At 66.2% G+C, this 56,622-nt stretch carries 53 protein-coding genes and 1 tRNA gene (2 of these 54 running past the window's edge); 44 read left to right on the forward strand and 10 right to left on the reverse strand.

Annotated elements, in window-relative coordinates:
• The 4 genes from DM450_RS03195 to DM450_RS03210 form a co-directional block, all read left to right on the forward strand.
• Positions 1-3,102 carry the 3' portion of a DUF2126 domain-containing protein gene (locus DM450_RS03195; protein ID WP_142632564.1) on the forward strand. 288 nt of this gene lie to the left of the window's left edge, so the window shows 3,102 of its 3,390 coding nt (coding positions 289-3,390); the start codon falls outside the window, past its left edge; it ends in the stop codon at positions 3,100-3,102.
• 7 nt (positions 3,103-3,109) lie between these two features.
• The gene (locus tag DM450_RS03200; RefSeq protein ID WP_142632565.1) at positions 3,110-5,653 is read left to right on the forward strand and encodes a circularly permuted type 2 ATP-grasp protein; all 2,544 of its coding nucleotides are present in this window, start codon (positions 3,110-3,112) and stop codon (positions 5,651-5,653) included.
• Entirely contained in the window at positions 5,653-6,534 is an 882-nt protein-coding gene (locus tag DM450_RS03205; protein WP_142637437.1) for a transglutaminase N-terminal domain-containing protein, read from the forward strand. The genes DM450_RS03200 and DM450_RS03205 overlap by 1 nt, the downstream gene beginning before the upstream one ends.
• Positions 6,535-7,741: 1,207 nt before the next feature.
• Positions 7,742-8,041, forward strand: a complete 300-nt coding sequence (locus DM450_RS03210; protein WP_260610137.1) for a DUF1294 domain-containing protein — start codon at positions 7,742-7,744, stop codon at positions 8,039-8,041.
• Between the two features lie 18 nt (positions 8,042-8,059).
• On the opposite strand, the gene DM450_RS03215 is transcribed toward DM450_RS03210, so the two are convergent.
• The 5 genes from DM450_RS03215 to ccmA all read right to left on the reverse strand — a co-directional run bounded on the left by DM450_RS03215 (position 8,060) and on the right by ccmA (position 12,122).
• Positions 8,060-8,506 (reverse strand): hypothetical protein, encoded by a 447-nt coding sequence (locus DM450_RS03215; protein ID WP_142632566.1) that lies wholly within the window; start codon positions 8,504-8,506, stop codon positions 8,060-8,062.
• A 471-nt stretch (positions 8,507-8,977) separates the two neighbouring features.
• Positions 8,978-9,601: a carboxymuconolactone decarboxylase family protein gene (locus tag DM450_RS03220; RefSeq protein ID WP_142632567.1), complete on the reverse strand. Its 624-nt coding sequence runs from the start codon at positions 9,599-9,601 to the stop codon at positions 8,978-8,980.
• A 42-nt stretch (positions 9,602-9,643) separates the two neighbouring features.
• Positions 9,644-10,786, reverse strand: a complete 1,143-nt coding sequence (locus tag DM450_RS03225; RefSeq protein WP_142632568.1) for a sulfotransferase family protein — start codon at positions 10,784-10,786, stop codon at positions 9,644-9,646.
• A 101-nt stretch (positions 10,787-10,887) separates the two neighbouring features.
• Positions 10,888-11,547 carry a heme exporter protein CcmB gene (locus tag DM450_RS03230; RefSeq protein WP_142632569.1) on the reverse strand — a complete coding sequence of 220 codons (660 nt, stop codon included), beginning with the start codon at positions 11,545-11,547 and terminating at the stop codon, positions 10,888-10,890.
• Entirely contained in the window at positions 11,544-12,122 is a 579-nt protein-coding gene (gene ccmA, locus DM450_RS03235) for a heme ABC exporter ATP-binding protein CcmA (protein ID WP_142632570.1), read from the reverse strand. The genes DM450_RS03230 and ccmA overlap by 4 nt, the downstream gene beginning before the upstream one ends.
• Positions 12,123-12,188: 66 nt before the next feature.
• Between ccmA and DM450_RS03240 the strand changes: the two genes are divergently transcribed.
• Positions 12,189-12,488 carry a 4a-hydroxytetrahydrobiopterin dehydratase gene (locus DM450_RS03240; RefSeq protein ID WP_142632571.1) on the forward strand — a complete coding sequence of 100 codons (300 nt, stop codon included), beginning with the start codon at positions 12,189-12,191 and terminating at the stop codon, positions 12,486-12,488.
• 5 nt (positions 12,489-12,493) lie between these two features.
• On the forward strand, positions 12,494-13,615 hold the full coding sequence (locus DM450_RS03245) for an acyltransferase family protein (RefSeq protein WP_142632572.1): 1,122 nt from the start codon (positions 12,494-12,496) through the stop codon (positions 13,613-13,615).
• 66 nt (positions 13,616-13,681) lie between these two features.
• Here DM450_RS03245 and DM450_RS03250 read toward each other — a convergent pair whose 3' ends face one another.
• On the reverse strand, positions 13,682-14,299 hold the full coding sequence (locus DM450_RS03250) for a DNA-3-methyladenine glycosylase family protein (protein WP_142637441.1): 618 nt from the start codon (positions 14,297-14,299) through the stop codon (positions 13,682-13,684).
• A gap of 105 nt (positions 14,300-14,404) precedes the next feature.
• Here DM450_RS03250 and DM450_RS03255 point away from each other — a divergent pair, with 105 nt between their 5' ends.
• The 33 genes from DM450_RS03255 (at position 14,405) to DM450_RS03415 (ending at position 49,047) form a co-directional block, all read left to right on the forward strand.
• A complete protein-coding gene (locus tag DM450_RS03255) occupies positions 14,405-14,722 on the forward strand; it encodes a 2Fe-2S iron-sulfur cluster-binding protein (protein WP_142632573.1) in 318 nt (105 codons plus the stop codon).
• A gap of 136 nt (positions 14,723-14,858) precedes the next feature.
• Positions 14,859-15,869, forward strand: a complete 1,011-nt coding sequence (locus tag DM450_RS03260; RefSeq protein ID WP_142632574.1) for a cysteine synthase A — start codon at positions 14,859-14,861, stop codon at positions 15,867-15,869.
• 40 nt (positions 15,870-15,909) lie between these two features.
• Positions 15,910-16,245 (forward strand): hypothetical protein, encoded by a 336-nt coding sequence (locus tag DM450_RS03265; protein ID WP_142632575.1) that lies wholly within the window; start codon positions 15,910-15,912, stop codon positions 16,243-16,245.
• A 229-nt stretch (positions 16,246-16,474) separates the two neighbouring features.
• Entirely contained in the window at positions 16,475-17,110 is a 636-nt protein-coding gene (locus tag DM450_RS03270) for a DUF4350 domain-containing protein (RefSeq protein WP_142632576.1), read from the forward strand.
• 373 nt (positions 17,111-17,483) lie between these two features.
• Positions 17,484-17,981: a division/cell wall cluster transcriptional repressor MraZ gene (locus tag DM450_RS03275; RefSeq protein ID WP_142632577.1), complete on the forward strand. Its 498-nt coding sequence runs from the start codon at positions 17,484-17,486 to the stop codon at positions 17,979-17,981.
• On the forward strand, positions 17,978-19,006 hold the full coding sequence (gene rsmH / locus DM450_RS03280; protein ID WP_142632578.1) for a 16S rRNA (cytosine(1402)-N(4))-methyltransferase RsmH: 1,029 nt from the start codon (positions 17,978-17,980) through the stop codon (positions 19,004-19,006). The genes DM450_RS03275 and rsmH overlap by 4 nt, the downstream gene beginning before the upstream one ends.
• Entirely contained in the window at positions 19,003-19,560 is a 558-nt protein-coding gene (locus tag DM450_RS03285; RefSeq protein WP_142632579.1) for a hypothetical protein, read from the forward strand. Before rsmH ends, DM450_RS03285 begins: the two co-directional genes overlap by 4 nt.
• A 35-nt stretch (positions 19,561-19,595) precedes the next feature.
• Complete coding sequence (locus DM450_RS03290; RefSeq protein WP_185928754.1) at positions 19,596-21,332, forward strand: penicillin-binding protein 2; 1,737 nt, start codon at positions 19,596-19,598, stop codon at positions 21,330-21,332.
• 10 nt (positions 21,333-21,342) lie between these two features.
• Complete coding sequence (locus DM450_RS03295; protein WP_142632581.1) at positions 21,343-22,806, forward strand: UDP-N-acetylmuramoyl-L-alanyl-D-glutamate--2,6-diaminopimelate ligase; 1,464 nt, start codon at positions 21,343-21,345, stop codon at positions 22,804-22,806.
• A 7-nt stretch (positions 22,807-22,813) separates the two neighbouring features.
• Complete coding sequence (murF, locus tag DM450_RS03300; protein WP_142632582.1) at positions 22,814-24,334, forward strand: UDP-N-acetylmuramoyl-tripeptide--D-alanyl-D-alanine ligase; 1,521 nt, start codon at positions 22,814-22,816, stop codon at positions 24,332-24,334.
• Positions 24,335-24,351: 17 nt separating this feature from the next.
• Complete coding sequence (mraY, locus tag DM450_RS03305; RefSeq protein ID WP_142632583.1) at positions 24,352-25,422, forward strand: phospho-N-acetylmuramoyl-pentapeptide-transferase; 1,071 nt, start codon at positions 24,352-24,354, stop codon at positions 25,420-25,422.
• Positions 25,423-25,426: 4 nt separating this feature from the next.
• Positions 25,427-26,776, forward strand: coding sequence for a UDP-N-acetylmuramoyl-L-alanine--D-glutamate ligase (murD, locus tag DM450_RS03310; RefSeq protein WP_142632584.1), 1,350 nt, complete (start codon positions 25,427-25,429; stop codon positions 26,774-26,776).
• A 2-nt stretch (positions 26,777-26,778) separates the two neighbouring features.
• Complete coding sequence (locus DM450_RS03315; protein WP_142632585.1) at positions 26,779-27,978, forward strand: FtsW/RodA/SpoVE family cell cycle protein; 1,200 nt, start codon at positions 26,779-26,781, stop codon at positions 27,976-27,978.
• Complete coding sequence (gene murG / locus DM450_RS03320) at positions 27,975-29,237, forward strand: undecaprenyldiphospho-muramoylpentapeptide beta-N-acetylglucosaminyltransferase (RefSeq protein WP_142632586.1); 1,263 nt, start codon at positions 27,975-27,977, stop codon at positions 29,235-29,237. The genes DM450_RS03315 and murG overlap by 4 nt, the downstream gene beginning before the upstream one ends.
• Positions 29,234-30,655: a UDP-N-acetylmuramate--L-alanine ligase gene (murC, locus tag DM450_RS03325; RefSeq protein WP_142632587.1), complete on the forward strand. Its 1,422-nt coding sequence runs from the start codon at positions 29,234-29,236 to the stop codon at positions 30,653-30,655. The genes murG and murC overlap by 4 nt, the downstream gene beginning before the upstream one ends.
• Positions 30,652-31,587 carry a UDP-N-acetylmuramate dehydrogenase gene (gene murB / locus DM450_RS03330; RefSeq protein WP_142632588.1) on the forward strand — a complete coding sequence of 312 codons (936 nt, stop codon included), beginning with the start codon at positions 30,652-30,654 and terminating at the stop codon, positions 31,585-31,587. The genes murC and murB overlap by 4 nt, the downstream gene beginning before the upstream one ends.
• Positions 31,584-32,546 (forward strand): D-alanine--D-alanine ligase, encoded by a 963-nt coding sequence (locus DM450_RS03335; protein WP_142632589.1) that lies wholly within the window; start codon positions 31,584-31,586, stop codon positions 32,544-32,546. The genes murB and DM450_RS03335 overlap by 4 nt, the downstream gene beginning before the upstream one ends.
• A complete protein-coding gene (locus DM450_RS03340) occupies positions 32,543-33,520 on the forward strand; it encodes a cell division protein FtsQ/DivIB (RefSeq protein WP_142632590.1) in 978 nt (325 codons plus the stop codon). The genes DM450_RS03335 and DM450_RS03340 overlap by 4 nt, the downstream gene beginning before the upstream one ends.
• On the forward strand, positions 33,520-34,800 hold the full coding sequence (gene ftsA / locus DM450_RS03345) for a cell division protein FtsA (RefSeq protein WP_142632591.1): 1,281 nt from the start codon (positions 33,520-33,522) through the stop codon (positions 34,798-34,800). The genes DM450_RS03340 and ftsA overlap by 1 nt, the downstream gene beginning before the upstream one ends.
• 180 nt (positions 34,801-34,980) lie before the next feature.
• A complete protein-coding gene (gene ftsZ / locus DM450_RS03350; RefSeq protein WP_142632592.1) occupies positions 34,981-36,558 on the forward strand; it encodes a cell division protein FtsZ in 1,578 nt (525 codons plus the stop codon).
• 231 nt (positions 36,559-36,789) lie between these two features.
• Positions 36,790-38,706, forward strand: a complete 1,917-nt coding sequence (locus tag DM450_RS03355) for an SPOR domain-containing protein (RefSeq protein ID WP_142632593.1) — start codon at positions 36,790-36,792, stop codon at positions 38,704-38,706.
• A 193-nt stretch (positions 38,707-38,899) separates the two neighbouring features.
• Positions 38,900-39,406 carry a YbjN domain-containing protein gene (locus tag DM450_RS03360; protein ID WP_185928695.1) on the forward strand — a complete coding sequence of 169 codons (507 nt, stop codon included), beginning with the start codon at positions 38,900-38,902 and terminating at the stop codon, positions 39,404-39,406.
• A 128-nt stretch (positions 39,407-39,534) separates the two neighbouring features.
• Positions 39,535-40,344 (forward strand): pyrroline-5-carboxylate reductase family protein, encoded by an 810-nt coding sequence (locus tag DM450_RS03365; RefSeq protein ID WP_142632595.1) that lies wholly within the window; start codon positions 39,535-39,537, stop codon positions 40,342-40,344.
• 132 nt (positions 40,345-40,476) lie between these two features.
• Positions 40,477-41,217, forward strand: a complete 741-nt coding sequence (locus tag DM450_RS03370; protein WP_142632596.1) for a Bax inhibitor-1/YccA family protein — start codon at positions 40,477-40,479, stop codon at positions 41,215-41,217.
• Between the two features lie 118 nt (positions 41,218-41,335).
• Complete coding sequence (locus DM450_RS03375) at positions 41,336-42,085, forward strand: hypothetical protein (RefSeq protein WP_142632597.1); 750 nt, start codon at positions 41,336-41,338, stop codon at positions 42,083-42,085.
• A 158-nt stretch (positions 42,086-42,243) separates the two neighbouring features.
• Positions 42,244-42,319: transfer RNA gene (locus DM450_RS03380), tRNA-Ala, on the forward strand.
• A gap of 157 nt (positions 42,320-42,476) precedes the next feature.
• Positions 42,477-43,532, forward strand: a complete 1,056-nt coding sequence (gene obgE / locus DM450_RS03385; RefSeq protein ID WP_142632598.1) for a GTPase ObgE — start codon at positions 42,477-42,479, stop codon at positions 43,530-43,532.
• A 25-nt stretch (positions 43,533-43,557) separates the two neighbouring features.
• Positions 43,558-44,538: a DMT family transporter gene (locus DM450_RS03390; RefSeq protein ID WP_142632599.1), complete on the forward strand. Its 981-nt coding sequence runs from the start codon at positions 43,558-43,560 to the stop codon at positions 44,536-44,538.
• A 141-nt stretch (positions 44,539-44,679) separates the two neighbouring features.
• Positions 44,680-45,840: a glutamate 5-kinase gene (proB, locus tag DM450_RS03395; RefSeq protein WP_142632600.1), complete on the forward strand. Its 1,161-nt coding sequence runs from the start codon at positions 44,680-44,682 to the stop codon at positions 45,838-45,840.
• Positions 45,837-46,766: an NAD-dependent epimerase/dehydratase family protein gene (locus DM450_RS03400; RefSeq protein ID WP_142632601.1), complete on the forward strand. Its 930-nt coding sequence runs from the start codon at positions 45,837-45,839 to the stop codon at positions 46,764-46,766. Before proB ends, DM450_RS03400 begins: the two co-directional genes overlap by 4 nt.
• A gap of 140 nt (positions 46,767-46,906) precedes the next feature.
• The gene (locus tag DM450_RS03405) at positions 46,907-47,176 is read left to right on the forward strand and encodes a GlsB/YeaQ/YmgE family stress response membrane protein (RefSeq protein ID WP_142632602.1); all 270 of its coding nucleotides are present in this window, start codon (positions 46,907-46,909) and stop codon (positions 47,174-47,176) included.
• Between the two features lie 294 nt (positions 47,177-47,470).
• Positions 47,471-48,073 carry a superoxide dismutase gene (locus tag DM450_RS03410; protein ID WP_142632603.1) on the forward strand — a complete coding sequence of 201 codons (603 nt, stop codon included), beginning with the start codon at positions 47,471-47,473 and terminating at the stop codon, positions 48,071-48,073.
• Between the two features lie 95 nt (positions 48,074-48,168).
• A complete protein-coding gene (locus tag DM450_RS03415) occupies positions 48,169-49,047 on the forward strand; it encodes an NAD(P)-dependent oxidoreductase (protein WP_142632604.1) in 879 nt (292 codons plus the stop codon).
• Between the two features lie 68 nt (positions 49,048-49,115).
• On the opposite strand, the gene DM450_RS03420 is transcribed toward DM450_RS03415, so the two are convergent.
• Both DM450_RS03420 and DM450_RS03425 read right to left on the reverse strand, forming a co-directional pair.
• The gene (locus tag DM450_RS03420; RefSeq protein ID WP_142632605.1) at positions 49,116-49,658 is read right to left on the reverse strand and encodes a sigma-70 family RNA polymerase sigma factor; all 543 of its coding nucleotides are present in this window, start codon (positions 49,656-49,658) and stop codon (positions 49,116-49,118) included.
• Positions 49,651-49,851 (reverse strand): NepR family anti-sigma factor, encoded by a 201-nt coding sequence (locus DM450_RS03425; RefSeq protein ID WP_142632606.1) that lies wholly within the window; start codon positions 49,849-49,851, stop codon positions 49,651-49,653. Before DM450_RS03425 ends, DM450_RS03420 begins: the two co-directional genes overlap by 8 nt.
• A 356-nt stretch (positions 49,852-50,207) precedes the next feature.
• Between DM450_RS03425 and DM450_RS03430 the strand changes: the two genes are divergently transcribed.
• On the forward strand, positions 50,208-51,872 hold the full coding sequence (locus tag DM450_RS03430; protein ID WP_142632607.1) for a CHASE domain-containing protein: 1,665 nt from the start codon (positions 50,208-50,210) through the stop codon (positions 51,870-51,872).
• A gap of 405 nt (positions 51,873-52,277) precedes the next feature.
• The gene (locus tag DM450_RS03440; RefSeq protein ID WP_142632608.1) at positions 52,278-52,649 is read left to right on the forward strand and encodes a PilZ domain-containing protein; all 372 of its coding nucleotides are present in this window, start codon (positions 52,278-52,280) and stop codon (positions 52,647-52,649) included.
• A 324-nt stretch (positions 52,650-52,973) separates the two neighbouring features.
• On the opposite strand, the gene DM450_RS03445 is transcribed toward DM450_RS03440, so the two are convergent.
• Positions 52,974-53,768, reverse strand: a complete 795-nt coding sequence (locus DM450_RS03445) for a response regulator (RefSeq protein ID WP_142632609.1) — start codon at positions 53,766-53,768, stop codon at positions 52,974-52,976.
• Positions 53,769-54,368: 600 nt separating this feature from the next.
• Here DM450_RS03445 and DM450_RS03450 point away from each other — a divergent pair.
• Positions 54,369-55,037 carry a sigma-70 family RNA polymerase sigma factor gene (locus DM450_RS03450; RefSeq protein ID WP_142632610.1) on the forward strand — a complete coding sequence of 223 codons (669 nt, stop codon included), beginning with the start codon at positions 54,369-54,371 and terminating at the stop codon, positions 55,035-55,037.
• 100 nt (positions 55,038-55,137) lie between these two features.
• A complete protein-coding gene (locus DM450_RS03455; RefSeq protein ID WP_260610140.1) occupies positions 55,138-55,527 on the forward strand; it encodes a response regulator in 390 nt (129 codons plus the stop codon).
• Positions 55,528-55,604: 77 nt separating this feature from the next.
• Here the strand turns inward: DM450_RS03455 and DM450_RS03460 are convergent, their stop codons facing one another.
• Complete coding sequence (locus tag DM450_RS03460; protein ID WP_142632612.1) at positions 55,605-56,105, reverse strand: pyridoxamine 5'-phosphate oxidase family protein; 501 nt, start codon at positions 56,103-56,105, stop codon at positions 55,605-55,607.
• A 260-nt stretch (positions 56,106-56,365) separates the two neighbouring features.
• On the opposite strand from DM450_RS03460, the gene DM450_RS03465 reads away from it, so the two are divergent.
• Positions 56,366-56,622, forward strand: partial view of a Crp/Fnr family transcriptional regulator gene (locus tag DM450_RS03465; RefSeq protein ID WP_142632613.1) — the 5' portion only. The gene runs 472 nt beyond the window's last position; 257 of the gene's 729 nt are visible here — the first part of the coding sequence; the start codon lies at positions 56,366-56,368; its stop codon lies off the right edge, out of view.

The following is a 56,622-nucleotide window of genomic DNA, read 5'->3' on the forward strand; positions in this document are numbered from 1 at the left end:
GAGGCGGAGACCTATCCCTTCGCCTATTCGGAGAGCATGAAGGCGGACCTTGCCGCCTATTTCGAGCTGGAAGAGCAGGGCCCGCTGTTTGAGGAACTGGTCGCCCAGCATGCCGGATACGAAGGCCGCACGGTCGATTTCCTGGTCGACATCAACAGCCGCCTGCAGCAGCGCATCGGCTATGTGATCCGCATGGAGACCGGGGTGATGACCCCGGAAGAGACGCTGGCGGTGGGCATCGGCTCCTGCCGCGATTCGGCCTGGCTGCTGGTGCAGCTGCTGCGCCGCCTCGGCTTCGCGGCGCGGTTCGTCTCGGGCTATTCGATCCAGCTGGTGGCCGACGTCATTCCCAAGGACGGCCCCAAGGGCGTGCTGGAGGACGTGACCGACCTGCACGCCTGGGCCGAGGCCTATGTACCCGGCGCGGGCTGGATCGCGCTTGACGCCACTTCGGGCATGTTTGCGGGCGAGGGGCACATTCCGCTCTGCGCCGCGCCGCACTATCGCTCCGCCACCCCGATCGAGGGCATGGCCGAGCCTGCCGAAGTCGATTTCCATTTCGAGATGGACGTCTCGCGCATTGCCGAGGCGGTGCGGATCACCAAGCCCTTCACCGAGGAACGCTGGCAGGCGCTGCTGGACCTTGGCGACAGGGTGGACGCCGATCTTGTGGCGGCGGGCGCCAATCTCACCATGGGCGGCGAGCCGACCTTCATCGCCGACGGCGATTTCGAGGCGCCCGAGTGGAACGGCGCGGCGGTCGGCCCCACCAAGGCGGCCTATGCCGACACGCTGATCCGCCTGCTGCGCGCGAAGTTCGCGCCGGGTTCGCTGCTCCACCACGGGCAGGGCAAGTGGTATCCGGGCGAGACGCTGCCGCGCTGGGGCTATTCGATCTACTGGCGCGGGGACGGCGTGCCGATCTGGCGCGACGAGAGCCTGATCGCCGGCGAGAAGCCGCTGGAAAAGGGCGGCGATCCCGATCCGGTGCCGTCGATCGATGCCGCCGCCGCCGATGCGCTGCTGCGCGACACCGCGCTCAATCTCGGGCTGGCGGAGGAATTCGTGCAGCCGGTGTTCGAGGATGCCGACTGGTGGAAGTTCCGCGAGGAGCAGCTGCCGGTCAACACCGTGCCCGAAGATTCGCATATCGACGACGAGGAACTGGCCCGCCGCTTCCGCCGCGTCTACCGGCGCGGGCTGGAAAAGCCGACCGGCTTTGTCCTGCCGGTGCAGCGCTGGAACGCCTCGGTAAGCCAGGCGCCGCGCTGGAAGAGCGAAGTCTGGCGGGTGCGGCGCGGGGTGCTGACGGCGGTTTCGGGCGATTCCGCGCTCGGTTACCGCCTGCCGCTGGGCGCGCTGCCCTATGTGCCGCCTTCGGCCTATCCCTATATCCACCCGCGCGACACGGCCGAACCGCGCGAGCCGCTCGCCGATTACCGCGAGCAGGTGACCGCGCGCGGGTCCGAGACCCGGCTTTCGGGCAGCAACGAGGCGCAGCGGACCGAATATGTCCGTGCGGCCGGCAGCGGCGCGGCGGGGGAGCGCGTCGAGCAGCACCTGATCGAAGGCGCGGTGCGCACCGCGCTGACGGTGGAGCCTCGCGGCGATTACCTGGCCGTGTTCATCCCGCCGACCGAGCGGCTGGAGGACTATCTCGAACTCGTCGCCGCCGTCGAGGCGGTCGCCGCCGGGCAGCGCGTTCCGGTGCGGATCGAGGGCTATCCGCCGCCGCCCGATCCGCGCCTGCACGTGCTGAAAGTCACCCCCGATCCCGGCGTGATCGAAGTCAACATCCACCCCTCCGCCTCGTGGCGCGAGACGGTGGAGATCACCGAGACGCTTTACGATGCCGCGCGCGAGGTGGGGCTGACGGCGGACAAGTTCATGGTCGATGGCCGCTCGATCGGCACTGGCGGGGGCAACCATATCGTGCTGGGCGGGCCCAGCCTGCTCGACAGTCCGTTCATCCGCCGCCCGGACCTGCTGAAGAGCTTCGTCACCTACTGGCAGCGCCATCCCTCGCTCAGCTACCTGTTTTCCGGCCTGTTTATCGGCCCGACCAGCCAGGCCCCGCGCATCGACGAGGCGCGCCACGATGCGCTCTACGAGCTGGAAATCGCGCTGTCCCAGGTTCCCAATCCATTTGCAGGGGGGGGCGAGCATGCGCAACCGGCGCCGTGGGTGGTGGACCGCCTGTTCCGCAACCTGCTGGTCGACGTCACCGGCAATACGCACCGCACCGAAATCTGCATCGACAAGCTGTTCAGCCCCGATGGGCCGACCGGCCGCCTCGGCCTTGTCGAGTTTCGCGGCTTCGAGATGCCGCCGGATGCCAAGATGAGCCTTGCCCAGCAATTGCTGCTGCGCGCGCTCACGGCGTGGTTCTGGAAGGAGCCGCAGTCCGGGCCGCTGGTGCGCTGGGGCACGCAATTGCATGACAGGTTCATGCTCGGCCATTTCGTCTGGGCGGACTTCCTGGACGTGCTGGGCGATCTTGCCCGCGCCGGATACCGCTTCGACCCGGCATGGTTCGAGGCGCAGCGCATGTTCCGCTTCCCGGTCCACGGCGAGGTCGAGGGCGGCGGCGTGACGCTGGAAATCAGCCATGCGCTGGAGCCGTGGAACGTCTTGGGCGAAACCGGGGCGATCGGCGGCACCGTGCGCTATGTCGACAGTTCGACCGAGCGCCTGCAGGTGCGGGCCAGCGGGCTGGTCGCCGGGCGCCATGTGATCTCGTGCAACGGGCGGCGGGTGCCGCTGACGATGACCGGGCCGGGCGAAGGCGTCGGCGGCGTGCGCTACAAGGCCTGGGCGCCGGCCGAGTGCCTGCACCCGATGCTGGCGGCCCATGCGCCGCTCACCTTCGACATCATGGACTTGTGGAACGGCCGTTCGCTGGGCGGCTGCGTCTACCATGTCGCCCATCCCGGCGGCCGCCATTACGACGACGTGCCGATCAACGGTTATGAGGCCGAGGCGCGGCGCAAGGCGCGGTTCCAGCCGCACGGCCATTCGCCCGGGCCGATGCCGGCCCCGCCCGAGGAAGTGCCGGGCGAGTTCCCCTATTCGCTCGACTTGCGCCGCCCGGTCGGGGCATGATGACCCCATGGCCGCCGCACCGCCGCCCGGACTGACCGATAGCCCGCCCGGCTGGCTCGATGCCTACCCGGTGCCGGTCTCGGGCGGCGACCTGTTCGGTGATGCCGCCGATCCGGTTGCCGCGCGCTGGCGGGCGGTCGCCTCCGGCCTTGCCGCGCTGTCCGAGGGCGATCCGGTGGCCTTGCAGGACACCGCCACGCGCAATGCCGCGGACCTTGGCCTGACCTTCCGCGTCACCGGCGAGGAAGAGGAGCGCGCATGGCCGCTCAACGCCATGCCGGTGGTGATCGGCGCGGGCGAGTGGGAGGTGATCGAGCGCGGGCTGATCCAGCGCGCCGAACTGTTCGAACACCTCGCCGCCGACATCTACAGCGACCAGCGCATGGTACGCGAAGGCCATCTGCCGGCGGCCGTCATCGCCGGAAGCCCGTTCTTCGCGCGCAAGATGCTCGACCCGGCCCGGCGGCTGGGGGCGGAGCAGGCGCATCCCCATTTCATCCAGGTCTATTCGGCCGACCTCGCGCGCGGCCCGCGCGGCCAGTGGCGGGTGCTGCAGGACCGGGTGCGGATCGCCTCGGGCATCGGCTACGCGCTGGAAAACCGGCTGGCGATGACCCGGCTCGCCGGACACCTGCTGGCCGACCAGCAAGTGCGCCGCATCGTCGATTTCTTTGCGGTCATGCGCGAAGGCATGATCGCCGCCTGCGGGCGCGAGGCGCCGCGCATCGCGCTGCTGACCCCGGGGCGCTTCAACCAGACTTATGCCGAACAGGCGCACCTTGCGCGCTATCTCGGCTTTCCCTTGGTGGAAGGGCGCGACCTCTCGGTGGTGGAGGACCGGCTCTGGGTCGGCACGATCGCGGGCCCCAAGCGCGTCGATTCGATCTGGCGCTGGATCAACACGACGTCTCTGGACCCGCTGGCCTTCGACGCCCGCTCGCAGCTTGGCGTCGCCAACCTGTTCGAGGCCTGGGCGCGCGGCGGTGTCGGCATGATCAACTGGCCGGGCACCGAAGTGCTGGAAAGCCCCGCCTTCGCCGCCTTCATGCCGCGTCTGTGCAAGGTCGTGCTGGGCGAGGAACCGATCCTGCCGAACATCGCCACCTGGTGGTGCGGGCAGGCGGCGGAAGGCGCCACCGTCGCCGCGCGGCTTGCCGAGCTTGCGATCTTGCCCGCCTTCGGCCAGCCGGTCGAGGGGCTGGAGCGGCGCGAGCCGGTGGCCGGTGCCGACCTCGACAGCGTGCAGCGCGGCGCGCTGCTCGAGGCGCTGGCCCGCCGCCCGATGGACTATTGCGGGCAGGAGATCGTCCACCTCTCCACCGCGCCCGCCATCGTTGGCGGCGAAGTGGTGCCGCGCCCGTTCACCGTGCGCGCCTTTGTCGCCCGCGATGCCGACGGCAACTGGACCGTCATGCCGGGCGGCTTCGCCCGCCTCGCCGCCAGTCAGGCGCTGCCAACCTCGCTGATGGGCGAGGGCGAGATTTCCGCCGACGTCTGGGTGGTGGACGAGGCGCCGAGCCCGGCGCAGTTCACCGTGCGCACGCTGACCGAGCCGCCGATCTCGCGCGGGGGCGGCATCCTCGCCAGCCAGGCGGCGGACAATCTCTACTGGTTCGGCCGCTACAACGAACGCGCGCAGCTGGTCACGCGCGTGCTGCGGGCCTTGCTCGACGGCTCGGTGGAGATCGACGGCGGCCCGGCGGAGCAGGGCGGGGTGGTCGGCGCGCTGGTCGGCCTGCTGGGCGAAACCGGCAGCATCGCCTCGCAGGACGAGGCCCCCGGCGCGGCGGCGGACGTGCAGGCGATCTGCGCCGCGGTGCTGGCCGAGGCAAGCCTGCCCGGCGGCGTCACCGCGCTGATGCGGCGGCGCCAGGCGGTGGGGCTGGCCCTGCGCGAACGCTTCGCGCGCGACTTCTGGCGGCTGGTCAGCCAGGCCGTGCCGCAAGTGGACCTCCATCGCCCCGCCACCCTGCTGGGCGCGGTGCGGTCGCTGACCGAGCATTTCAGCGCGCTGGCGGGCCTCGTCTCCGAGAACATGGTGCGCTCCGCCGCATGGCGCTTCCTCGAGATCGGCCAGCGGATCGAGCGTGCGCAGGGCATCTGCCGCATGGTGCGCCGCCTCGGCGATGCCGCCTCGCCCGCCGGGCCGGATGGCCCCGACGGCACCGGCGCCCTGGGCGTGCTGCTGGACTTGTGCGACAGCCAGATCATCTACCGCACGCGCTACCTGACCGGGCCGATGGCAGGCCCGGTGCGCGATCTCCTGCTGCTCGATCCCGACAACCCGCGCGCGCTGGTGTTCCAGATCGCCGGTGTGGTCGAGCATCTCGCCGCGCTGCCCAGCGTGCGCGACGACAACCTGCCCGAAGCGCCGATGCGCGCCGCCCGCGCGCTGCTCGGCCGCCTCCAGGCCGCCGCTGCGCAGGACATGACCAGCCTCGCCCTCACCGAGATCGAGCAGGAACTCTACGGCCTGTCCGACGCGATTTCGGCGCGTTACTTCCTCCAGTTCGACCCCGAACAGGCCGAGCGGCGGACCGCCTTGCTGTGATGCGCTATTCGGTCAGCCATATCACCACGCTGGAATATGCCGCCCCCGTGCGCCTCGCCCAGTTCAACGCGCGCCTGCGCCCCAGCACATGGCGGGGACAGCGCCTCAGCGACTATGCGCTGAGCGTCGATCCCCAGCCCGCCACCGTGGCCGAGCGCGAGGGCGGCTACTACGTCAACGAGGCGCGGTTCTCCCTGCGCGAGCCGATCTCCCGGCTCCAGATCGAGAGCCGCTTCACGGTGGAGAAGGAGCCGCTGCCCGCGCGCATCACCGATGCCACCGGCCCCGGCCTTGCCGACTTGCGCGAACGGGCGATGCTCAAGCCCGACCTCTCGCCGCTCGGCCCCGCCTCCTACAGCTTCGCCTCGCCGATCGCGGTGCCGGAGCGCGACATCGCCATGTGGTCGAGCGCGTTCCTTGGCGAGACGATGCCGGTGGTGGAGGCGGGCCGCGCGCTGATGGCGGCGATCCACGACCAGTTTGCCTACGAATCGGGCGCCACCGTCGCCGATACGCCGCCCATCGAAGCCTTCTGCGCGCGCCACGGGGTCTGCCAGGACTTCAGCCATATCATGATCATCGCCGCCCGCGCCCACGGCATCCCGGCGGCCTACGTCAGCGGCTACCTGCGGACCCTGCCGCCACCGGGACAGGACCGCCTCGTCGGCGCCGACGCCATGCACGCCTGGGTGAACCTGTGGTGCGGCGACGAACTCGGCTGGATCGGCTTCGATCCCACCAACGACATGCTGGCCGATACCGACCACATCTTCATCGGCATGGGCCGCGACTACTCGGACGTCGCCCCGCTCGACGGCACCTTCCGGGGTTCCTCGGAGCAGACGATGTTCTTCTCGGTAGACGTCGCGCCGCTGGACTGAGCGGCATTCCAGCGAAACTGGGACCGCTATGCGTGGGCGCGCAGCGGTTCAGAAGAGGAGAAAAGGGAAGTCCCGGGGGATGATCCCCCGGACCCTCGAAATGTCCACCTTGTGCGCCGCCTAACCGCTGGGCACGCATTGCGAGGTCGGAAGTGGCCACCGCTCCACCCACCCCGCTCATCCTGAGCTTGTCGAAGGATGGGGAGTCTGGCGCCCCGCCCCGGGGGGCTTCGACAGGCTCAGCCTGAGCGGGGCTCGGTTAAAACGCGGAACGGAAGGAAACGCCCCATTGCGGACGTTTGTTGAGCCCGGATGGCTTGCCGCTTGTTCACTCCATTCGTCATTCCCGCGAAGGCGGGAATCCAGTAGCAACCTCGTAATGAGGGACACTCGAAGGCAATCCGCAGTGGCGCGATCTCGCCACCGGCGTTGGCTTCGAAGCGTTGCATTGACTGGATTCCCGCCTCCGCGGGAATGACGAAGAGGGGCGGGAATGACGAAGATCTGGGTGCGGATTTGGCATCGGCAACGGGTGTTTTAAAATCCGAACCAGACGGTCGGCTTCCCACCCATCATCGCCGCTAAAGCTAGGGGTTTGGGCTGCCCGAAAACGGTCGGGCGGCTGTACCTCACCACGCGATGCGATCGGCGCCCTGGAAAGGCAATTAGGGGTGGTTAGCGGACCTACGGGCTATCGTGTGTGCCGCTACACGGTTCGCTCGGCCATGCAGTCACAGGTTTGCTCTGCCCTGGCTGAATTTCGCCTACATGGTCGAGAATTTTTGAATAGTATGCATCGCTTGGCTTGTAGCTTACCGAGCCAACCACTTCGGTCCCATCACACTCAACACTCCTAAGGTCTAAATGAAGGGTCAGGTCAGCTTCCATTGTAGCTGTTCCTATGACGTCTCCAGTTTTGCTCGGAGTTAGAGTACCGCTATGCGCACATGCGCTGAGGATGACGCAGGCCGCAATTATGAATTTCAGGGAGAGCTGTTCCGTCATCACCGTAAAATGCCACATCGCGTGGCGCCCGCAACGGGGCGTGTCCCGTCAGGCCGCTTTTTCGGAGGGCGGCGAGCACCGGAAAGGCCGCTATGGAGCGCGGTCCGGGGGCTGCTGAATAGCCGAGATGGGCGCAAAGGCGCTGTTGGCGCGATGGCGCTAAGGACTGCCCAGCTTCGGTGATTGCGTGTAGGTGCAGCGCATGAATGCACCCATGCTTGTCGCCGCGTTGCTATGCGGGCTCAATTTCTGGACTTTCGCCGTCTACGGCTATGATAAGGCGCAGTCGCGCAGAGTCGGTGTAAGCGGCGGTCGGCGGGTGTCGGAGCGGCACTTGCTGACGCTGGCGGCTATCGGCGGGTCGCCCGGCGCGCTGCTGGGGCGGCGGATGTTCCGCCACAAGACGCGCAAGCAGCCCTTCGTGAACTACCTCATGGCCATCGTTGCCCTGCAGGCGATCGCTCTGGCCGGGCTGATCGGCTGGGTTGCGAGCGCCCCCTGACGCCCGCCAGCCAGCCTGTCAGTCGCGGTGTTCGGGCGCTGCGACGGGCTGCTCGGGGAAGATCCCGGCAATCGCCATGGCCGCGCCCAGCTTGGACAGCGTTTCGAGCAGGTCGCCCACCGCGTCCTCCTGAACCACCAGCTCCAGCGTCTCGCGAGTCGCCTGGGCGCCGCGGTCGCGCAGCGAGGAGACGAGTTCGAGAATCACCGCCTCGTGCTCCGAAACGTGATCGCAGGCCATCGGGCAGAACGCGAAAGTCTCCAGCGCGTCGCGGTTGAACATCAGCATGGCGCGATGGAACGGCTGGAGCCCGCCGATCATGCGCCAGCGCGCGAAGGCCGGGGCGAGCGACTCGGCCGGGCAGCGGCGCTGCGACAGTGTCGTGACCCAGGCCCGCATCGACCAGACGAGGAAGCGGCAGCCTTCGTCCAGAGTGCTCAGCGGGCGGTCGACATACTGGTACATGGCAGGTCTCCAGGTTGCGAAACAGGCAATGCGAAAGGGCAGGGGCGGGGCTCTTTCCGGGCTTGGACGAAAAGAGCTTGCACTTGCGAATGATTATCATTAGCCATTGATACGCAGCTTGTCCTGGCCGTCAAGCCTGCACCCAAGGACCCGGTTCCGGCACTTGTCATGGGGTGTCGGTACTGCCCTTCCTGTCCTCCTGGGCCGGGTCGGTCTTGCCTAGCGCAAAAGACCACCCGGCCCGTTTTTTCCCAATCTTTCCCTAGGTTTTTCAGGGGATTTGCCCAGGTCTATCCACAGGCCTCGGCAGGCGATGTCCGCTGCCGGTGCACCGCCTGTCCCCAGACTTCCCCGAATTGGTGCCGGACTTGTCCACAGACATGCAAACACGCGCCGCCCGATGGGCCGCGCGTGTCGGTTTGCCGAACCGGCAGGCGGAGAGGTTGCGGGAGGCGGCGGGAAATGCGCCTGTCAGCGGTAGTCGAAACCGCCCTTCGGCTGAATTTTCAACGTGTTCTGCTGAAGCGCCGTCATCAGGTAGGCGCCCACCAGCATAGGCACTTCGAGCATCTGCTTCTCGTCCCAGGTCTGGGCGAGGGTGTCCCAGGTCGAATCGGCCATGCAGTGATCGGCGACGAGTTCCTCCACCGCGCGCAGCATCGCCGAATCGTGCGCGCTCCAGCCCGGCGCGGCCGAGCCTTCCAGCACGCGCTCGATTTCCTCGGTGGTGATGCCGAAGGCCTTGCCGATATCGACATGCTCGCACCATTCGAACGGCGCCCCGGCCAGGCGGGCCAGGCGCAGGATCATCAATTCGCGCTCACGCCCCGGAATGGCGCCGCGCGCGGCCAGTTCGATGCCCAGCACCATCTGGCCCTTGAACATGCCGGGATGGCGCAGGGTGATCAGGCTGACGTCGGGGAAGGGGCGGCTTTCGGGGATATGGAACGCGGCGCGAATCGCATCGACCTGCTCCTGTCCCTCGGGGCTGACCTCCTCGAGCCGCAGCGGGGCATAGCGCGGGCCGCCCGCCGTGGTCTGCGCCATGCGGGCCGCTTCGTCGAAATTCACCGGGCCGCTGTTGGGCTTGCTCATGTTCTAATCACCTGTGCCTAAGGGAATGTGTTTGGGAAAGGGTCATGCCGCCGCATCGAAGGGTGCCCAGCGCGCCATGCGCTGGAGATAGGGGGCAAAGCGCTCGCGCACGGCCGCGGGATCGAGCCCGAACCGGGCGGGATCGGGCTTGCCCATGCGTTCGGCCTGCGTGTTGCCGGCCCACCACTGGGCCATGGCTTCGGCAAAGGCGGGGGAGACCTCCTCGCCGAGCCAGGCATAAAGCGCGCGCACTTCGCCGAGCGGGTCTTTCTGCATGGCGCGGAAGTGGATGTCGAAGAAGCGGTGGTCGTGGCCGCTCTCGCGAAAGGCGATCGCGCGGTTCATCGCCTCGGACCAGCAGCGCAGATTGAGGTCGCCGAGGTAGGCCATGTCGATATGGTCGGTGAACTTGCCGATGATGTCGGCATAGACGGTGGCGACGGAGAGGATCACGTCGGCGGGATCGCGGTGGGTCATGACGAAACGGGCGTCGGGGAAGGCGGCGGTCAGCGCATCGAGGTAGAGCATGTGCGTGGGGGCCTTGAGGCGCCACGGACGCGCCGGTTCGCCCCACTGAAGCAGCTTCAAGGTGCGTTTCTGGTAGGCGTAGGTGTCGTTCAGGTCGGTTTCCAGCAGCCACTCGGAGTAGCGGGGTATCTGGGCGAAAGCCTGGAAGATCTGGCTCTTGAAATCGAGCGCCATCAGGTCCTGGCACTCCATCGCGCCATCGATGCCGGAGGGCGTGCGCTTGCCGCCTTTCAGCAGCGCATCGCCGCTGGTGGCGGCCACGCCGCGGCGCGGATCGGGGCCGGAAACCGTGGATGGCGGGGGGCAGGGCTGCGCACTTTCCCAGACGCGAAGGTAGCGGATTTCGGGGGCGCTGGCGAGCAGGTAGGACAGCGCCGAAGAGCCGGTGCGCGGCAGGCTGACGCCGAACAGCGGGGCGATGATCTGCTCGTCCTCGATCTCGGGATGGCGGCGATACCAGTCCTCGATCAGGAGGCGCTGCCTGAGGTGGAGCACGATCCGCTCGGTCAGCGCGCGCTCGCCCACGGCATTGAGGCGAGCTTCATTGCGGAGAGAATCGACAAGAATTTCAAGGCCTTCGCGGAAGCTGTCCGGTCCGAAATCGTTGAGGCCGGTCTGGCGCTGCGCGTCCTCGATCAGCTCCTTGTGATCCTGCATCGGTCCCTCTCCGGCGTCCGGCCTTGAGGCCGGATCGTGCGGGGGCGACTATGCTTGGCGGGAGCGCCGTGCGCCAACCGCCGGGGCGATGATGGAATGGGTCAGCTGCGCGCGGATCGCACGGCGGCGCCGCCCGCAAAGGGCGCGATGGCGAGCAGGACAAGGCTTGCCGCAGCGGCCAGCGCAAGGCCGCTATCGCCGCCCGAACCCAGGCTTCCGGCGCCGAAGATCAGCACCGGCACGGCCAGCGGGATCACCAGCAGCCCGCCCAGCGCCGCGCCGCCGCGCAGGCCGGCGGTAAGCGCGGCCACGGTCACGCCGAGCGCGGCAAGGCCGGGGGTTCCGGCCAGCAGGCCCAGTTCCACGGTGCGCAGCGTCGGCCCGTCGATCCCCAGCAGGGCGGCGGCGGGCAGGGCGGCGAGCATCAGCGGCGGGCCGAAACTTAGCCAGTGGGCCAGCACGCGCACGGCGATCACCATTTCCTCGGAGATGCCGCGCAGCGCCCATTGGTCGAACTGGCCGCCTTCGATGTCGGGCTCGACCAGCCGGTCGAGCGGCAGGATCGCGGCGAGCAGCGCGGCGATCCAGATCACGCCCCCGCCGGTCCGCGCCAGCAGCGGGGCATCGGGGCCGACCGCGAAGGGATAGAGCATGGCGACGGAGAGGAAAAACAGCACCGGCATCACCGCGCCGCCGCCGCGTCCGCCCAGCAGCAGGCGCGCCATGTCGCGCTTCAGGAGGGGGAGGAACCGCCCGCTCATGCCGCAAATTCGCCGAGGGTCAGTGTGCGCTTGTGGGCCAGCGTGAAGGGCTGGTGCGAGGCGATCACGGCAATGCCGCCGTCCGCACAGTGCTCGGCCACCAGCGCTTCGGTAAGGGCGGCAGCGTCGCTGTCGAGGCCGTTCAGCGGTTCGTCCAGCAGCCAGATCGCGGCATCCTGGCCGATCAGCCGGGCGAGGGCGGCGCGCTTTTTCTGGCCGGTGGAAAGATAGCGCACCGGCACGTCCAGCAGGGAGGCGAGGCCAAGGCGTGCCACGGCGTGCTCTTGCGCGCGGTCCAGCACGCTCCAGAACGCCAGCGCCTTGCCCAGCGGCAGCGCATGGTCGAGGGCGTGGCGTTCATCGATCAGGCCGATCGTGCCGCCGGTCCGCACGGTTCCGGCAAAGGCCGGGGCGAGGCCCGCGACGATGCGCAGAAGGCTCGACTTGCCGATGCCGTTGCTGCCGGTGACGTGCAGGGCCTCGCCCGGATCGAGACGCAACGACAAGGCGCGGAACAGCAGCCTGTCTCCGCGCCGACACGCCAGATCTTCGATTGTTATGGACGCCCCTTGCATGCCGCCCTGCGATAGTGGAAAGGCGCGGCGCTGCCAAGGAAAGCGACAAGCGGCACAGGAGGCACCATGTCCATCGCCCGTCTTACCGATGCCGAGCGCGCCGCCGCGCTGGGCACGCTGCCCGGCTGGAACTTGCGCGAGGATGGCCTTGCCATCGTTCGCACCCTGAAGTTCGGCAATTTCAACGAGGCTTTCGGCTTCATGACCCGCGTCGCCATCGAGGCCGACAAGCGCGATCACCATCCCGAATGGTTAAACGTCTACAATCGGGTGGAGATCACGCTGACCACCCATGACGCCGATGGCCTGAGCGCGCGCGACGTGGCAATGGCCCGCTTCATCGACGGCATCGCCCCGGCGGCATAAGGCCCGTGGCCGAAGTCCTTTCCGGTTGCGGCCAGGATCGCTTTCTGACGCGGCCGCTGTCGGTCGTGCTCGATTTCGCGCGCTTCGGGGCGGCGTTGCTGGTGGCGGTGGGCCATGCCGTGCAGCTCGGCCTTTACCGCGGGCCGTTCCCGTTCGGCCTGAGGATGCAGCACTACTGCGTCATCGTGTTTTTTGTGCTTTCCGGCCTCGTCATCAGCACGTCGGTGCTGGGCGGCCGGTCGAGCCTGCCGCGTTATTTCGTGGCGCGAGTCTCGCGGATCCTGCCGGTGGCGATCCCGGCGCTGCTGTTCGCGGTGCTGGCCGCTTACGTGCTGGCCGGGCCGATGCGTGTCTATATCGACAACAGCCCCGACGATCCGCTGGAAGTGGCTTCGCGCCTGCTGCCGCCGATGGCGTTCGTTAGCGCCTGGCCGGGCATGCCCGCGCCGGTCTGGAACCCGCCCTACTGGTCGCTCTGCTATGAGGTCTGGTTCTACGCGATCTTTGCGCTGGCGGTGTTCCTGCGCGGCTGGGCACGGGTGGCGGCGGTCGCGGTGGCCTGCGTCTGTGCGGGCGGGGCGATCCTGCTGCTGATGCCGGTCTGGCTGATGGGCGCGGCGCTGACCCATGTTCCGGCGGCGCGCCGCTTGCCGCTGACCGCTGCGCCCATGGTGCTGGTGGCCTGCGTGTGGCTGGCGCTGGCCTTGTTCGAGGTTGACCGGGCCGTGCTCAATCCGCTGCTCAAGGCGTGGTGGCCGGGCAAGGCGCAGTGGTCGCAATGGGCGTTTTCGGACTTCGCGATGGGACTGGTCATGGTGTTGGCGCTGATTGCCGCGCGGCCCTTGGCCGAGCGTTTCGCGGAGCCGATCATGCGCCTGCGGGAACTGGCGGGATTGCTCGCCGGATTTTCCTTCACGTTGTACCTGTTTCACTGGCCGCTGCTGCAACTCGCGCGTTCGCACGGGCTGGTCGCCGGGCGTAACCCGCTGGCCTTCGCGGCGTTGCTGGGGCTGGTGGTGGCGCTCTGCGCGCTGATTTCACTGTTGACGGAGCGCCAGTCGCCGCGCTTGCGGCGCTGGATGGAGGTGCGGATGTTCGCACCGGTGGCAGGACGGGCGCCCTTCTGAGCGTCCGCGCGCCTCGCCGGGGGCACATGGGGGCTATCGTGACCTCGAGGAATTTGTCCATGCCGCCTAAAGCGCCGGATTGTTGTAGCAGTGCCAGGTGAAGATCGCCGCGGCGCCCCGGTGCGGGCGCCACTGCTCGGCCAATGCGCGGGCTTCCTTCTCGCTCGGGCGCGCGTCGAGGCAGAGGATCTTGTGCATGCCCGCCTGCACGGCGAGGTCGCCGGCTGGCCAGATGTCCGGCCGTCCTTCCGCGAAGAGCAGATAGACTTCCGCCGACCAGCGGCCGATGCCCTTGATCCGCACGAGCTGGGCAATGGCCTCCTCGTCGTCGGCGGGGAGGTTGCCGAGGTCGAGTGATCCTGCTGCCACCAGTTCGCAGAGCGAACGCGCATAGCTTTGTTTTTGCCGGGAAAGGCCGCAGGCGCGCAGGGCATCGAAGTCGGCGGCAAGCAAGGCATCCGGCGCGATCTCGGGTCCGAGCAAGGCTTCCATCCGTGCCCATACCGAAGCGGCGGAGGCAACCGAAACCTGCTGGCCGACGATCGTGCGCAGCAGGGTGGCATAGCCGCGCGCGCGAATGCGCGGTTCGGGGTAGCCGGCGCGCTCCAGTGCGCGGGCCATGGCCGGTTCGCGCGCGGCGATTTTGTCGAGGCCAAGTTTCAGTGCGCCGGCGCTCAAGCCCATCATGTGTCTTTCTTGCCAAAGGGGGGCGCAGCCTTTAGCAGCCGTGGGCAAAGGCCGGAACAAGCATGTCATGAAACATGCTGGATCATAAAAGGAAAGACGGGAATGCCGCAGATTATTGTCGTCAACCAGGCGGGTGAAGAATCGACTGTAGAGGCCACCGTGGGCCGCACCCTGATGGAGACGATCCGCGACAGCGGTTTTGATGAGCTTCTGGCACTGTGCGGCGGTTGCTGCTCCTGCGCGACCTGCCATGTCCACATCGATCCGGCCTTCGCCGACAAGCTGCCGGCGATGAGCGAAGACGAGAACGACCTGCTCGACAGCTCCGACAACCGCAACGCCTATTCGCGCCTGTCGTGCCAGGTGCCGGTGACCGACGCGCTCGAAGGCTGCAAGGTCACGATCGCCCAGGAAGACTGATTGGCGATCCGTCGGGCTCGCCGCAGCATGGCGGGCCCGATGGAGGTGGTGATATGCCGCCGTTCGGCTGCAAACTTTCAGTGCCTAAAGCGCAAATCGTTTGCGCCTTGCGCTTCGCGTTCCTAGTTGTGCGGACATGACTGCTCCTGCACCCCAGCGCACCACGCTCGACCTCATCGGCAACACTCCGCTCGTTCTGCTCAAGGGCCCCAGCGAAGCTGCGGGCTGCGAGATCTGGGGCAAGTGCGAATTCGCCAACCCCGGTGCCTCGGTGAAGGACCGCGCGGCGCTGTGGATCGTGCGTGACGCCGAGGCGCGCGGCGAGTTGAAGCCGGGCGGAACGGTGATCGAGGGCACGGCGGGCAATACCGGCATCGGCATCGCGCTGGTCTGCAACGCGCTGGGCTACAAGGCCGTGATCGTGATGCCGGACAACCAGTCCAAGGAAAAGATGGACACCTTGCGCGCGCTCGGTGCCGAACTGGTGACGGTGCCGCCCACCAAGTTTGCCGATCCCAACCACTTCGTCCACACCTCGCGGCGCCTAGCGGCGGAGACGGAAGGGGCGATCTGGGCCAACCAGTTCGACAACATCGCCAATCGCAAGTCGCATATCGAGAGCACGGCGCCGGAAATCTGGCAGCAGCTCGAAGGCCGGATCGACGGTTTCACGTGTGCGGCGGGCACCGGCGGCACGATCGCCGGCACCGGCATGGGCCTCAAGGCCTTTGACGAGAGCATCACGGTTGCGCTGACCGATCCTTATGGCGCGGCGCTCTACAACTACTATGCGCATGGTGAACTGAAGGCCGAAGGCAGTTCGGTTGCCGAAGGCATCGGCCAGGGCCGGATCACCGCCAATCTCGAAGGCGCGCCGATCGACACCCAGTTCCGCATTTCCGACGAGGAGGGCCTCGAATGGGTGCGCCGCCTCTTGTCGGAAGAAGGGCTGTGTCTGGGCCTGTCCTCGGGCATCAACGTGGCCGGTGCGGTGGAACTGGGCCGTAAGCTGGTCGCCGAGGGCAAGCGCGACGTGCGGGTTGCGACGATCCTGTGCGACACCGGCTTCCGCTACCTCTCCTCGCTCTACAACCGCGAGTGGCTGGAGGCGAAAGGCCTGCCGGTCTTCCCTTGGCTCGCAAGCTGAGGTAAACGGCCTGTCGATGGCAGGAAACATTCCGCCCAATTTGATCGAACCGGTCGCGACCGCGCAGCATTTCGTGCCGCCGTCTTCGCGCGAGTTGCGTGCGCAGGCGGTCCACCGCCTGCAAGTGGGCCTGTTCGGGCTCTGCGCGATGCTGCTGATCGTCGGGCTCGCAAACATCATCATGGACCGCGCGCGTCTTGTCGATGCCGAGGATCCGATCCGCGACGTTGTTGCCGTCGATGCCAAGCCCAAGCGGCCGGTCGCCGATCCGCTGGCCGACATCGGCGTCATTCCCTCGCCCGAGGCCTCGCCGACGCCCAATGCCACCGATGGTTCACTCGACAGCGCCGGACCTGCGCCGCTCGCCACGCAGTAGGCGGGCTTCCGTGTCGTCCCGCGGCCTGGGTGTCGGGCTGACAGGTATCGGGTTGGCCGGTATCGCGCTGCTGTGCGCCATGCTTGCTGGCTGTGGTTCCGACGCGGGGCGGGGCGAGGCGGCGCAGCGGCATATCGGCCTTTCCACCAGCCTCCCGCTGCTATGGGCGGAAAGTGATGATCCCAGGGAACTGCTGGCAGCGGATGCGAAGCCATCCTGGGCGGGGGCCTTGCTGGCCGAGCATGGGCAACTGACCCCGCTCGATACGCTTGCCGGCAAGGATGGGCAGTTGCCGCTTCCGGGCGATGCCCTGCTGGTGATGATCCAGCCTCGTGCCCTGTCCCCGCAGGAGAATCTGGCGCTCGACGCGTGGGTGCGCGGGGGCGGGCACCTGCTGCTGTTTGTCGATCCCATGCTGACGCAGGTTTCGCGCTATGCGCTGGGGGATCCGCGGCGCCCCGCCGATCTCGCGATGCTCTCGCCGATCCTGGCGCATTGGGGCTTGGCACTGGAGTTCGATGAGGCGCAGCCTGCCGGAGAGCGTCTGGTCCGGCTTAGGGAAGGCTCCTTGCCGGTGAACCTACCGGGACGATTCCACTTATTGGGGAATTCCGGGGATGGATTCCCCGATCGGGGAAATCACGGGATCGCGGCGCAGGATGCGCGATCGGGGAAAAGCGGGGATGCCTTGGCGCGCTGCCGTCTCGAGTCCTCGGCAATTCTTGCCGACTGCGTTCTGGGGCGGGGGAAAGTCCTTGCATTGGCGGATGCCGCCTTGTTCGAGGACCCGGATGCCGGGGTTTCGTTGGCTGACCGGCGTGATCTGCTTTCCCGCCTGCTTTCCCGTGCGGAAAGTGGGGATTGACGGTAAGGCCCTAGGGAGGCCCCGTGATACGGGGTATTGCGGGCCATATTTTTCCTGAAAACAGCTGGTTATAGGGTTAATACGTGGTTGATGGGCGGCGCCTGTAGAACTGCGTAGTGCGGCGACCTGGGGGAATTACGGGTCGATATTCCCACCAATCCCCAAATTTCCCTTTTATCCCCGCCTGTCCCGCGATACAAAGGCACGCAATCGGAATGGCTGAGTCTCGCCGTGTCCCTGCATCAGCGGGGCCGGACCCTGCTGCATTGGCGGCGGGGGCGGGACCGGTTGTTTCGCGAAGGGCTCGGGGCACCGAGGAGGCTGGCCGGATTTACGGCCTGAACAGGGTACAAAGGGGCAAAGCGGCAGCGTCATGGCGGGGCGGCCATTCATCTACAACGGACAGGGCTTCTCGCTGCTACGCGACAAGAACCGTTTCGTGCTGCCCAACGCCTTTCGCCCCACCGTGCGCGAATCGAGCGGCAAGGACCTGCTCTGCCTCACCACCCATGATCGCTGGCCCTGCCTCGTCGGTTTCGGTCTCTCGCGCATCGAGGAGTTCGAGGACGAACTCAAGGAACAGCAGGAAATGGCGATCCGCGCCGGCAAGGACTTCGATGCGGACAAGCGCGCCAGCGATATTTACGCCTCCTACGAAGTGCCCTTCGATGGTTCGGGCCGTTTTGTCCTGCCCGAAGACCTCGCCGCGCTCGCCGGCGTGACCGATCAACTCTACTTCCGCGGCAACGGTCGTTTCTTCACCGTCTGGTCGCCCGAAAGCCTCTACGAAATGGACGATAGCTGGAAGGCGGCGCAGACCGCCTGCAAGAGCCTTGCCGCCAAGGACCTGGCGAAAGCAGGCCGCAAATGACCGGATCGCGCACTATCCCCGAGGGTGTCCCTCACGTGCCCGTGCTCCTTGAGGAGGTCGTCGCCGCCCTGAACCCCCAGGGCGGCGACGTCATCGTCGACTGCACGCTGGGGGCGGGTGGCTACACCCGCCGTCTGCTTGATGCGGGCGCGACGGTCCATGCTTTCGACCGCGATCCCGACGCGATTGCCGCGATCGAGGAAAACCGTGGAAAATGGCCCGAGCTGGACCTCAGCCCGCCGCGCCTCGTGTTGCACGCGCGCCGCTTCTCGGAAATCGTCGAGGGGCTTGAAGAAGCCGGAGTCGGTCAGGTCGACGGCGTCGTCATGGATATCGGCGTTTCCTCCATGCAGCTCGATCAGGCGGAGCGGGGCTTCTCGTTCGGTGCCGACGGACCGCTGGACATGCGCATGAGCCAGGACGGGCGCTCGGCCGCCGACTTCGTCAACGAAGGGGATGAAGCGGAAATCGCCGACGTGCTGTTCCAGTACGGCGAGGAGCGCCAGTCGCGCCGGGTGGCCCGCGCCATCGTTGCTGCGCGTCCTCTCGCCACGACCGGTGATCTGGCCCGTGCGGTGCGCAAGGCGCTGGGCTACAACCCGGCCTACAAGGGTAACAATGCCCCGAAGGATCCGGCGATCCGTACTTTCCAGGCGATCCGCATCCACGTGAACGGCGAACTGGACGAACTGGAACAGTGCCTGTCCGGCTCGGAAGCGGTGCTGCGCGAGGGCGGGCGGCTTGCGGTCGTCACCTTCCACAGTCTCGAGGACCGCATGGTCAAGCGCTTCCTGCGCGATGCGGCGGGGCAGGGCGGCACCACTTCGCGCCACCTGCCGCAACTGGGCGGCGGCGTAGCGCCGACGTTCGCGAAGCTGTCCAAGGCGATCCGGCCCGGCGAAGCCGAACTCGAGGCCAACCCCCGTTCCCGCTCGGCCACGCTGCGCAGTGCCGTGCGGACCCAAGCCCCCCAGAAGGCGCCCAAAGGCACGACGCGCCGTAGCAACGACAGGAGTGCAGCATGAACCTCACGCGAGACCGCGTCCATTCGATCGGGTGGATTTCGGTACTGCTGGTCTGCGGCGCGGCGACGATCGCCCTTACGCTCCGGGTCAATGCGGTGAAAAGCCAGGTGCACGATACCGAGAACCGGATCGTGCGCGTGCAGCAGTCGATCAATTTCCTCGAGACCGAGTTCCAGACCCGCTCGAACCAGCAGGCGCTGAACCAGCTCAACGATCTGGAGTTCGGCTACAAGGCGCCGTCCGCCGCCCAGTACATCGAGGGTGAGCGTCAGCTTGCTGCGCTGGGCAAGCCGATGGGGCCGGGTGCGCCGCAGCCGATCCGCTATGCCAATGCTTCGGACGAGGGGGCGTCGCAGGACCAGGACCAGGCGCAGGGCGGCGGCCTGCTGGCGATGGTCTCGCCGGTCGATCCCGCGCATGCGGCCACGCCGCCCCACCGCTCCGGCGCGGGCGAGAAGAGCCGCGATCCCGAGCGTGAGGAAATGCTGCGCAATGCTACCGACCTCGGCAAGCGCCTGGCGCGCATCGAAGTGGCGGAGGCGTCGCAGCAGTGAACGCACCCGCCTTCCCCACGGGCGCGATCCCCACGATGGTCTCCACCGGACGCCGCAAGCTGGTGAACGTCAGGCAGCGCTCGCTGCTTGTCGCCAAGCTGCGCACCTTGTGGATTCTGGGGGTCTTTGCACTCGTGGGAGGCTTGGCGCTGACGCGTATCTGCTGGCTGGGCATCACTGGCCCGGGCGGCCGTGACGGCGACCTGTCGGGCCTGCTGGTGCCCCATCGCGGCGAGATCGTCGACCGCAACGGGGTGCCGCTCGCGCGTGAGTTCAATACCTATTCGCTGTGGTTCAATCCCAAGGCGATGAGCGAAGGTTCCTCGCTGATCCACACGCCCGAGCAGGTCGCGGACGGGCTCATCCGCATCTTCCCCGATCTCGACCGCGCCGAACTGATCGCCAAGCTGCGTTCTGGCAAGCCGGGCTATCTGCGCAAGACGATCCTGCCCGAAGACGCCAACAAGGTGCACGCATTGGGAGAGCCTGCGCTCGAATATCCGATGGAGGCGACCCGCTACTACCCGCAAGGGTCGCTGGCGGCATCGGTGCTGGGCTATGTCGATACTTACGGCAAGGGCCAGGTCGGCATGGAGGAGGCTTTCGACAAGCAGCTCACCAGTGCCGAAGGCCGCGCGCACCCCTCGGTCCTGTCGATCGACTTCCGAGTGCAGAGCGCGCTGGAGGAAGAACTGGCGCGCGGCATGGCGCTCAGCAAGGCCAAGGGGGCGGCGGGGGTCATCCTCGACGTCGATTCGGGCGAGATCCTTGGCCTCGCCTCGCTGCCCTCGTTCGATCCCAACCATGTCCAGCCTTCGGACCTGATGATCACGCCCGAGCAGGCCGCCCAGGGCGATGTGCCGCACGGCTTCAACCGCGTGACCAACCAGGTCTACGAACTGGGCTCGACCTTCAAGCCGATCACCGTTGCGGCCGCGCTCGATGCGGGCACGATCACCGATCTGCGTCGCCGCTGGTCGGCCGCGCCGCTGCACGTGGCCGGTTTCACGATCCACGATTTGCACAACTACGGCTCTTCGCTCAACGTGCTGGAAACGCTGATCCACTCGTCGAACGTCGTCACCGCGCAGATCGCCGATGAACTGGGCGGCGTGCGGCTGAAGAAGACGATGGAATCGCTCGCCATGAACGAGCGTCCCTACGTCGAGCTTCCCGCCCGCGGTTTCCCGCTCTGGCCGCGCGGTGACTGGCCGCGCCTGCGCACGATGACGGTATCCTATGGCCACGGCATCGCGGTGACGCCGCTGCATCTCGCTTCGGCTTATGCGGCGCTGGTCAATGGCGGCATCTGGCGCCCGGCAACGCTCAAGAAGCTCGACGCCGCGCAGATTCCTGCCGGGCGGCGCGTGTTCACCGCCGCCACCAGCGCGCGAATCCGCCAGCTTCTGCGCATGATCGTGTCCTACGGCACCGGCCGCAAGGCTGACGCGCCCGGCTTCCGCGTCGGCGGCAAGACCGGTTCGGCCGAAAAGCCGGGGGCGGGCGGTTATCGCCACCACTCGCTGATCGCCACCTTCGCCGCCGCGTTCCCGATGGACCGCCCGCGCTATGTCGTCATTGCCATGATGGACGAACCGCAGGGCACCGAGGCGACCTCGTTCCAGCGCACGGCCGCCTGGAACGCCGCGCCCGTAATCCAGCGCGTGGTGCCCCGCATCGGGCCCCTGCTGGGCATCATGCCCGACGAGACCCGCGATATCGACGTTTCCGACCTCAAGCCGCTGATCCCGGCTGGTGGTGCTGAAGAGTGAGCCCTGACGAATGAAGCTGAATACCCTCTGCGCTGCTGCTGACATTGCTGCCCCGGCAGGCGCGGACGTGAATGTCACGGGTTTTGCCATCGATCACCGCAAGGTTGCGCCCGGAACCGTCTTTGGTGCCTTCAAGGGCGCCCGGTTCAACGGCGAGGACTATATTGCCGCCGCCATCGAGGCCGGTGCAGTGGCCATTGTCGCCAGCCCTGAGGCCAGGGTGGAAGGTGCGATCCACTTCGCCGCCGACGAGCCGCGCCACCTGTTCGCGCGCCTTGCCGCGCCGTTCTATCAGCCGGTGCCCGAAACGCTGGTGGCCGTCACCGGCACCAATGGCAAGACCTCTACGGTCGAGTTGACCCGCCAGATCTGGCGCATGGCCGGCCACCGTGCGGCGTCCATCGGCACGCTTGGCATCACCACCAGCGACGAGACGGTTTCGACCGGTCTCACCACGCCCGATATCGTCACGTTCCTGGCAAACCTGACCGGCCTGGCGCGCGAGGGCGTGTCTCACGTGGCCTATGAGGCATCGAGCCACGGTCTTTCGCAGTACCGGATCGAAGGTCCGCGCGTGGCCGCGGGAGCCTTCACCAACCTCTCGCGCGACCATCTCGATTACCACGCCGACATGGACGACTATTTTGCGGCCAAGATGCGCCTGTTCGACGAAGTGGTCGTCGATGGCGGCACGGCCGTGATCTGGGCTGACGACGAATGGTCGGCCAAGGCGATTGCCCGGGCCGAACAGCGTGGGCTCAAGGTTTTCACCGTGGGTGCCAATGGCACCAGCATCCGCCTCTCGGGTCGCACGCCGGGCGGACTCGGCCAGAAGCTGGAGCTCGAGCACGACGGGAAATCCCGCGTGCTCGAGCTGCCGCTCATTGGTGCCTATCAGGCCGCCAATGCATTGGTCGCAGCAGGGCTGGTGCTGGCGACGGGCGGTGATGCCCATACGACATTCGATGCACTGAAGCGCCTCGTCACCGTGCGCGGACGACTGGAGCGGGCGGCCATCTCTCCGGTTGGCGCGCCGGTCTATGTCGACTATGCGCATACCCCCGATGCACTGGAGGCGGCGATTGCCGCGCTTCGACCCCACGTTGAAGGACGTCTGATCGTGGTGTTCGGCGCGGGCGGCGACCGCGATCAGGGCAAGCGCCCCGAAATGGGCAAGGTGGCGGCGGAGGGGGCAGACCTCGCCATCGTCACCGACGACAACCCGCGCGGCGAAGACCCCGCCGCGATCCGCGCCATGGTGCTTGCCGGCATGGACGGCAAAGGGCGCGAAATCGGCGACCGGCGCGAGGCGATCCGCGCGGCCGTCGCCGAAGCCAGGCGCGGGGACATCGTCCTCGTTGCCGGAAAGGGGCACGAACAGGGGCAAATCATCGGCAGCGGCGACACTGTTCGCGTGCTGCCATTCGACGACGTTACCGTTGCCAGGGAAATGGCCGGTACGGTTGGAAGGTAGGAATGCCATGAACGCTCACGCCCGGATTCTCGAATGGCCCGTTGAAGCGGTCGAGGACTTGACCCAGGCGCTGTGGGATTCGGCCACACTCGCGCGGGTGATGCAGGGTAGGGCCAGTGGCGATTTCACCGTCTCCGGTGTCGAGATCGACAGCCGCGACGTCCAGCGGGGCGACCTGTTCTTTGCCCTGAAGGGCGAGACGATGGACGGCCACCGCTTCGTGGAAGGCGCTTTCGCCAAGGGCGCGGGCGCGGCGGTGGTGGACCGGCCGGTAGACGGCCCGCACATCCTGGTCGAGGATACGACCGAGGCGCTGGAGCGGCTCGGCGCGGCGTCGCGTGCCCGGGCGCGCGGCCCGATCATCGGCGTCACCGGGTCGGTCGGCAAGACCGGCGTCAAGGAGGCGATCTTCGATGCGCTGGAACGTGCAAGCCGGGGTGACGCGCACCGTTCGGTGAAGAGCTACAACAACCATGTCGGTGTGCCGCTCAGCCTTGCGCGCATGCCCTCGCGCGCCCGTTTCGGCATTTTCGAGATGGGCATGAACCATGCAGGCGAGATCGCCGCACTGACCCGTCAGGTGCGCCCCAACGTGGCGGTCATCACCACCATCGCGCCCGCGCATATCGAGATGCTGGGGTCGATGGAGGCGATCGCCGACGCCAAAGCCGAGATTTTCGAGGGGCTGGAGCCCGGCGGGGTTGCCGTGATTCCGGCCGACAGCCCCTATTTCCATCGCTTGAAGGAAGCGGCCGAGGCGCTGGGCGTCGAAGTCGTTTCGTTCGGCAAGGCGGCCGATGCGGGTGTGCGCCTGCTCGATACGGTTCCGGCCATCGGCGGCGGCTCGCTGGTGACCGTGGACATGCGCGACCGCCGGGTCTGCTACACGGTGGCGACGCCGGGCGAACATCACGTGATCAATTCACTTGCGGTCATGGCCGCGGTGCGCGCGGTCAAGGGCGACCTTGGTGCCGCCGGCGTGGCGCTCGCCGAGATGGGCGGGTTGCCGGGGCGCGGCGCGCGGCTCCAGATCGACGTTCCGGGTGGGGAGCCCGATGCCCAAGGCCGTCGCCGCGCTCTGCTGATCGACGAGAGCTACAACGCCAATCCCGCCTCCATGCGGGCGACGCTGGAGCAGCTGGGCCGTACGCCCGCCACGCGGCGGATCGCGGTGCTGGGATCGATGAAGGAGCTGGGTGAGCACGGTCCGGCCTTTCACGCGGAACTTGCGGTGCCGCTGGCTGCGGCCAAGGTCGATTATGCGGTTCTGGTGGGGGGCGAGATGAGCCCGCTTGCCGACATTCTGGCCGATGTGCCTGCGAATGCTTCAAAATCCCCGGAATCGGGGAAAACGGACAGCGTTCCGCTTGGCAAGGGCGTGCCCTTCGCGCATTGCCTGACTGTGCGGGAAGCTGCCGATGCGCTACGCGCGTTCGGGCTGGAGCAGGGCGACGTGATCCTGGTCAAGGGCTCGAACTCGGTTGGCCTGGCTTCTCTGGTAACGGAACTCGGTAAACAGGAAGGGTAGGGGGGCTCCCCCGCAAGATGCTGTATCTGATCGCAGAATGGTTCCACTTCGAGGGGCTGTCCAACCTCTTCCGCTACCAGTCGTTCCGTTCCGGCGCGGCGCTGATGACGGCGCTGGGCCTTGGCCTGCTGATCGGTCCGCGCTTCATCAACATGCTGCGAGTCCGGCAGGGCAAGGGGCAGCCGATCCGCGAGGATGGCCCGCAGAGCCACCTCGCCAAGCGCGGCACGCCGACCATGGGCGGCCTGATGATCCTGACGGCGCTGGTCAGTGCCATGATCCTTTTCATGGATATGACCAACCCGTTCGTCTGGGCCTGCATCTTCGTGACCGTGGGCTTCGGAATCATCGGTTTCCTCGATGACTACGACAAGGTGTCAAAGCGTTCGACCGCAGGCCTTTCCAGCAAGCTGCGGCTGGCGCTGGAGTTCGTGGTGGCGGGCATTGCCGCCTACATCATCGTCAGCCAGCTCAATACCAACCTCTATGTGCCGTTTCTCTCGGGTCGCTACATTCCCTTGGGGCCGTTCTACTACGTCTTTGCTGCCTTTGTGATCGTCGGCGCGGGCAATGCCGTGAACCTCACCGATGGTCTCGACGGCCTCGCGACGATGCCGGTCATCATCGCGGCGGGGACTTTCGCGATCATCTGCTACCTTGCTGGCCGCGTCGACTATGCGACCTACCTCGGCATTCCGCACGTACCGCGTGCCGGTGAACTGGCGGTTTTCTGTGCCGGAATCATCGGCGCCTGCCTTGCCTTCCTGTGGTTCAACGCGCCGCCTGCCGCCGTGTTCATGGGCGATACCGGCAGTCTTGCGCTTGGCGGCGCACTGGGCTGCATCGCCGTCGCCGCGCACCATGAGATCGTGCTGGCGGTTGTCGGCGGGCTCTTCGTGCTCGAGGCGGCCTCGGTGATCATCCAGGTCTTCTGGTTCAAGCGCACCGGTCGCCGCGTGTTCCGCATGGCGCCGATCCACCACCACTTCGAACAGAAGGGCTGGAAGGAATCGACCGTCGTCATCCGTTTCTGGATCATCTCGATCGTCCTTGCGGTGATCGGGCTGTCCACGCTCAAGCTGCGATAAGCGCGTGATCGTCTCTCCCGCCTTTGCCGGAAAACGGTACGCGGTCCTCGGCCTCGCGCGCTCGGGCCTTGCCGCTGTGGAAACCCTGCTGGCCAGCGGCGCGCACGTCATGGCCTGGGATGCGCGCGACGAGCCGCGCCAGCAGATGGCGGGGCGCGTCGAACTGGCCGATCCGGTCACCGCGGATCTCACCGGATATGACGGCGTCGTCGTCTCGCCGGGCATTCCGCTTAACAGCCATCCCATCGCCGAAGCCGCGCGCCGCTACGGCGTGCCGGTGATCGGCGACATCGAACTCTTTGCGCTCGCCCGCGCAAGCCTGCCCGCGCACCGGGTGGTCGGCATCACCGGAACCAACGGCAAGTCGACGACGACGGCGCTCGTCCAGCACTTGCTCAAGTCGGCGGGGGTCGATGCGCGGGTCGGCGGCAATATCGGCGTGCCGGTGCTGTCCGCCGAGCCGTTGCCTGAGGGGGGCGTCTATGTGCTCGAACTGTCGAGCTACCAGATCGACCTGACGCGTAGCCTCGACTGCGACGTGGCGGCGCTGCTCAACATCACCCCCGATCACCTCGATCGATACGAGAACTTTGCCGGTTATGCTGCTTCCAAGGCGCGGCTCTTCGCGATGCAGGGGGCGGCGCGTCCGGGCGTGTTCGGCAAGGGCGATGCGGAAACCGCCGATATCGCCGCCGTCGAAAGCGCGCGCCGGGAGCCGGGCCTCGTGCGCGAGGTGGATGGCCACGAGATCGCCGCACTCCAGAAGAACTGGCCTTCGCTGCAGGGGCCGCACAACCTGCAGAACGCGGCCGTTGCCGTCGCCATTGTCGAGGCGCTGGGCATACCGGCCGCCAAGTGGAAGCCGGCGCTGCGCAAGTTTCGCGGCCTGCCGCACCGCATGGAGCGCGTGGCCGAGTTCAATGGCGTGCTCTACGTCAACGATTCCAAGGCGACCAACCCGGCCTCGGCAGCGCCTGCCATTGCCGCTTTCCCGCCCGCTCCAAACCCGCGCATCCACTGGATTCTCGGTGGTCTGCCCAAAGGCGACGACCTTGACGAATGCGCGCCGTTCTTCGGCAACATTGCTGCCGCCTACACGATCGGCGATGCCGGTCCGCGCTTTGCCGAGATCCTCGCGCCCCATACGCGTGTCCATCGCAGTGAGATGATGGCCGAGGCCATCCGCGAAGCCATGGCACAGGCCGTCCCCGGCGACGTCGTCATGCTTTCGCCGGCCTGTGCCAGCTTCGACCAGTTCCGCGACTATGAAGCGCGCGGACTGGCCTTCCGCCAGATCGTCGAGGCCTTGCTGGAAACCCAGGGAGAAGCGGCGGTCGCCGAGGAGAAGCACTAGGCATGGCCACGACCGCGCCGGGAAACACGCCCGCCAACGTCCGCTACAACCGCAATCGTCGCGGCCAGCTGGCGATCTGGTGGCAGGAGATCGACCGTACGTTTCTGGCTCTCGTGCTGATCCTGATGGGGATCGGCGCGATTGCCGTTGCCGCCGGTTCGCCCGCCAGTGCGCGCCGCCTGTCGACCGCGCATGAGCGTCTGCCGGCGCTCTACTTCTTCTGGCTGCACTTGCGCTGGCAGTTCGTGGGGCTCTGCGCGATGTTCTGGGCCTCCAGCCTGTCGAAGGACAGCGCGCGGCGGCTTGGCATCCTGATCGCGGGCATGATGATCTTCGGCTTGCTGCTGGTGCCGGTGGTCGGCTCCGAAGTGAACGGCGCCAAGCGCTGGTTGCACTTCGGCATCTCTCTCCAGCCCTCGCAGTTCCTCGGCACCGGCTTTCCGATCCTGCTGGCGTGGATACTCTCTTGGCGCGCGCGCGATCCCAACATTCCGGTGGTGGCGATCTGCTTCTGCCTGATGGGGCTCATCGGTGCCTTGCTGATGGCGCAGCCGGACTTTGGTTCGACGATGCTGTTTTCCGGCACGTTCTTCGTGATGATCCTGCTGGCGGGCATTCCCCTGAAGCGCATCGGCATGTTCGCGGGCGCGGGCGTGGCGGGCATCGTCGTGATGTATTTCACCTATGCCAACGGCCGCAATCGCATCGATTCGTTCCTGTCGGGCGGTAATGCCTTCGACCAGGTGGACCTGGCGCAGCGCACGCTGCTGAACGGTGGCTGGTTCGGGCAGGGCTTCTGGATGGGCATCCGCAAGATGGCGCTGCCCGAGGCGCATACCGATTATATCTTCTCGGTCATCGGGGAGGAGTTCGGGCTGATCGCCTGCATGGTGATCGTATGCCTCTATCTTGCGCTGCTGGTGCGGGTGATGCTGCGCCTGACCGAGGAGGAGGACTTGTTCACGGTGCTGGCGGCATCGGGAATCGCCTCGCAGTTCGGCGGGCAGGCGTTCATCAACATCCTCGTCAATCTGCAGCTTTTCCCCTCGAAGGGCATGACCTTGCCGCTGATCAGCTACGGCGGCTCGTCGACTGTCGCCATGTGCTTGACGGTTGGCCTTCTCCTCGCAATCACGCGGCGCAATCCCTTCATCAAGCGCGAGGGCTTCTCGCTGCGCGCCATCGGAGACGTTTCTTCATGAGTCTGGTCAGCCGTCACTACGTTCTTGCCGCGGGCGGGACGGGCGGACACCTCATCCCTGCCTTCGCGCTGGCTGCCGAACTGGACCGCCGCGGGCATCACGTCGCGCTCATCACCGATGAGCGCGGCGCCGCGATTCCGGGCAAGCCCGATTACCTGCCGGCGCATGTGCTGCCACAAGGGCGCATCGCGGGGAAAAATCCGCTGAACTGGCTGAAGGGCCTGCGCGGTATCCTGGAAGGCAAGCGCATGGCGCTGCGCCTGTTCGAAAGCTTCCAGCCCACCGCCGTGATCGGCTTCGGCGGCTATCCGGCGCTGCCGACGATGCTGGCTGCACGCTCGGCCCGTCTGCCGACGATCCTGCATGAGCAGAACTCGGTATTGGGCCGCGTGAACCGCTACTTCGCGGGCAAGGTCGATGCCATCGCCACGGCGTTCGAGCAGGTCGACCGGCTCGACCCCAAGCTTTCCGGAAAGGTCACGCTGGTCGGCAATCCGGTGCGGGACGAAGTGCTGGCGCTGCGTGATGCGCCGTTCCCCGAATTCACCGAGGACAGCCTGCTGCGCATCCTCGTCACCGGCGGCAGCCAGGGCGCACGCGTGCTCTCGCAGGTAGTCCCGGACGCACTTTCCATGCTTCCGCCCGCGCTGCGCTCGCGCCTTCAGGTCATTCAGCAGTGCCGTGCGGAGGATATCGAAAGCGTTCGGTCGCGGTACGCGGGACATGGTATCCCGGCCGAACTCGCGACGTATTTTCAGGATATGGCTGCCCGCCTTTCAGGCGCACATTTGTTTATCGGACGCTCGGGGGCCTCGACCATCGCCGAACTGACGGATGTTGGCCGACCGGCTATCCTGATCCCTTTGCCTTATGCGACGGATGATCATCAAACGGCCAACGCGCGCGAATTGGTCGCGGCTGGCGGTGCACGCGTCATTCGTCAACCTGCCATCACGACCGAAGAGCCTGATCGATATGGCGGGGAGAAGCGTAATGTCTTGTTGAAGGAACAAGCCGACGTTTTCCAGAAAATGGCTAAGGACGTCTGCCTTCAAGTACAAGCTATCGCTCAGCACCCCGAAACCCTGGCCAACGCCGCACACGCCTCGTGGAACTGCGGCTATCCCAACGCCGCCAGCGACCTTGCCGATCTTGTGGAGAGCTTCGGCGCCAGCCCGATCATGGACGTAATTCGAATGGACAAGACCGTGCCCGCCAAGAGCGGTGAAGCCCTCGCGCGCAAGGGAACTGCCGCATGAAGGGCGTTGGCACCGACATCGGCACGATCCACTTCGTTGGCATCGGCGGCATCGGCATGTCCGGCATTGCCGAGGTGATGCACAACCTTGGCTATGCCGTGCAGGGCTCCGACATTGCCGAGGGCTATGTGGTGGAAGGGCTGCGCAAGCGCGGCATCAAGGTCTCGATCGGCCATGCGGCGGAAAACGTCGAGGGTGCGGCGGTGGTTGTCACCTCCACCGCCGTGAAGCGTGAGAACCCGGAAGTGGTCTACGCGCTCGAACACCGCATCCCGGTTGTGCGCCGCGCCGAGATGCTGGCCGAACTGATGCGCCTGAAGAACACCGTCGCGGTGGCTGGCACCCACGGGAAGACCACCACGACCTCGCTGGTGGCAGCGCTGCTCGATGCGGGCGGGGTCGATCCCACCGTGATCAACGGCGGCATCATCAATGCCTATGGTTCCAACGCGCGTCTGGGCGAAAGCGACTGGATGGTCGTGGAAGCGGACGAGAGCGACGGTTCGTTCCTGCGTCTCGACGGCACCATCGCCGTGGTCACGAACATCGATCCCGAGCATCTGGATCACTACGGCTCGTTCGACAAGGTGAAGGACGCCTTCGTCGAATTCATCGAGAACGTGCCGTTCTACGGCTGCGCGCTGCTCTGCATAGATCACCCCGAAGTCCAGGCGGTGATCCCCAAGGTGCGCGACCGCCGCGTGGTGACTTACGGTTTCTCCGCACAGGCCGACATTCGCGGTGAAAACGTGACTCCGGTTCCGGGTGGCAACCGCTTCGACGTGGCGCTGCGCCAGCGGGACGGTTCGTTCCGCCGGATCGAGGGCATCGAACTGCCGATGCCGGGCCGCCACAATGTCCAGAACGCGCTCGCCGCCATCGGCGTCGCGGTGGAGATGGGTTGTTCGGATGCGTGCATCCAGACCGGCTTCTCCAAGTTCGGCGGCGTGAAGCGCCGCTTCACCAAGGTGGGCGAGATCGAAGTGGAGGGCGGTGCCGTCACCGTGATCGACGATTACGGCCACCATCCGGTGGAAATCCGCGCGGTGCTGGCCGCCGCGCGCGAAGGTGTGAAGGGCCGCGTTATCGCCGTGGTCCAGCCGCACCGCTTCACGCGCCTGCGCGATCACATGGATGACTTCGAAGGCGCGTTCAACGATGCCGACATCGTCTATGCCGCGCCGGTCTACGCGGCTGGCGAACAGCCGATCGAAGGCGTCGATTCCGATCACATGGTCTCCGGCATGAAAGCGCGCGGACACCGTTCCGCGCAGGTCATCGCCGGGCCGGACGCGCTGGCCGATGCGCTGGCAACCTCGATCCAGCCGGGCGACATGGTCGTCTGCCTCGGCGCGGGCGACATCACCAAGTGGGCGGCAGGGCTCGCCGACGCCGTGGTCAAGCGGAGGGCGGCTTGAGCGCGGTCGCAAACATTCCTGACGTGCGCGGCAAGCTGACAGTCGACGCGCCGCTGGCCCCGCTCGTCTGGTTCAAGTCCGGCGGCGCGGCGCAGTGGCTGTTCGAGCCTAAGGACCTGGCCGACTTGCAGGCGTTCCTGCGCGATCTCGATCCTGTGGTGCCGGTCATGGCGCTGGGCCTCGGCTCCAACATGATCGTGCGCGACGGCGGTGTTCCCGGCGTCGTCATCCGCCTCGGCAAGCCTTTCGCCAAAGTGACGAAAGTGGACGACGTGACGCTGGAATGCGGCGGCGGCGCCAGCGGCATCCTCGTCTCCTCGACCGCGCGCGACAACGGCATTGCCGGTGTCGAGTTCCTGCGCTCGATTCCCGGCACTGTCGGCGGTTTCGTGCGCATGAACGGCGGCGCCTATGGCGGCGAGGTCAAGGACGTGCTGGTCGATTGCGATGTGGTCCTGCGCTCCGGCGAACTGGTCACGCTGGTCAACGCCGACCTTGGCTACACCTATCGCCATTCGGAATTGCCTGAAGGCGCCGTGGTCGTCTCCGCCCGCTTCAAGGGGCAGCCCGGGGAGCCCGAGGCGATCCAGGCCGAGATGGACCGCATTTCCGCCAGCCGCGAGGCCAGCCAGCCGCTGCGCAGCAAGACCGGCGGATCGACCTTCAAGAACCCCGAAGGCCACAAGGCCTGGGCTCTGGTGGACGAAGCCGGCTGCCGCGGCCTGACCCTGGGCGGCGCGCAAGTGAGCGAGAAGCACACCAACTTCCTGCTCAACGTGGCCGACGCCACCAGCAGCGATATCGAGGCCTTGGGCGAAGAAGTTCGCCGCCGGGTCAAGGAAAAGTCGGGCGTCACGCTCGAATGGGAAATTCAGCGCGTAGGCATGTTTGCCGGAGCGCGAGATCAAGAACGAGTAGGTATTCAGAAGTGACCCTTCCCAAACTCCACGTCGCGGTCCTGATGGGCGGTTGGTCGAGCGAACGGCCGGTCTCGCTGATGAGCGGTGAGGGCGTGGCCAAGGCGCTCGAATCCAAGGGCCACAAGGTCACGCGTATCGATATGGACCGCGATGTCGCGCTGCGCCTTGCGGAAGCGAAGCCCGACGTGGTGTTCAACGCGCTGCACGGCGCGCCGGGCGAGGATGGCACGGTGCAGGGCATGATGGACCTGATGGGCCTCACCTACACCCATTCGGGCCTCGCCACCTCGGTGATCGCCATCGACAAGGAACTGACCAAGCAGGCGCTGGTCCCGCACGGCATTCCGATGCCCGGCGGCCGCATCGTCGAAAGCGCCGAGATTTTCGAGCGCGATCCCCTGCCGCGTCCTTATGTGCTGAAGCCGGTCAACGAAGGGTCGTCGGTCGGCGTCGCCATCGTCACGGCCGAGGGCAATTACGGCAGTCCGATCGGCCGTGAGACCGAAGGCCCCTGGCAGCATTTCGACCGCCTGCTGGCCGAACCCTATATCCGCGGCCTCGAACTGACCACCGCCGTCATCGGCGACCGCGCCCTGCTGGTTACCGAACTGAGGCCCAAGTCGGGCTTCTACGACTTCGATTCCAAGTACACAGACGGCATGACGCAGCACATCTGCCCGGCCGAGATCCCCGACGAGATTACGGCGGCGTGCAAGGATCTGGCCCTGCGCGCGCACCAGTTGCTGGGTTGCAAGGGCACCAGCCGCTCGGACTTCCGCTGGGATGACACGCAGGGCGTCGAAGGGCTGTTCCTGCTGGAAGTGAACACCCAGCCGGGCATGACCCCGCTCAGCCTCGTGCCCGAACAGGCCCGCGCCTGCGGCATGGAATATCCCGATCTGGTCGAGGCTATTATTGCCGAAGCGCTCGAAGATGCGCGCGCCCGCAAGGCGGCCAAGGAGGGCGGATGAGCCAGACGATCCGGCGCAAGCCGAAGAGCGCAAGGAAAGTCGCCGCCCGGCAAGGCACCAAGGCCAAGGTTCGCAAGGCCAAGGCGACCACGGGATCGACGCTGGACGCGGCGATGTCGTGGCTGCCGTTTACCGAGGAGCAGCTGCACAAGATCTTCCTCGTTGCCATTCTCGGCGGCGCGGTGGCGCTTGCCTGCGTGGTGGCCAATGCCGCCGGCGTGCCGATGCTGGCGAATGCGCAATTTGCGCGCGTCTCGGCCGATGTCGGTTTCGAGGTGAAGCGCGTGGAAGTGCGCGGCGTGAAGCATCTCAACGAGTTGAAAGTCTACGAAAAGGCACTGGCCGAGCGCGACCGGGCGATGACCGAGGTCGACCTCGACGCCCTGCGCGCCGAACTGCTGGGCCTCTCATGGGTCAAGGACGCGCGCGTATCGCGCCAACTGCCCGATACGCTGGTGATCGATATTGTGGAGCGCGAGGCCCATGCGGTGCTGCGCAAGGATGACCAGTTCGTGCTGATCGACGAGACAGGGCATGAACTGGAACAGGTAGCGCGCAAGGACACCGGTGGCAAACTGATCGTTTCCGGCCCCGGAGCGGGCGAGGAGGTGACGCAGCTTGCCAAGCTCCTGCAGGCCGCTCCCGCGCTGCAGCCCGGTGTGCAGGAGGCGGAGTGGATCGGCAATCGCCGCTGGAACCTGACGTTCCGCACAGGGCAGGTGCTCGCTCTTCCCGAAGGCGATAGGGAAGCGGCGAGCGCGCTGGTAACATTTGCACGGCTTGACGGAACCAACCGTCTTCTGGGCGGCAAGGTCATGGCGTTCGACATGCGTGCGGCGGACCGCATCTATATGCGCGTCCCGGAAGGCGAGGGGCAGGAAATAGCCTCCAGCGCCGGGGCCGTACCGCACGGTCAGGCTGCCGCCGAGAAGGCGCCAACGACCCTAATTCCCGCCGACGCGGAGGAGCAGTGATGGCAGGCCCCCGGATCACCCGCGTGTTCGGCGCCGTCAACATCGGTTCCTTCCGCATTTCCGCAATCGTCGCCGGCATGTCCGAAATGGGCGACATGATCGTGCTCGGTTCCGGCCACCGCGCCAGCCAGGGGATCAAGCGCGGCTACGTCACCGACATGGCGGCGGCGACGTATGCGGTGCGTGATGCCATCGACCGGGCCGAGAAGATGGCTGACACCAGCGTTACCAAGGTCTGGATCGGCTGTTCGGGGGCAGGGCTCGCCAGCCGGATCGACCAGTTCGATGCCGAGATCGGCGGCCGCCGGATCGAGCAGGAGGATATCGACCAGCTTCTCGTTTCCGCGCGCGAAGTGATCCAGCCGGACGGGCGTATGGTGCTGCACGCGCAACCTGCGCAGTACCGGCTCGATGGCGCGCATGGCGTGGGCAATCCCAAGGGGCTCCATGCCGAGCGGCTGGGCGTGGACATCCACATCATGCTGGCGGATGGCGCGCCGATCCGCAATCTGACCGAGGCGGTGCAGAGCGCGCATCTGGAAGTGGAGGCCATCGTCGGCTCGCCCATTGCGGCGGGGCAGGCCTGCCTTTCGCCCGAAGAACGCGACCTGGGCGTGGCGCTGGTCGAATTCGGTGCGGAAGTGACGAACGTGGCCGTCTACTCGCACGGCTTGCTGATCGACATGATCTCGATCCCGATGGGCTCTGCCGATATCACCGACGCGATCGCTTCGGCTTTCGGTATCCGCCGGTTCCAGGCCGAGCGTCTGAAGTGCGTGAACGGTTCGGCCATCGCCAGCCCCCACGATCACCGCGAGATGATTCCGGTCAATGCGCCGGGCGAGGAACATGCCGGGCCGATCGCCCGCCATGCCGATGACAAGAACCGCATTCCGCGCGCCGAACTGATCGGCGTCATCACCGGGCAGCTTGGTCTGCTGATGGAAGAAGTAAACAAGGCCCTGAAAGTGATGCGTTTCAATGCGCAGCGCGGCAAGCAGGTGGTCTTTACTGGTGGCGGCGCGGAACTGGTGGGACTCGCCGATTATGCGCAGGCCGCGCTGGGCAAGCCGGTGCGCGTGGGCAGCGTGCCGCATTTGACGGGATTGGCCGAAGCGCACGTGAAGCCGGGCTTTTCGACGCTTGCAGGGCTCGTTCTCTACGCGGCGGCGGACCCGATCGATATCCGTACTTTCGGAAAGAACCGTCAGCAGACAATAAGTTATTCGGGCCTGGGCGTGATCAATCGCGTCTATAGAGCACTGAGGGAATACTTTTGACCGATCGCGCGAGGGGGCGCCGGGCCAGCAAGTGGCCATGGCAAACCCGGCACGATTGGCCGCAAACGGCGGTTTCTGCTGTGGACAAAGATGGCTCACGCTTTGCCTCGATCGGGCGAAGCGTGCAATCAGACTAGTCAAGGTAAATTTCTTCGCGCACGGGCCTGCCAGGAGAACGAAATGAGCATCAACATCGGACCGCCGGCAATCGAAGAGCTTCGTCCGCGCATCGTCGTTATCGGCGTGGGCGGTGCGGGCGGCAACGCCATCGCAAACATGATCCAGGCGCAGATCGAGGGTGTCGACTTCGTCGTCGCCAATACCGACGCGCAGGCGCTCAACAATTCGATCGCGGAAACCCGCATCCAGCTGGGGCCCGATATCACGCAGGGCCTCGGTGCCGGTGCCCGCCCCGAAGTGGGCCGCGCCGCGGCTGAGGAAACCCTGCCGGACATCGAGCGCCTGCTCGACGGCGTGCACATGGTTTTCATTGCCGCCGGCATGGGCGGCGGCACCGGCACCGGCGCCGCGCCGATCATCGCGCAGGCTGCGCGCGCCAAGGGCGTGCTGACTGTCGGTGTGGTTTCCAAGCCGTTCATGTTCGAAGGCACGCGCCGCATGCGCTCCGCCGATGCGGGCATCGAAGAGCTGCAGAAGCACGTCGATACGCTGATCGTCATCCCGAACCAGAACCTGTTCCTGGTCGCCAAGGCGGACACCACGTTCAAGGAAGCGTTCTCGCTGGCCGACGAAGTGCTCCAGCAGGGCGTGCGCTCGATCACCGACCTGATGATCATGCCCGGCCTCATCAACCTCGACTTTGCGGACGTCCGCTCGGTCATGGGCGAGATGGGCAAGGCGATGATGGGCACGGGCGAGGGCGAAGGCCCGAACCGCGCTCTCGAAGCGGCCGAGCGCGCCATAGCGAACCCGCTGCTCGATGGCGTGTCGATGCAGGGCGCCAAAGGCGTGATCATCTCGATCATCGGCGGCGACGACATGAAGCTGCTTGAAGTCGACGAAGCGGCCAATCACATCCGCGAACTCGTCGATCCCGATGCGAACATCATCTGGGGTTCGGCGTTCAACCCGGACCTCCAGGGCAAGATCCGCGTCTCGGTGGTTGCCACCGGCATCGAGCAGACCAGTGAGATGGCCGAAATCGCCGCGCGCCCGGTTTCGCTGAGCGCTGGCCGTGGTCCGGTTCGACCGATGGTGTCGCGCCCCGCGCCGGAAGCTCCGGCGCCTGTGCACTCCCCGGTGATCTCGCGCCCGGCGATCCAGACGCCGGCAGCCTATACACCGGCGCCGGCACCGCTCGACCTCTCGCCGCCTGCTCCGGTCGCCGCGCCGGCACCGGCTGCGCCTGTTTCGGCTCCCGTGACCTATGGTGAGCTGGAACTTGGTGCGGGTGAGGAAGTCGAGAGCGCCGATGAGGGCGCGGTTGATGGCTACGCCAGCCTTCCCGCGTCGCGCGCTGCTCCGCTGGACCTTTCGGGCGGCATGGAAGCCGCGCCGGAACCAGTTGCTCCGCAGGATGAACTGCTGCTTGGCGGTGAGGATGCCTCGCCGCTGCGTCAGCGTCGTCCCGCAGCGGAGCCCGCACCGGCCCGTCCGGTGGGCGGCGGCAGCACGCTGTTCGAGCGTATGACCAGCCTGTCGCGCCCCAAGGCGGCGGCGGCCGAGCCGGCCGCTGATGAAGGCGACGGAGCGTCGATCTCGATTCCGCGCTTCCTCGGACGTCAGAACAACCAGTAATTGGTAGCAAGCGGGGCGGGCGGTCTTGGACCGTCCGCCCCGTTCGCGTATGTGCGTGACGGGTGCAAGCGCCGCGCGCGGCGTTTTCGCAGGGTTCAGATTGCAGCGTGCATAGGCCCGGCCCGTTGAGATCATCCGGCGCCTGTTGGTGCATGCCTGGCGGCATGCGTCCGGTGTGTCGCAGAAAAGGTGTCGCAAAACTTGCGGGTCAGGCAACAGCGAGCGAGCGGGATGTGGTCCCGCAAGGTCCTCGGAACGGGGCTTTCCCTGCCGATACTCGTATCCGTGCTCGGGCCGCTGCCGGCCATGGCGCAGGGTGCGCCGGTTGTCGCGCGGCCGGTGGTGCAGGCGTTGCCGAGCGCCGATTCGCAGCGGTTGAGCGCTGCGCTTGCTCGCCTGGCGCGCAGTCCGCGCGATGCCGCAGCCCTGCAGGATGCGGCGGATGCGGCCAAGGCGCTGGGCGATTACGACGCGGCGATCGGTTTTTATCGCCGCGCGGACGAAATCACGCCGAACAATGCCCGCGTGAAAGCCGGTCTTGCCGGAGCGCTGGCGATGAACGGAGATCCGGTCTCGGCCATTCCGCTGTTTGCGGAAGCGGAGAGGGCGGGGGCACCGCCATCGCAGATCGCGGTCGATCGGGGGCTTGCCTACGATCTGGTCGGTGCCAATGTCACGGCCCAGCATTACTACACGATGGCGTTGACCGCGTCCTCCGGCAACGAGGAGGCGCGCATGCGCCTTGCGCTGAGTCAGGCGATCGCAGGAGACAGCGCGGCGGCGCAGGCCACGCTGATGCCTCTGCTGCAGAAGCAGGACAAGCCGGGCTGGCGCGCGCGCGCCTTCGCCCTGGCGATTGCCGGCGATACCCAGCAGGCGATCGAAGTCTCCAATTCGATCCTGCCGTCGCAACTGGCGCAAAACATTGCGCCCTATCTGCGCTACATGCCGCGGCTCACGCGGGCGCAGCAGGCGGCTGCCGCCAATCTCGGCAAGTTCCCGCGCGCCTCGGAGATCGGCCGCGATGACGCGCGGGTGTCCGCTTATGCGACCCAACTGGCTGCCAGCGAAGCGGCTGCAGCGCCGCGACCGGCGCCGCAGGCGGCAGGCGCCAAGCCCGCGGCGCGCGGTGGGCGCAAGCCGGTAACGGCGGCGCCAGTGGCCTCGTCTGCGCCGACGCCCGCGCCCGCTCGTGCCGATGCGGCCCGTGTTGCCGCTGCGACGGCCGGTACGGTGCGAACCGAGCCGCCGCGCACGGCGCCGGCTGCGCGCGACGTGGGCGGCGAATTGCCGCCCGTTAAAGGCGCCAAGGTGGCCGCTGGCGGGCCGGTAGCGACGACCGCGCCGTCCACCGTTACCACGCCTGCTGCCGGCGCGCAGGGCTTCGATCTTGCCAGGGTGTCGGATTCGGCGGCCGGTGCCAGCCCGGCCCGAACCGCCACCCCTGAGGTGCCGCCGTCGGTCCCGGTCCGTCAGGCCGCTGCCGAACCGGCTCCGGTTCCTTCCGCGCCTCCCCGGCCGCAACCCGCGCCAGCACAGTCTGCTCCGGCAAAAATCACCGCAGCGGAAGCCCCGCCGGAAGCGGGCGGGCATCAGCTTTCGCTGGCGGAAATCTTCGCTGATCTCGGCAAGCCCACGATGCAGACGGCGCCGGCCGCTGGTGCAGTCGACATCCGGCAGATCGAGCCTGCTCGTCCCGCGCCGCCGCCCCCGCCGAAGGTTGAAGCCAAGGCTGACCCCAGGAGCGAGGGCAAGGCGGACGACAAGCCGGAGATGGTCGTCAACGGCAAGCGCGCTGCCAAGCCGGCGGCAAAGCCGGTTGCCAAGGCCGCCGTGCCGGCCAAGCCGAAGAAGCCGGTGCCACCGCCCCAGCCAAGTCGGATCTGGGTGCAGATTGGCGTCGGCCGAAACAAGGATGCGATCGCCTTCGACTGGCGCCGTTATCTCAAGCAGGCGCCGGCGCTGTTCAAGGGGCACCAGCCCTATGTCAGTGAGATGGGCCGCACCAATCGCGTGCTGATAGGTCCCTTTGCGACCCAGAAGGCGGCCAATGCCTTCCTGGCATCCGCGAAAAAGCAGGGCTTTGACGACGCCTTGCCCTGGACCAGCGATGAAGGGCAGGTCGTCGACGTGCTGCCGGTCAAGTGATTGTGGCGGGCGGGTCTTTCCTGGGAAGAGGAGGGGCCGCCCGCCGGTTGGTTTCCGGACCGGACTCTTATCCACACGCTGTTAACAGCCTAGTGCAGTTTTGCGCAGGCGATCGCGCGCGCCGCATTGTGCAGCAGGGGCAAGGCGAAGCATCCATGCGGTCAAGCGACGCGGAGGGCGAATGTCGGAAATCATGAGGACGGTTCAGGACGATATCGGCCATGAAGAGGACAGCGCTCCGGTGGAGATGCTGGCCGCGCTCTTCGAGGCTCGCGACTGGCCTTTCGAGCTTGCCAGCGAAGACGAGATTTCCGCGGAAGTGAAGGGCGCCTGGGCAACCTACCAGTTCCAGGCGATCTGGCGTCCGGAGGACCATGTCCTGCAACTGCTGTGCCTTCCCGACATCCGGGTTCCGGACAACAAGCGCGCCGCCGTCTATGAAGCGCTGGCGCTGGTCAACGAGCAGCTCTGGGTCGGTCATTTCGACGTCTGGTCGAATGGCGGCGTGGTGCTCTATCGCCATGGCCTGATGCTGGGCGAAGACGGGTTGCTCGGCATCGATCAGGCGCAGACCGTGGTGGAAGCGGCGATCGAGGAATGTGACCGGTTCTATCCGGTATTCCAGTTCATCCTCTGGGGGGACAAGACCCCGGCCGAGGCACTCGCGGCCGCCCTCATCGACGCGGCGGGCGAAGCCTGACGCTGTTCTGGAGCGGGCAGGACGATACCGGGCACGCACTTGCCCAGGCCCTTGGCAGGTTCCGGACACTGGCTTAAGCGAACCGGCGTGATCGCCGGTTGCGGCAGAACTTTGTCAGGGGAATTTGCATGGAACGCTTTCAGACCATCCTGCTTGTCGGTTGCGGCAACATGGCGGGAGCCATGCTTGAGGGGTGGCTGAAGGGGGGGATTCCCGCCTCGCGTTTCACGGTCGTCGATCCGCGCCGCGAATCCGTTCCCGCAGGCGTGACCCTGCTGCGCGAACTGCCGGCCGAAGGGGCGTTCGACGCGGTGATGCTGGGTATCAAGCCGCAGGGGCTCGATGATGCCGCCCCGACCATCGCGCCGCTGGTGGGAAGGCAGACGGTGCTCTTCTCCATTCTCGCCGGGGTCGAGTTCGATAGTCTCTCCGCGCGTTTCCCGGATGCTGGTGCAATCCTTCGCATCATGCCCAACCTTGCCGTCGCGATCGGAAAGTCGCCGGTCGCGCTCGATTCGCGCGGGCTGGACGAGATCGGCCGCGCCGAAGTGACGGCGCTGATGGCGCCGCTCGGCGGGCCCGAGTGGCTAGATCATGAAGGTCAGTTCGACGCGGTGACCGCCCTGACCGGCTGCGGCCCGGCCTTTGTCTATCGCTTCATCGACGCGCTGGCGGCGGGCGGCGTAGCGCTGGGGATCGAGGCCGGGCAGGCGCAGCGTCTGGCCGTGGCGATGGTGGAGGGGGCAGCCCAACTGGCGGCGGCCTCGCCGTTCTCGCCGGGCGAATTGGCCGACAAGGTTGCGAGCCCGGGCGGTTCGACCCGCGCGGGCATGAACGTGCTTGACGCCGATGGCGCGCTGGCCCGGCTGATTGCCGACACCATGCAGGCTTCGAGCGACCGCAATGCGGAGATGGCGGCCGAGGCCCGTCGCGGCTGAGTTTCTGCCGCGTTTACATTTTGACACAAAGTGCTGCGTCCGGTTTTCCTTGAAAAGCGAGGGGGCCGGGGCGATATTCGGGTGGTCCGGGTTTCCGCATTTGGCGGATAAACCCGTCTAAGGGAGTGTGACATGGCGAATTGGAACGACCCCCAGCCCCGTTCGGGCTTCGGAGCGTCTCCGAGCCTTGACGGCAGGACCGGCGGCAAGGTCGCATATGATGCGGGCCTGCGTCGCTACATGCTGTCGATCTACAACTACATGGCTTCCGGCGTCCTGCTTTCGGGCGTTGTGGCGCTGCTCTTTGCCAATTCCGGCATGGCCGTGCAGGTGCTGACCAGCCCCCTGCGCTTTGTCCTGATGTTCGCGCCGCTCGGGTTCCTGCTGGCGATGAACTTCGGTTTCCAGCGCATGCAGACCTCGACGCTGCAGATGCTCTACTGGGGTTTCTGCGTGGTCATGGGCCTGTCGATGGCCTCGATCTTCCTGGTCTTCACCGGCGCTTCGATCGCGACCACCTTCTTCGCGACGGCGGCTGCTTTCGCGGGCCTGAGCCTGGTGGGCTACACCACCAAGAAGGACCTGTCGGGTTTCGGCACCTTCATGATCATGGGCCTGTTCGGCATCCTGGTCGCGATGCTGGTCAACCTGTTCGTGCAGTCCTCGGCGCTGCAGACGGGTATCTCGATCCTCGGCGTGCTGATCTTCGCGGGTCTGACCGCCTATGACACGCAGATGCTCAAGAACCAGTATTACCACCTGCGCGGCACCGAGTTCATCGGCAAGGCCGTGGTCATGGGTGCGCTCAGCCTCTACCTGGACTTCATCAACATGTTCCAGTTCCTGCTGAGCTTCCTCGGCGATCGCAGGTAATCCACCGTTTTCCACGGTTGGCTGTTGCAATGCCCGGTGCGATTCGTCGCACCGGGCATTTTCTTTGGGCGTTTGTCGCGGTAAGTATACGTTCATAGGCAAATTGGAGTTTATCGGGGTGGTTAACCTGAACAAACGGGGCCTCATGGTGGGCCTTTCGCTGGCGGCAGGTTCGCTCGTCATGGGACTTTCGGGCTGCGGCCCGCAAAAGGTTGCGGTTGCGCCGCCGCCGCCGCCGCCGGCCATCGTGATCCCGCCGCGGCCGATGCCGCCGATGGGCGCGCAGGCCAACATGATGATCCCCGTTCTTGCGGCAAACGGCGCGCGCGTGACGGTCAATTCGGGCATTTCGCAGGCGCAGGCGCTGTGGAATCTGCGTTCGGCCTACAACGTCGCCGCGCTGAATTGCATGGGCCCCGATCACGGGCCGATCCTGGCAGGCTACAAGGTCTTCCTGGTGCGCCATGCCAAGGCGCTGGCGGCTACCAACAAGGCGGTCGATAAGGAATTCGCCAAGCGTTACGGCGCCGGCAGGAGCGGTATCAAGGCGCGCGAGACCTATCAGACCCAGGTCTACAACTTCTTCGCACTGCCGCCGGTGGTGCCTTCGCTGTGCAACGCGATGATCGCCCTGTCCGCCGAACTGGAAGCGCAGCCGGCCAACCAGCTGGACAGCATTGCCGTGGCCGACCTCGCCAAGGCGGAGGCTCCCTACATGGAGTTCTTCAACAGCTACGAGCAATACCGCGCTGATCTTGCCGCGTGGGAAGCGCGTTATGGCGCTGGCCAGGCAGGTGCCGCATCGGGAAGCACGCCCGTGGCGGTCGGCTCGACGGTCAAGGCGCCGCAGCAGGCTTCGGCACAATAGCATCAAGGCGTTGAAACGAAAAGGCCCGCTCCCTCATGGCAGGGGGCGGGCCTTTTCGTTTTTTCGGAGGCCTTGCGGTTTTGCTCTTCCAACCCTGCGTGCTTCCCGCTAAGGGAGCGCTCCCGATACGGTGCGCCGCGTCGGTGAAGGACTGGAACGGGGCCGTAGCTCAGATGGGAGAGCGCGTCGTTCGCAATGACGAGGTCAGGGGTTCGATCCCCCTCGGCTCCACCAATCCTTACATGACTGACCTGAGCCGGATGAACCGGTTCTACCCCGACCCGAGGCGTGGATGCGCGACAAGGTCGGGTTTTTTGTTTATCTGCCCACGGGTGCGTGCCTAAGGTGCGTTTCCGCTTGTGGCCGTCTTTGAACCCGCTGGACCGTACCCATGCATTTTCTTGACCAGGCGAAAATCTACATCCGTTCCGGCGCCGGTGGCCCTGGCGCGGTCTCGTTCCGTCGCGAGAAGTACGTGGAATACGGCGGCCCCGACGGCGGCAACGGCGGCAAGGGCGCCGACATCGTGTTCGAGGCCGTGGCCGGGCTCAACACGCTGATCGACTTTCGTTATACCCAGCACTTCAAGGCGCCGCGCGGCGGCCACGGCATGGGCAAGAACCGCAATGGTGCGCAGGGCAAGGACCTGGTCATCAAGGTTCCCGTCGGCACCCAGATCATCGACGACGAGGACCGCGAAACGGTCCTGGCCGACCTTACGGAGGCCGGTCAGCGCGTGACGCTGCTCGAAGGCGGCATGGGCGGGCGCGGCAATGCCAGCTACAAGACCAGCACCAACCGCGCGCCGCGCCAGCACCAGCCCGGTATCCCGGCACAGGAAATGTGGGTCTGGCTGCGCCTGAAGCTGCTTGCCGACGTCGGTCTCGTCGGCATGCCCAATGCGGGCAAGTCCACCTTCATCAACAAGCTGTCGAACGCCAAGGCGAAAGTCGGCAACTATGCCTTCACCACGCTGCGTCCGCAGCTCGGCGTCGTCACCCACAAGAACCGCGAGTTCGTGCTGGCCGACATCCCCGGCCTGATCGCCGGTGCTGCCGATGGCGCGGGCATTGGCGACCGTTTCCTCGGTCATATCGAACGCTGCCGCGTGCTGGTCCACCTGATCGACATTTCCAACGACGATCCGGTCGAGGCGATGCATATCGTCGAGGAAGAGCTTGAGGCCTACGGCGGGGATCTCGATGGCAAGCCGCGTCTCGTTGCGCTCAACAAGATCGACCTCGTCGACGACGAGCTTGCCGCCGAATATGCCAGGGAACTGCTCAAGGCGGGGGCCCACGAAGTCTTCCCGATCTCGGGCGCGACCGGCAAGGGCATGTCCAAGCTGCTCGACGCGGTGATCGACTATCTTCCCGCCGCCACGGTGACCGAGCGTCCCGAGGGCGAGCAGGAAGAGGCCGACGAAAAGCCCTGGTCGCCGATCTGATCGTGCGCTCTTGCCGGCGCCGGTCATGACGGAAGCGAACACGAATCCGAACACAAGCCTGAACCCGAACCAGCGCCTGCCTGTGGACGGGCGCGCGGCCTTGCTGATGGTCGGCCTCTGCGCGATCTGGGGCATGCAGCAGACGGCGCTTAAGGCCGCTGCGCCGGACATGGCGCCGGTTTTGCAGATATCGCTGCGTTCGGGGCTGGCGGCAGTGGCGATCGCCGCTCTCGTATTCCTCCGGGGTGACGGCCATGCCCTGCGCGGCGGCACTTGGAAGCCCGGCCTTGCGATCGGTGTACTGTTTGCGCTCGAATACCTGTTCATGGGGGAGGGGCTGCGCTTCACCAGTGCCTCGCACATGGGCATCTTTCTGTATACAGCCCCGATCTTCACCGCGCTTGGCCTCCATGTCGGGCTGCCGGAAGAGCGGCTGAGCCCGCTGCAATGGCTGGGCATTGCCCTCGCCTTTGCGGGCGTGGCGGTATCGTTTCTCGGCGGGGCCGGTTTCGGGGCGACCAGCGGGGGCGCGCGCGATTCCGCTTGGATCGGCGATCTCATGGGCATCGGCGCCGGGGCATCCTGGGGCGCAACGACACTGACGCTGCGTTTCTCGAAGCTTTCTCATGCGCCCAGCACGGTGACGACGCTTTACCAGCTGCTCGGTGCCTTTGTGCTGCTTGGCGTGCTGGCACTGGCGACGGACCAGACCCACGTCGCCCTGACGCCGCTGCTGGGGGTGAGCCTTGCTTTCCAGACTGTAGGCGTCTCGCTGGTCAGCCTGTTGGTCTGGTTCGGGATGCTGCGGATCTATCTGGCCTCGCGGCTTGGCGTGCTGTCGTTCATGACGCCGTTGTTCGGGGTTGCCTTTGGTGTGGCGCTGCTGGGCGAGCGGTTGGAGCCGGCCTTCATCGTCGGCGCGGCGATGGTGATCGCCGGTATCCTGCTGGTCAGCGGGCACGAGATGCTGCGCGCACGGCAAGCCCGGCGCGCGGCAATCGGCTGAAAGGGGCAGGGCCGGCCGGCAAACTGGCCGAAGCGGGGCACATCCGGGCACCCGCGTGTTGCCGAGGCGGGACAAGGTGTCGATTCTTTCACAAACGGGCGCTTTCCAGCACGGGTCATTTCACCTAGAGGCTTCCAGCAAATGCCCATCGCCCGTCTCAACGACCTTTCCGATCCCGCCTCGTGTCCGCGCCTTGTCGTCAAGGTCGGCTCCGCGCTGCTTGTCGGCCGTCAGGGCGTGCGTCGTGCCTGGCTGACCGCGCTGGTTGCCGAGATCGCCGCGGCGCGCCTGCGCGGGCAGCAGGTGATTGTGGTCTCCTCGGGCGCCATCGCGCTGGGGGCGGCGACGCTGGGGCTGGAGAAAGGTGGTCGCGGCTCGCTCGCCGATGCGCAGGCGAGTGCGGCAGTGGGGCAGATCGCGCTTTCGGGTCTCTGGGCGGAACTGCTGGGCACGCATGGCATTACCGCCGCGCAGATGCTGCTGACGCTGGAAGACCTTGAGGAGCGCCGCCGCTACCTCAACGTCACCGCCACGCTGGGGCGTCTGCTCGATGCAGGCGCGGTGCCGGTGATTAACGAGAACGATTCGGTGGCCACCGAGGAAATCCGCTTCGGCGACAACGACCGCCTTGCCGCCCGCGTCGCGCAGGCCGCGCAGGCGAACGCGGTGCTGCTGCTCTCGGACATCGATGGACTTTACGACCGCCATCCCAAGCTGCCCGGCGCGGCGATGATCCCGGTGGTGGAAGGCGTCACGGCCGAAGTGCGCGCCATGGCCAGCGCCGAATCGAACTCGGGCATGGGTTCGGGGGGCATGATCTCCAAGCTTCAGGCTGCCGAGATCGCCGAACTGGCGGGCATCGCCATGGTCATCGGCAATGGCCAGGTGGAACGTCCGATTGACCGCATCATCGCGGGCGGCGTCGGCACGCTGTTCCTGCCGCGCGGCAAGGCCGGGACGCGAGGCGGCATGCGGCGGGCATGGCTCGGCGGGCGCTTGCGCCTCACCGGCACTATCCACGTCGATGACGGCGCTGCGGCGGCGCTGCTGCGCGGTTCCAGCCTGCTGGCCAAGGGGGTGACCGGGGTCGAGGGCGCGTTCGAGCGCGGCGATGCCGTGGCCGTGACCGATGCGAAGGGGCATGTCATCGCGCATGGCCTGTCCGAATATGCCGCTGGGGAATGTGCGGCGATCAGGGGGCTTCATTCGAGCGAACAGGCGGCCGTGCTCGGTTACGCGCCGCGCTCATCCGTGGTCCACCGCGACCAGATGGTGCTCAAAGCCCGACCGGAAAAGGCATGAATCCCAACGATCGTCCCGTCATCGCGCTGACCGGCGCCACCGGCTTTCTCGGCCGCTCCACGCTCGATGAGGCCTTGCGTGCCGGCTACCACGTGCGTGCGCTTACCCGCAGCGCGCAGGAGCCCGTCGAGCACGTCACCTGGGTGCGCGGCGAACTGCGCGACACCGGTTCGCTTTCCGAACTGACGCGCGGGGCCGAGGCGATCGTCCATGTCGCCGGGGTGGTCAACGCGCCCGATGCAGCCGGGTTCGAGATCGGCAATGTCACCGGCACGCTCAACCTGATCGAGACCGCGGTGATCAAGGGCATCGCGCGCTTTGTCTACGTCTCCTCGCTTTCCGCGCGGGAGCCGCAGCTCTCGGCCTATGGTGCTTCCAAGGCGCGGGCCGAAAAACTGGTCATGGCGAGTCCGCTTGACTGGACTATCGTGCGGCCGCCGGCCATCTACGGCCCGCGCGACAAGGAGATGTTCGAACTGTTCCGCGCGGCCCGCTGGGGCGTGGTGCCGGTGCCCAAGCACGGCAGGGCTTCGATGATCCATGTCGAGGATCTGGCGCGCCTGCTGGTGGCGCTGGTGACGGCGCGCGGCGAGGGCGTTACCGGTTGCACGCTCGAGCCCGACGACGGCAAGCCCGAAGGCTGGGAGCACGGCGAGATGGCGCGGGCCATCGGCATTGCCGTGGGCAAGCGAATCTGGGCGCCGGGCCTGTCGCGCGGGGCCTTGATGGCGGTGGCCAAGGCCGACCACTTCCTGCGCGGCGACAAGGCGAAGATGACGCCGGACCGGGCTGCCTATTTCAGCCATCCTGACTGGGTGGTCGGCGCGCATGCCCATGTGCCGGACGCAATCTGGCAGCCCCGGATCGCCACGACCGATGGCCTGCGGGCAACGGCGGAATGGTACATGGCCGAGGGCTGGCTTTGAGTTGAGCCTTGCCTTGGGCTGCGCGCACGGTGTCGCTGCCAAGCATTCCGGCGGTTGCGACAAATTGTTGCCGGCTTAAAGGAACCGACGAGGATTGCGTCCGTTATTGATGCACTACGACCCTATTCGGAGATGCAACAATGACTCTTCTGCTTGTACTCGTGGTCGGTGGCGTCATCGGCTGGCTGGCTTCGATCCTGATGCGAACGGATGCGCAGCAGGGTATTTTCCTCAATGTTGTTGTTGGCGTTGTCGGTGCCCTGATCGCCGGTGTACTGATCACCCCGCTGATCGGCGGTGCGCCTATCACCAGCGGCGCGTTCGACATCATGTCGCTGTTTGCCTCGTTCCTGGGCGCGGTGGTGCTGCTGGCGATCGTCAACCTGTTCCGTCGCGGTTCCATCCGCTGACGTTATCGCGGCGGTTTGGCCCGACCCGAACCCGAACCGAGAGGGACGGCAGCCTGCGTGCTGCCGTCCCTCTTCGCATCAGCGCAGGGCACGGTCTGCAAGCATATGTAGCGCCGTGCAAACAAAATGCCGCCAATGAATGCTTGAATTGTCGGGCAATAGGTCAGACATACGCCGACGACGCGCGGTGACGCGCAGGGGCCTCGTTTGATGTCCGCACGCCGGTTTTCCGGCGGGCGCCATGGCGGGGCTCCGGTGTTCGACAGATTCATAACCTGAAACAGGAAGACAGCCATGACCATTTCCCTGATGCCGCTGCCCTACGCACAGGATGCGCTCGAACCGCATATCTCGGCCAAGACGCTGGAAATCCACCACGGCGCCCACCACAAGACTTACGTCGACAAGCTGAACGCCGCCGTCGAAGGCACCGCCAATGCCGACAAGACGGTCGAGGAAGTCACCAAGACCGCCTCGGGCCCGCTGTTCAACAACGCCGCCCAGATCTGGAACCACGGTTTCTACTGGCACTCGATGAGCCCGTCGAAGACCGCGCCGAGCGCCGAACTCGCCGCCGCCATCGACAAGGACTTCGGTTCGATCGACGCGCTGCTCGAAGCGCTCTCGAATGAAGCCGTGAACCACTTCGCGTCGGGCTGGGCCTGGCTGGTCGTCGACGGCGGCACGCTCAAGGTCATCTCGACCCACGACGCCGGCTGCCCGATCACCACCGACGTGGTGCCGCTGCTGACCATCGACGTGTGGGAGCACGCTTACTACATCGACCAGATGAACAAGCGCCCCGCCTATGTGAAGGCCGTGCTTGAAAACCTCATCAACTGGGACTTCGCCAGCGAGAACTTCGCTCGTGGCACGGCCTGGACCTACCCGGCGTAAGCCACGAAACCTCAACATAGGTTTCTGAAAAAGGGCCGGGTCGCCGAAAGGCGGTCCGGCCCTTTGCTTTTTATCGGCAATAGGAATTCGCTTACATGGATATCGGATTCATCGGCCTTGGCGCCATGGGCAGCGCCATGGCGCGCAATCTGGCCAAGGCCGGGCACCGCGTGCGCGCGTGGAACCGCTCTGGGAACCGCTCGGGCGGCGAGCTGGAGGGCGTCGAGATGGTCGCCACCCCCGCAGAGGCTTTTGCAGGCGACGTGGTGCTGACGATGCTTTCGGAAGACGGCGCGATCCGCGAGGTGCTGCTGGACAGCGGCGTGCTGGACCGCGCCCCGAACGGAGTGACACACCTTGTCTGCTCGACGATCTCGGTGGCCTTCGCACGCGAACTGGTGGAGCGGCACGCGGCGGCGGGCGTCGGCTATCTCTCGGCACCAGTGCTGGGGCGCCCGGATGTGGCGGCGGCGGGGCAGCTCAACGTGATCCTTGCCGGGCCTTCGGCCTTGCGCGCAGGGCTTGATCCGGTGTTCGCCGCGATTGCCGGCAAAGTCTGGGACATGGGCGAGGAGGCGCCACGCGCCAATGCCGTCAAGATCGCCTGCAACATGATGATCACCATGGCCATCGAAGGCATGGCCGAGGCGGTGGTCCTCACCGAAGGGCTGGGGGTGGAGCGCGAGGCGTTCTTCGAACTGATGCTGGGCACGCTGTTCGGCAGCCGCGTCTATCAGAACTATTCGGGCATCATCGCGCAGGGCAAGTACGAGCCCGGCTTCAAGGCGGTGCTGGGCCTCAAGGACTTGCGCCTCGCCAAGGAACTCGCGGCTGAGACGGCGCCGGGCACACAGGGCAGCCTGCCGATGCTCGATGCCGTCCATGCGCAGATGGGCGCGACTGTCGAAGGTGGCTACGCCGCCCGCGACTGGGGCGCGATGGCGGACTACACCATCGCCAAGGCAAAGGGCTGACGATCAGGCGTTTGTTTCCGGATTTCGGCCCTCTCGCAAGCGAGAGGGCCGGTTCCGACCGCTACCCGTCAGTCGCGTGTGATCGGCAGGGCCGAGAGGTCGGGCTCGGCGTCCAGCATCCGGGTGAGATCGCCGCGGGCGCGGGCGACCCGGCTTTTCATCGTGCCGATCGGGCAACCGGCGATGTCCGCCGCCTCCTCGTAGCTGAAGCCGGAGGCACCGACCAGCAGCACCGCCTCGCGCCGTTCGGGGGCCAGCTTCTGAAGCGCGGCTTCCATGTCGCCGAGGTGAAGCGGGCTTTCCTGATCGGCTTCCATCACCAGCAGCCGTTCCGCTGCGCCTTCGTCGAGTTCGGTCATGCGCCGGTTCTTGCGCAGTTCGGACAAGTAATGGTTGCGCAGGATCGCGAAAGTCCAGGCACGCATGTTGGTGCCGGCGGCATAACGCTCCCGCGCGGTCCAGGCCTTGATGAGTGCCTCCTGCACAAGATCGTCGGCGAAGTCGGGGCGCCCCGAAAGACCGCGCGCAAAGGCGCGCAAGTGTGGCAGGACACCCAGAAGTTCGTCGCGGAATGCCGCTTCGGCCGGGGGGCGGCTGAGCCGTTCAGTCATCGTCGCTTCCGTCGAGCTTCTTGAGCAAGTCCTTGAAGCTGTCCGGAAGCGGTTCGTCGACCACGGAGTTGTACAGCTTCCTCAGTCCACTGGCCCAGCCCGGCTCGCCTTCGCCGGGGCGCGCGGCTCCGGTCCCGGCTTGCGGGGGCATGCCGGATGGTCCCGGCTGGCCATTGCGTGGAGACTGACTCACTGCGAACTTCCTTTCGAACCGGACACTTGCGTGCTGGCTGGGAGCGGGTCAAGACCGCTGCCCCAAATGCAATTGTTTGCAGCACCGGGCTGCAAGGCAATGCCGCCCGCTTCGCCAGCCGGAAAAGGCGAGGTGCCACACGGTGTCTGGGGCGCGGGGTTGGCGGGGTTGCGGATTAGCATCGTTTTCGCTGGAACCATCGAGAGGCTCGATGGTTCCCTCGCAAGCAAAGACTTGTCATAGAGTTTGTCCCATGGGGTGCCCTAGGGGGCGCTCATTGCGTTTCTCACGCAGTTCCAGCCGCGCATCGGGATTACGGATTTTGAAGTTTCTGAGCTTTCGGGGGAGTTTCGCCGGTGATTGACCAGGCTCTGCTCGACAGGGTCCAGAAGCAGGCGTGGTTCCACAAGTATCCGCGCGGCTGGCCGTTCCTGCTGTTCATCATCGCCTCGATTACCACGGCGGTTTCCGTGATGGCGATCGAGCGGGCCGATCGCCAGACCCGGCGGGTCGAACTGGATCGCAACCTTGTCGAGATATCCTCCGCGCTCGAACGACGGGTGACCGAGAACATCGCGCTGCTGCGTGCCGGTGCGGCGTTGTTCGGCAGCCAGCGGGACGTCAGCGAGGAGCAGTTCCGCGCCTTTGCCGAAGACCTGCAGGGCAAGGGCAACCTCTATGGGTCGCTGGGCATGGGCTGGGCGCCGCTGGTGCCGGTCGAGCATCTGGCGGAGCTGGAAGTGGCCCAGCTGGACGGCGGCGATTTCGACTGGATCGTTCACCCGCGGCCGGACGTCGGGCAGGAACTGGTGGCGCCGATCCTCTACATCGAGCCGCAGGACCAGCCCAATCGCGATGCCCGTGCCTACGACATGTTTTCCGATCCGGTGCGGCGCGCCGCGATGCAGCAGGCGATGAAGCTCGGCAAACCGGTGGCGTCGGGCAAGGTCCATCTCGTGCAGGACGCCGGCAGGACGGAGGCGGCGGGTTTCCTGATCTACATGCCCGTAGTTGTCGGTGGCGGATCGTCGCGTCAGGTCAAGGGGTTTGTCTATAGCCCGTTCCGCGCCGAGACCTTCCTCAACTCCGCCTCGGAACTCTATCGCGCCGACCAGATCGACGTGGCCATCTACGATGGAGCGGTGGCGCCCGAAAACCTGCTGGCCGAACGCCGGGCCGAGGGGCTCACCGGACCGACGATGGAGCGGCGCATCGATGTCGGCAGCCACACCTGGGTGGTCGTGATCAGCGATCGCAAGGTTGGCCTGCTGTCGGCCGCTTCGCGCATTACGCTGTTTTTCGGAGCGCTGACCTCGCTCATGGTCATGGCCATCGCGCGGTTCATCACCCGCCGCTCGGCTGAGGACCGGCGTGTGCTGGAGTGGCTGCAGGGACAGGCCGCGATCCGCAATTCCTTGACCCGCGAACTCAATCACCGCGTCAAGAACACACTGGCCAACGTGCTCTCCATTGCCGCACTGACCCGCCGCCGGGCGACCGATATCGACGACTTCACCGAGAGTCTGACTGCCCGGATTCGCGCGCTTTCGGCGACCCACGATCTGCTTTCGCAGTCGGATTGGCGCCATGCCGGACTCGGTGACGTCGTTCGTTCGGAATTGGCGCCTTATATGCAAGGCAGCGAGGGGCACGTCGAGATGTCGGGGCCGGAGATCAGGCTGGCGCCCAATGATGCGATGTCGCTGGGACTTGCCATTCACGAACTGGCGACCAATGCGGCCAAGTACGGGGCGCTGAGCCGGCCGGAAGGGCGCATCCACGTCCACTGGCGCCAGATTGCCTCCGACCTCGCCGAAGTCCATTGGCGCGAGGAAGGGGGGCCACCGGTCGCGGTCCCCGGCAAGCGCGGGTTCGGGCGGGACCTGATCGAGAAGATCGTTGCCCACGAACTCAAGTCCGATGTCGAGCTGGAGTTTTTGCCGGCCGGTGTCGAGTGCCGCCTGCGGGTGCCGGTGCGCACCAGCCGGGAGTTTGCCTTGCGGAACGACCGTCGCGACTAGGCTCAGGACCCATAAATCATGCCTGCGAGGCACCGGAATGGCGAACATATCGGGCCAAAGCGGCTGCCGGGCGGGCTGGTTGCCCGTCCAAAGCGGCTTTGGTTCGAGATGGAAGCCATTCCGGTGTCCCTTAGGGATTTGATCAAAATGCCCCAGCGCAGCGTCAGGAAGCCTTGAAATATGGACATATTCCCAAGCCTTCCTTCCTCGCCCCGAGGCATTTTGATTCAAACCTCGCAGGCAGGATTTATGGGTCCTGAGCCTAAGCGGAGTGGGCAAGTTCGGCAACGCCATGGTTGCCCTGCCGAACTTGTCCAGGCGCCCAGGCGCCTGTCCGGGGCAATTTTATGATTGCTTAAGTAAAGTCGCCTAGTGTGCACAGTGACACGCAAGGGGGGCTTGTTTATGGATTCGCGCGCTTGGGATCGGCAGATCGTCGAGAAGCAGGTCGATTGCCGGCTTGGTGAAACAACCGGGCGGGTGTTTCTTTATAATCTTTCGGTCGGCGGGGGCATGATCGACGTGGGATCGATGCGGATGAACGTGGGCGATTCCATCGAGATCGGGCTCGGCGGCATCCAGCGGGCTGCAGGCGAAGTCGTCTGGGCCCATGACGGCTGTGCCGGCGTGCGCTTCGCGACCGCGCTGCATGAGGCGGTGGTGCGCCATCTCGGCTTCAATCCGCCGACGATTGGTTTCGAGGAGCAGGCCCCGCGCGATCGCTTTGGCCGGATCCTGCCGCCAATCAATGCCGGTGAACGGCCCGCGCTTTATTAGGTCGTAAACTCATAAACGGCACCATCGAGGTTTGAGGCAAAATGGCTCAGCGGCAGGAGGGAAGGCGCTGGAATATGTCGATATTTCAAGACTTCCCGATGCAGCGCTGGGCCATTTTGGGCAAACCCCGAAGGGGTGCCCAAATGGCTTCCATCTCCAACCGAAGCTGCCTTGGACGGGCAACCAGCCCGCCCGGCGGCAACTTCGGCCCGAGCTGTTCGCCATTTGGGCGCCTCGATGGTGCCGTTTATGAGTTTACGACCTAATCCAGCCTGTTGATCCAGCGAAGCCGGGCGTCCCGCGCAGGGAAACCCGGCCCCTTTTTCAATCCAGCGGCTGGCTGGAGCGGAAGAACAATGCTTGGCTGATCGCCGCGCGCACTGTGGCTTCCTGGAACGGCTTGGTGACGAGATAAGTCGGTTCCGGTCGTTCGCCGGTGAGCAGGCGTTCGGGATAGGCAGTGATGAAGATCACCGGCACTTCGCCGAAGCGCAGCAGGTCTTCCACCGCGTCGATCCCCGAGCTGCCGTCGGCGAGCTGGATATCGGCCAGCACCAGGCCGGCAGGATTGCGCGAGAAGATCTCCACCGCTTGCTTGTGGGTAGCCGCGGTGCCGACGACATTGTGGCCCAGATCGCCGACCAGCCCTTCGAGCTGCATCGAGATCAGCGGCTCGTCTTCGATGATAAGCACATCGGTGGCGCTTTCGCTGTCGATCTCTGTCACTGCCTGGAGGACGAGCGCGTCCACGTCTTCGGGCGAGACGCCCAGGATCGTGGCGGTTTCGGCGCGTGAAAATTCCTCCACGGTGGTCAGCAGCAGGGCCTGCCGGTGGGCCGGTGCGATGCGTCCGAGCCGTTCCTGTGCGGCCTGTTCGGGGCTGCCGGCATCGCCTGTGGGGCTGGGCTGGTCCACATGGCCGGAGGCCCAGATCCGGGTGAAGGCCTTGTAGAAGGCGGCGCGGCTGCCGGCGATCTCGTCGCGCAGGGCGCGGTCGGCCAGCGCGGCCTCCAGCGTGGCACGAACATAGGCGTCGCCCGATTGCTGGGATCCGGTAAGCGCGCGTGCATAGCGGCGCAGATAAGGCAGCTGGGCGGCGATCTGGTCAGAGACGGACATCGAATTCCTCGGCTCCTGGGAAACAGTTCCCGTTAGTCATCGTGTGCGGACACGGCATTTTCATTTTCCGCCCGACCGGTTCCCGTGTCTGACAACCACGCCGGGGCAGGGCAACAGCAAAATTTTTTCCCATACCGGGCCAGGTCGGGAACCGATCGCGGGAGGCGGCGTTCCAGCGGTATCACCACCGGCTCCCCCCCCCCGCAAACTGGTGGTGATCCGATCCCGCAGGCCTCCGCTCACCGTAACAGGTGGACGGAGGCCTCAATTTTCGACGCGGATGTTTGTTCCCGCCGCTTCTTGCATTTTTTCCATAACACCGATCCTGATGCGGCGCTGGAGGGTGGCGCCGGTCTGCGTTCTGGCGTGTCCGGTTTTTGGTCATCCTCCGGTGAGTTGCTTTCCTGGTGCGGCGGGTCGTTGCGGGTGTCGGGTCTTTCCCGGGAACTTTCTGCAACTTGGCCGCGTTTTCACGGCACTGATCCCGAGTGGGGAACCGCTTTGCTCGGAGCGATGGGCCAGAATAGAGGAACGGCACATCACACCCGGGCAGCGGCAGCGTGAACAAACGCTGGATGAACAGACATGGAGGGTAACCAGATGCCTGCAACCACCGAGACCGTCGCCGAAGCCAAGCCGGCTCATGGGCTTGTCGCGCGGCTCGACGACCGCGACTTCAAGCGTGCGCTGGCCGAAGTCGCCCCGCACCTTCGCGCCTTTGCGCGCGGCCTGTGCGGCTGCCGCGACCGCGCCGACGACCTTGCTCAGGAAGCGATGCTGCGGGCATGGGCCGCGCGCGATCGTTATGCCGCGGGCACCAACTTCAAGGCGTGGACTTTCACGATCCTGCGCAACCATTTCTACAGCGAAGCGCGTCGCGCCCGATTCCATGGCGAGTACGACGAAGTTGCCGCCGAGCGTATTCTCTGTGCCGAGCCTGGCCAGGAAAGTGCGATCGAACTGGCCGACGTGCTGCGTGCGCTGACGACCATTCCCGAAACCTATCGCGAGGCACTGATCCTGGTGGCGGCGGGCAACTTGTCCTACGAGGAGATCGCCCGGATCTGCGGCATCGCGCTGGGCACCGTGAAGAGCCGTATCTGCCGCGCCCGCGCGATGCTGGCAAAAGTTCTCGAATCCGGTCAGCTCCCGGATTTCCGCCACAATTTTGTCCTGACGGGAGAGGCGGTCGACGCCTTCTTCGAAGAGCTGCGCAGGATCGCCAATACGGACGCCATTGCCGACGGTGCGGACCAAATCGCCGCATGACAGGTCGGATGACGCGCTGGATTGCAAGGACAACGATCTTTTGGGCCAGACTGTAAAAGCCGGCGAGACCCCGGTCCCCTGCGGGGGTAGAAGCGCCAAGGTGCTCATTATCGAGGATGAATTCCTGCTTGCCCTCCAGCTCGAGGATATCCTCGCGGATGGAGGGCATGCCGTCCTCGGCACTTATCCCGATGCGGCCTCGGTCGCCTTGCTGGGCGAGGCGCCGGACGTGGCGCTGGTGGACCTCAACTTGCGCGATGGTCTGACCGGCCCGGCGATCGCCCGCGAAATCGCTGTCAAGTTCGGCTCGCGCGTCATCTACGTCACCGCCAACCCCGGCCAGATCGACCAGCCTGCGCCGACGGCGGTAGGTATCGTCCAGAAGCCGTTCTCGCGCGAGGGCATTCTCTCGGCCGTGGCCTATGCTCTGGCGGGATGCCCGGAAAGTGCCCGCCCGCGGGAGCTGGAACCGCTCCGGCGCGCCGAGTAGGCCGGGGCGTCCCGCAACGTCGGCATGGTTCTAGAGGCTTGCCGCGAAGGCTGGAACGTTTCCGGCGCTTTCAGCTATCAGACAACACCCGTCTCGTGCTCGCCGATGCGTGCTGGATCGATGGTTCCCCCCGTTGCAAGGCGGAACAGACCCTTGATTCCGGCATCGAGCGTCCAGACTTCGGCATCCTCGATCTCGAAACGCAGCATGGTGACGGCGGGATCGTCGTGCCCGTGGGGGAACCAGTCTTCTGCCACCTGGCTCCAGTGACGGCTGCGTGCCGCAGGATCGGTTTCCTCAACCAGCGTGCCGGAAAGCGAGGCGAACACTTCGTGCCCCAGGGTCATGACTTGCGCCGTAGCCCGTCCTCCCCTGCCGATGCGATTGTCGCGACGACAGACGAACCAGACGGCATGATGGGCATCGCGGTCCAGCAGGGCGGTCATCGGTTCGCTGTGGGCTTCGCAATGGGCCTGGCCGTGGGGGGCACCGCGGCCGGCGTCACCCTCCAGCCGGATCATGACGACGGGGTTGGCGGCGAAGGCTTTCCAGAACGTCTGGCGCACATTGGGAGCCATGGCGCGTCCTTTCCGGGCTTGTTCGAGGTTGTGGATATTCCGCCAACGCCTTCGTCGCTACGTCTGTTCCCGCATACGCGGTGCGCTTCGTCGATTTGCGACCAGCCGAGCGGGAACCATGGCGAAGGGCTTCGGTTGTCGGGGGTGCGTCCCCGCATGCAGGTGCCGTTTCCCGCTGGTTCGCGTGGCACGGCGCTGATCCATTCTTGGGCCGGGACGTTCAGGTCGTCGTAGAAAAATGGATCAGGGAAAAATTGGTTATGGGTGCCATCGCCAGTCTTGAAGACAGCGATCTGCTGAGGGCCTTGCGGCCTGCCGACCGGGATTTGCTGGTGCCGTTTCTCGAAGACGTCGAATATGCGGCGGGCCAGGTGCTATATTGTCCCGGCGACCTTGTGGAATTCTGCTATTTTCCGCGTGGCGGGGCGATCTGCTCCTTTTTTGTCGAATTGGATGGCAATGAACTGGTCGAGACTTTGCTGGTCGGCCGCGAAGGGGCGCTGGGCGGGGTGGTAAG

It is taken from the genome of Sphingomonas sp. IC081 (assembly GCF_006874585.1).
Classification (GTDB): Bacteria; Pseudomonadota; Alphaproteobacteria; order Sphingomonadales; family Sphingomonadaceae; genus Novosphingobium.

Bases quoted from the DNA above. Each gene is read 5' to 3' on its own strand.
- DM450_RS03200 (WP_142632565.1), top strand. From the start codon at position 3,110: ATGGCCGCCGCACCGCCGCCCGGACTGACCGATAGCCCGCCCGGCTGG.
- DM450_RS03205 (WP_142637437.1), top strand. From the start codon at position 5,653: ATGCGCTATTCGGTCAGCCATATCACCACGCTGGAATATGCCGCCCCC.
- DM450_RS03210 (WP_260610137.1), top strand. From the start codon at position 7,742: ATGAATGCACCCATGCTTGTCGCCGCGTTGCTATGCGGGCTCAATTTC.
- DM450_RS03215 (WP_142632566.1), bottom strand. From the start codon at position 8,506: ATGTACCAGTATGTCGACCGCCCGCTGAGCACTCTGGACGAAGGCTGC.
- DM450_RS03220 (WP_142632567.1), bottom strand. From the start codon at position 9,601: ATGAGCAAGCCCAACAGCGGCCCGGTGAATTTCGACGAAGCGGCCCGC.
- DM450_RS03225 (WP_142632568.1), bottom strand. From the start codon at position 10,786: ATGCAGGATCACAAGGAGCTGATCGAGGACGCGCAGCGCCAGACCGGC.
- DM450_RS03230 (WP_142632569.1), bottom strand. From the start codon at position 11,547: ATGAGCGGGCGGTTCCTCCCCCTCCTGAAGCGCGACATGGCGCGCCTG.
- ccmA (WP_142632570.1), bottom strand. From the start codon at position 12,122: ATGCAAGGGGCGTCCATAACAATCGAAGATCTGGCGTGTCGGCGCGGA.
- DM450_RS03240 (WP_142632571.1), top strand. From the start codon at position 12,189: ATGTCCATCGCCCGTCTTACCGATGCCGAGCGCGCCGCCGCGCTGGGC.
- DM450_RS03250 (WP_142637441.1), bottom strand. From the start codon at position 14,299: ATGGGCTTGAGCGCCGGCGCACTGAAACTTGGCCTCGACAAAATCGCC.
- DM450_RS03255 (WP_142632573.1), top strand. From the start codon at position 14,405: ATGCCGCAGATTATTGTCGTCAACCAGGCGGGTGAAGAATCGACTGTA.
- DM450_RS03260 (WP_142632574.1), top strand. From the start codon at position 14,859: ATGACTGCTCCTGCACCCCAGCGCACCACGCTCGACCTCATCGGCAAC.
- DM450_RS03275 (WP_142632577.1), top strand. From the start codon at position 17,484: ATGGCGGGGCGGCCATTCATCTACAACGGACAGGGCTTCTCGCTGCTA.
- rsmH (WP_142632578.1), top strand. From the start codon at position 17,978: ATGACCGGATCGCGCACTATCCCCGAGGGTGTCCCTCACGTGCCCGTG.
- DM450_RS03285 (WP_142632579.1), top strand. From the start codon at position 19,003: ATGAACCTCACGCGAGACCGCGTCCATTCGATCGGGTGGATTTCGGTA.
- DM450_RS03290 (WP_185928754.1), top strand. From the start codon at position 19,596: ATGGTCTCCACCGGACGCCGCAAGCTGGTGAACGTCAGGCAGCGCTCG.
- DM450_RS03295 (WP_142632581.1), top strand. From the start codon at position 21,343: ATGAAGCTGAATACCCTCTGCGCTGCTGCTGACATTGCTGCCCCGGCA.
- murF (WP_142632582.1), top strand. From the start codon at position 22,814: ATGAACGCTCACGCCCGGATTCTCGAATGGCCCGTTGAAGCGGTCGAG.
- mraY (WP_142632583.1), top strand. From the start codon at position 24,352: ATGCTGTATCTGATCGCAGAATGGTTCCACTTCGAGGGGCTGTCCAAC.
- DM450_RS03315 (WP_142632585.1), top strand. From the start codon at position 26,779: ATGGCCACGACCGCGCCGGGAAACACGCCCGCCAACGTCCGCTACAAC.
- murG (WP_142632586.1), top strand. From the start codon at position 27,975: ATGAGTCTGGTCAGCCGTCACTACGTTCTTGCCGCGGGCGGGACGGGC.
- murC (WP_142632587.1), top strand. From the start codon at position 29,234: ATGAAGGGCGTTGGCACCGACATCGGCACGATCCACTTCGTTGGCATC.
- DM450_RS03340 (WP_142632590.1), top strand. From the start codon at position 32,543: ATGAGCCAGACGATCCGGCGCAAGCCGAAGAGCGCAAGGAAAGTCGCC.
- ftsA (WP_142632591.1), top strand. From the start codon at position 33,520: ATGGCAGGCCCCCGGATCACCCGCGTGTTCGGCGCCGTCAACATCGGT.
- ftsZ (WP_142632592.1), top strand. From the start codon at position 34,981: ATGAGCATCAACATCGGACCGCCGGCAATCGAAGAGCTTCGTCCGCGC.
- DM450_RS03355 (WP_142632593.1), top strand. From the start codon at position 36,790: ATGTGGTCCCGCAAGGTCCTCGGAACGGGGCTTTCCCTGCCGATACTC.
- DM450_RS03360 (WP_185928695.1), top strand. From the start codon at position 38,900: ATGAGGACGGTTCAGGACGATATCGGCCATGAAGAGGACAGCGCTCCG.
- DM450_RS03365 (WP_142632595.1), top strand. From the start codon at position 39,535: ATGGAACGCTTTCAGACCATCCTGCTTGTCGGTTGCGGCAACATGGCG.
- DM450_RS03370 (WP_142632596.1), top strand. From the start codon at position 40,477: ATGGCGAATTGGAACGACCCCCAGCCCCGTTCGGGCTTCGGAGCGTCT.
- obgE (WP_142632598.1), top strand. From the start codon at position 42,477: ATGCATTTTCTTGACCAGGCGAAAATCTACATCCGTTCCGGCGCCGGT.
- DM450_RS03390 (WP_142632599.1), top strand. From the start codon at position 43,558: ATGACGGAAGCGAACACGAATCCGAACACAAGCCTGAACCCGAACCAG.
- proB (WP_142632600.1), top strand. From the start codon at position 44,680: ATGCCCATCGCCCGTCTCAACGACCTTTCCGATCCCGCCTCGTGTCCG.
- DM450_RS03400 (WP_142632601.1), top strand. From the start codon at position 45,837: ATGAATCCCAACGATCGTCCCGTCATCGCGCTGACCGGCGCCACCGGC.
- DM450_RS03405 (WP_142632602.1), top strand. From the start codon at position 46,907: ATGACTCTTCTGCTTGTACTCGTGGTCGGTGGCGTCATCGGCTGGCTG.
- DM450_RS03410 (WP_142632603.1), top strand. From the start codon at position 47,471: ATGACCATTTCCCTGATGCCGCTGCCCTACGCACAGGATGCGCTCGAA.
- DM450_RS03415 (WP_142632604.1), top strand. From the start codon at position 48,169: ATGGATATCGGATTCATCGGCCTTGGCGCCATGGGCAGCGCCATGGCG.
- DM450_RS03420 (WP_142632605.1), bottom strand. From the start codon at position 49,658: ATGACTGAACGGCTCAGCCGCCCCCCGGCCGAAGCGGCATTCCGCGAC.
- DM450_RS03440 (WP_142632608.1), top strand. From the start codon at position 52,278: ATGGATTCGCGCGCTTGGGATCGGCAGATCGTCGAGAAGCAGGTCGAT.
- DM450_RS03445 (WP_142632609.1), bottom strand. From the start codon at position 53,768: ATGTCCGTCTCTGACCAGATCGCCGCCCAGCTGCCTTATCTGCGCCGC.
- DM450_RS03450 (WP_142632610.1), top strand. From the start codon at position 54,369: ATGCCTGCAACCACCGAGACCGTCGCCGAAGCCAAGCCGGCTCATGGG.
- DM450_RS03460 (WP_142632612.1), bottom strand. From the start codon at position 56,105: ATGGCTCCCAATGTGCGCCAGACGTTCTGGAAAGCCTTCGCCGCCAAC.